We start from the raw sequence: 57,671 nt of genomic DNA, 5'->3' as shown, positions 1-57,671 counted from the left end.
TCTTTATCACTTGTTAGTATATAAAAACAGTGGTCTATTGGATTATTCTCCGCGAAACCTTGAGCGATTTTAGCATTTTGCTCTGCTTCCTTCACAGTTTTTCCGTAACCAAATCCAATAGCTATCGTTCCTTCTATACTCGCAAATAAATTATTTATCATATTTGTTTTTATAATCGATTCAATATCACCACGAGTCGTATACAAAATGAACGTCATTTCATCAACTTTTTTAAATGAGCCACGTAGTTCTTTTGAAATGACATCTAATTGCTCAAGCATACCTTCTCGTAATTCTAAAGAAGAAATCATACAAGCACCAACAGTAGCTGAATGGCTTTTTGCTAACTCAGCTTTTATTTTCGCATCTTTTAACCCATGTATAATGGATTGCTTCGGATCTATCATACGCTCTGAAGGAATATCTATTTTTTGAAGTTCATCATAGACAGCGTGAATGCTAGTTAAAGCTAAATGAGCCTCTCCAGATTGATATTTAGTTACATGAAAATCAATAACTCTCTTTATTTCATCTTTACTCCACAGCATATTTTCATAATCAAACACTTGTGGACTTTCTTTTATACCGATATCTTGGAACACATTTATAATAAATGAGCGGTCTACTAAATCAATTGAAATTTTATGTGGTTGAATCCCTTGGTGATACATGACAGAAAGAATGGAAGATACGACAGTTGTCTCGTCTTGCTGTAAGTACGTACTTGGAATTCGTAATTGTTCTCTTATTTCTTTTGCCATATAATAAGGTAAAGCACCTGAGAAAAAGATGACATCACAAGGCTTTAAACGCTTTAATAGTTCAGAAGATTCTGCAGGATGAAGGTAAATATATGGATCAATCTCTATTTCTTCTAGTTTATGAGCAACAGGTAAAAGTGTCTCCATAAACTCTTTTGAACCGACAACTGCAATTTTTATCATCATTTTCTCTAACTCCTTATCATTAATTAACGACTATTTAACGTCAACTATATCAAATGTACAAAACCATTGTAAACAGGAAGGGGTCTTTATTCAATGAAAATTACCGCTATTCACCTTTATGCAATTCGTTTACCGCTTCGCGATCCGTTTATTATTAGTTATGGTTCTTATTCTGATATGCCTTCTATTATCGTAAATATGGAAACAGATGAAGGCATTATCGGTTACGGTGAAGGCGTTGCTGATGATCACGTTACAGGCGAATCATGGGAAAGTACTTTCCATACTTTAAAACATACGCTAGCACCTGCTCTCATCGGACAAAATCCAATGAATATCGAGAAAATACACGATATGATGGACAATACAATTTACGGTGTGCCTACTGCGAAGGCCGCAATAGATATTGCTTGTTTTGATATAATGGGCAAAAAATTAAATCAACCTGTATATCAATTAATTGGCGGGCGCTACCATAAAGAATTCCCTGTCACTCACGTCTTAAGTATCGCAGATCCAGAAGAAATGGCTGAAGAAGCTGCTTCTATGATTCAGAAAGGTTACCAATCTTACAAAATGAAAGTCGGTACAAATGTCAAAGAAGATGTAAAACGAATTGAAGCAGTACGTGAACGTGTAGGAAATGATATCGCGATTCGCGTTGATGTAAACCAAGGGTGGAAAAATAGCGCAAACACATTAACGGCACTTCGTTCATTAGGTCATTTAAACATCGACTGGATTGAACAGCCTGTTATAGCGGATGATATTGACGCAATGGCTCACATTCGTTCTAAAACAGACCTTCCGCTTATGATTGATGAGGGATTAAAGGGCTCTCGTGAAATGCGCCAAATTATAAAACTAGACGCGGCTGATAAAGTGAATATAAAACTAATGAAATGCGGCGGCATATATCCCGCTGTAAAACTCGCTCATCAAGCTGAAATGGCAGGCATTGAATGCCAAGTTGGATCCATGGTCGAATCATCTATTGCCTCTTCCGCAGGATTCCATGTCGCTTTCTCGAAAAAAATCATTACGAGCGTTGAACTTACAGGTCCATTAAAGTTCACGAAAGACATCGGAAACTTACATTACGACGTACCATTTATTCGCTTAAACGAAAAGCCAGGACTCGGCATTGAAATAAACGAAGATACATTACAAGAACTAACCGTCTTTCAAGACGTTGTACGCTAAAGGAGGACTATCATATGACGGTTCTATACGAAGGAACATTAAAACAAAATAACGAATCATTTCATGTTACATTACTATCACTAGAGCACATCGAACAAATTTTATCACTACAAAACATCGTAGTTGAAGCACTAGAAGATAAAAGTCGTTTACAACCACTCTCACAAGAAGAATTTCAATATATTCTAGAAGGAAATGGCATGATGATCGGTGCTTTTATCGAAAACGAACTCATCGCATTTCGCGCTCTACTCGTCCCTCCTATCGATGATGAACATTTAGGGCTTGATATTGGCATAGCAGAAAGCGAACTACATCGCGTCATCTATCAAGAAATCTCAAACGTTCATCCAAGCTGCCGAGGAAATGGTATGCAAAAAATATTAGCCACAGTCATCATGGATGAATTACAAAAAGAAGACAGCAAATACGATTACGTTTGCTGCACCGTTGCACCTTTTAACATTCCGAGTTTAAAAGATAAGTTTGCACAAGGGATGGAGATTGCTGCATTGAAGGAGAAGTATGGTGGTAGTATGCGGTATGTTTTTGTGAAGGAATTGCGCGGAGTTAAAAAACGAGATTGGACGGATATTAAGAGCGTTCCGATGAGTGATGCTAGTGGACAGCAGGCTTTGCTTTCGGAAGGGTATCGTGGGTATGAGATGGAGAAAGTGGATGGGGATTTTGTTGTGAAGTTTGGACGATAATCTATATACTCGAAAAAAGGAGATGTCTGCTATGACATCTCCTTTTACTTTCTCTTCATTGAACATATCGATTGCAACTCCAAATATATCGGCGGTTTTCGAAATATATCGGCGCAACTCCGAATATATCAGCGATTCTCAAAATATATCGGCGCAACTCTAAATATATCAGCGATTTTCGAAATATATCGACTTACCGACAAAGATTGACAATAATTGCAACCTATACAAAGCGCAACATTAAACCGTCATCTTCCAACTAGATAACGCTAACCAGTTCTCCATTTCCTTATAATCAGGCATTATCTTCCCGACAAGACGCCAAAAAGAGCGATCATGATTTAAATGAACCATATGGCACATTTCGTGAACGACTACATAATCAATTACTCGCTGTGGTGCCATCGCTAGCTTCCAATTGAATGTTAGTTGTAAATTCGAATCACAAGTACCCCACGTACGACTACTATCTGTAATACGAATAGAGCGTGGTTTTGTTTTGAAATTACTTTGATGCGCTTTAATACTCTTCTCTACTAATGACTTACACTGCTTATAATAAAATCGTTTTAAAGCTTGCTGTACTTTCTCATCCTTAAGCTCTTTCACATAAATATGTAGCTTATCTCCCTCAAACACTGCATTGTCTTGCGTAATGCTTGCGTCTTGAGAAATCTGTATCGGATACGTGTTTCCTAAATACAAAAAGCCCTCTCCTTGATCATAATCCTTTTCCTGTGGTCCAAGCGCTCGCTCCTGCATTTCCTTACGGGTTGTCTGAATCCAATCCCACTTCTCCTCTAGCAACTGGACTAAGTATTCAACAGGTGTCCCTTTTGGAGCTTGCACTTCCACATTTCCGTACGAATCTACAAAAAGACGTACAGACTTTTTCTTTTTATAAGTTATATGAAAATGAATTGTCTCACCCAAATATGTATGTACCATTTCATCACCTAGTGTATTATTTTTACAAGTAAAAAAGAGTAGGATACAAACGTCCTACTCTACCTATTATATCATTTGCTGCTTTAACAGACTCACTATCCTCTATACTTTACAGCTAATCCTTTAATGAAATTCCTTGCGTATCTATCGCCGCACTCTTTGTAATTTTTATGTCCTTTCTTTCTTAATAAGGCGCCTAACTCTCCTTTTGTTACCGTAACACCTACGCTATCTAATATATCAAGTACATCCTCACTCGTTAATGATAGTGCGATTTTCATTTTCTTTAGAAGAAGGTTATTGGCACTCTCCTTGCTCTGTACAGGTGCCGGTTGTCCTGGTTTCGGATCTTGCTTCCCTCTTTTTAAAGTAATAAATCCATTTAAAAATGCCTCTAACATCATCATGTCGCATGTTAATACGTACTCATCTTCGATTACATCATCATTTTCAGCTTCATGCTGAGGCGCTCTTTTTATTTTTGTAAGCATATCAACTACGTCTTCTTTCGTTACTTCCATCCCGCCAAGTTCAAAGATTTCTACCATATCTATATCTTTTATATCTAAAGCGTATCTTACTCTTTTTAATATATCGTTGTTGCTCATTGCCATTGGGTTTCCTCCTGAAATGTTGATTATCTTAATGCTTTTAGCATGTGTAAATGAATGTCGTTAAGTTACTACTTTAACATTTTAGGGGGAGGTTTTGTAGTCTTGAGTGGATTAATGGTTGTGGGGATGATTTTAAAACAGCAACATATGCTGTTTAGGTACCTGTTTTTACATTTAACCCCAATTTAATCGTACTGATACTAGAATATGGGAAGGGATCAATATTGAATTATTTAATTGATTATAAAGATGCTGAACGAAACTTCGGATGGGGATTTACTATTAATTAACATGCTTGAAAATGGACAAACCTAATATAGATTTGTCCATTTTTTTATGCAACTCAAATATGAATATTTGTGGTACAGTTCAACAAAACTAATCTAAATAAGGTTATTATTCATTATTTTCATGATTAAATTTAACAAAAAAGGTAGTGCCTTCCGATCCTGTTTGAATTTCTATTTTTGCATTATGACGGGCAGCAATGGCATAACATATACCTAATCCCAATCCTGTCCCATTATCTTTGGTCGTGTAAAATGGCGTACCCAGTTTCTCTAATACTTCAGGCCTGATACCTTTTCCTTGATCCCGCACTGCAAGCACCACACAATCTCGACCTTCTTTGTAGGTGCTAATGGTTAGAACTTTCTCTGTGTCCATTGCTTCTAAGCCATTACGGTATAAGTTTATTAATAATTGCCGTATCTCATTACGATTTAAAAGTAATTCCGGAATGTCATTTGTATCGACTTGAATATATTTATTTTGATTATGCGTATCAATCTTTATTAAAGGAATAATATCGTGGATAATTGAATTTAAATCTAACATCTGCAAATCCGATTTCCTTGTATTACCCATTGAGAGAAATTCAGTAATAATAGAATTGGCACGGTCAAGTTCTTCAATCATTAAATTAAAGTGCTTATTATGTTTCTCATAGGTGGGCTCTTCTTTTAATAACTGCAAAAATCCTCGTACTGTTGTCATTGGATTTCTAATCTCATGGCTGATACCAGCTGCCATTTGCCCTATTAAATCTATGTTGGATAACCTTTTCAATTCCTGCTCATATTGCTTTTTTTCCGTTATGTTTTTAAAAATACAAGAAATACCATCATCATACGGGTATGCAATAACTTCGTACCAATATTCATCAGGGCTAGAAAAAAATTCAAAATACACTGTAGTTCGCTCTGACATTACACGATGAAGTTCCTTATACATGACTTCGTCAATGCTACTCGGGAAAATTCCCCATATATTCTTGCCTAATACATCTTTTGCTGTTTTTCTTTGTGGAAAATATTGATGCTTATTTACGTACGTAAATTCCCATGTATTATTTAAAGTAAAGAATCCATCCGTAATACTTTCAATCACACTTGTAACTTTTTCATTAGCAACAGCTAGTTCTCTCGTTCGCTCTTCCACCATGCTTTCAAGTCGATCCATATATAACAAGTTTGAAAACGTGGGCGCTGTGGCATCAACGATAGATTTTGCCAGTTGCATTTGGGAATTATCATAATTGTGAGCTTTTCCCTCTTTGTCAACGACGATTACTCCTAATACTTCTCCCATTAAAACCAATGGAATCATCAGTAGACCCTTACTATCTATATTTTTTGTTTGAATAACCTCTTGAATCTTGGCTTCATAGCTTTTCTCCATCCAATCCACTTCTGTCCAATCACAGTCCTTGCTTAACTTCGTTGTTTTAATCGTTGTTTTGTCTAGGGGGTCTAAAAGGTGGGCTGCCATGCTGTTACTCTCTAAAATCTGTCCTAAGTAAAAAAAACATTTATCAAAACTCTCCTGTATCGAGGAACACATTGATAAATCACGAGTAACATTTAGTAACAGCTGCTTCTCGGCAATAAGGTTTTCCTTTTGTGTTAAATTATTTGCGTTTTGAATTGCGACCGCAGCCATATTTACATAAGCTTCAACACTTTGAATTTCTGAATTTGTTAAGTTCATTGGAATTCCATAATCAAATAAAAAAACCAGACCAAATAACTCTTGCCCAAATGAGATAGGTAGAGCTAATAAGGATTTAATTTTGAACGCAGCAACTGGTCTCGGATCCGGTCGATGATCCTTTAATGTATCAGGAATATAAATGGTTTTTTGGGTTTCAATAACTTCTTTTGCCAGTAAGTCTATTTCAGGATTAATTACCTGAGTATCGAGCGTTACGCCATTTATTGTCTCTGGTTTTCCTGCAAACCCTCTAAATGTTCCATCTTCCTGGGGTAAATAGATTCCAACAGCGTTGCACTTAACAATCTCCTCTGATATCGCCATTGTTACACGCTGCAATACTTCACGTAGTTCTAATTTTGTATTTATTATTTTTGTTATATTCGCGAGCCTAGAATATCTCGCCTGATCACTTAACATTCACATGGCCTCCAATTATAGGCATAATAAAATAAACATGATACTATCATTGAAAATCAAGACCAACCTACCATTTTCACTTTTCTCCTGTATTCTTTTCTTACCCCTTTTACATAGAATACCTCCCTTACTTATGATACGGTTCACCTTAATTAAAATGAAACAGTGTAACTTTCAAAAGTTACACTGTTTCACTACCTTCTACCACATTCACACTCGCCTCAAACTTATCAAGTAATGCACGCACTTCATCCGTCGATTTCGTGCTCATTAATTGATTTCTTAGTTCAGCAGCTCCAGGGAAGCCTTTTACATAAATTTTGAAGAAGCGATGTAGTCCTGTGATAGAGCGTGGTAATACTTCTGCATATTGATCTTGAAGATCAAGTTGTAGTCTTAAAAGATCTAAATGTTCTTTACTGCTATGCTCTCTTGGCTCTTTTTCGAAAGCAAACGGGTTTTTGAAGATGCCTCGTCCGATCATAACACCATCAATACCGTATTTTTCAGCAAGTTCCAGCCCAGTTTTACGATCAGGAATGTCTCCGTTTATCGTTAGGAGTGTATTTGGTGCAATACGATCACGTAATTTTTTAATTTCTGGAATTAGCTCCCAGTGCGCATCTACTTGGCTCATTTCTTCTCTTGTGCGTAAATGAATAGAAAGGTTCGCAATATCTTGTTTGAAGATGTGCGTTAACCAATCTTCCCACTCACTTAACTCTTTAAAGCCAAGTCTTGTTTTTACGCTGACAGGTAGTCCGCCTGCTTTTGCAGCTTGAATAAGTTCTGCCGCAACGTCTGGACGTAGAATAAGACCACTACCTTTTCCTCTTGATGCTACGTTCGGTACAGGGCAGCCCATATTAATATCAATACCTTTAAATCCTAACTCTGCCATACCAATACTCATTTGACGGAAATATTCAGGATTATCTCCCCAAATATGTGCCACCATTGGCTGTTCATCTTCTGTAAAAATTAAACGACCACGTACGCTTTTCATACCTTCTGGATGACAATAGCTATCTGAGTTTGTGAACTCTGTGAAGAATACATCTGGACGACCAGCCTCACTTACTACGTGACGGAAAACAACGTCTGTCACATCTTCCATTGGTGCAAGTACAAAAAATGGTCGTGGTAAATCACGCCAAAAATTATCTATCATTTCAAATTCAAATCCTCTCACTATGAATACAATTTCAAACTCTCAATAAACCAAAAAGCAGATGGTATAGATTTTCCTATATCAACTGCTTTTTATTATACCAACTTAAGCCAAGCTACACACTCTACATGAGTCGTATGCGGGAACATATCAACAGGTTGTACTTCCTGCGTTTTATATCCGCCTTCTTCTAGTACTTTTAAGTCACGTGCTAATGTTGCTGGGTTACATGATACGTATACGACGCGTTTTGGTTTCATGTCGATGATTGTGTTAAGTAGTGCCTCATCACAACCTTTACGCGGTGGATCTACGACCATCGTGTCAGCAATTACGCCTTCTTTGTACCATTTTGGAATGACTACTTCTGCTTCTCCTACGCCAAATTCAGCGTTTGTCATGTTGTTAAGTGCTGCGTTACGCTTTGCGTCTTCGATTGCTTCTGGGACGATTTCAACGCCGTACACTTTTTTTGCTTTTTGCGCTAGGAATAAGGAGATTGATCCAATTCCGCAATAGGCATCAATTACTGTTTCATTTCCATCTAATTTTGCGTATTCTAACGTTTTATCGTATAACACTTTCGTTTGTTCTGGGTTTACTTGATAGAATGAACGTGCTGAAATCGCAAATTTAATATCGCCGATAAAGTCATAAATATATTCTGATCCGTACAGTACTGTCGTTTTGTCTCCGAAGATTACGTTTGTACGTTTCGAGTTTACGTTTTGAACAATTGATTTTACTTCTGGGAATTTCGCAGCAATTTCTTCAATGATTGCTTTTTTGTTTGGTAATTCTGCTGTACGTGTAATGAAGACAAGCATAATTTCCCCTGTTACTTGTCCGTAACGAGCCATTACGTGGCGAAGTGTTCCTTTATTACGCTCTTCGTTGTATGCCGAAATACCATGTTTTTCACAAATACGTTTTACTTCCTGGATTAATGTATCGTTCTCTTCTGCTTGAATTAAACATGATTCCATATTAATGATGTCATGTGTTCCTTGACGATAGAAACCAGCTACAAGTCCACCTTCACGCTCTCCAATTGGTACTTGTGCTTTATTACGGTATACCCATGGGTTCTTCATGCCAAGTACAGGATGCACAGGAACATCGCTTAGTCCTCCAATGCGCTGCATAACGTCACGTACTTGTTTTTCTTTCGCTTGTAATTGCCCTTCATATGTTAAGTGCTGAAGCTGGCAACCACCGCACTGATTGTACACTGGGCACTCTGCATCTTTACGATATGGGCTCTCTGTATGAAGCTTCATTAAACGACCGAATGCGAAGTTTTTCTTCACTTTAATAATTTTAATTTGGGCTTCTTCACCTGGTAATCCGTTTTTAACGAAAATAGGATATCCTTTTACTTTCGCAACACCGGCACCATCATGTGTTAAATCTTCAAATACTACATCTATAAACTCATTTTTCTCAACTGGTGGCGTCATTTTTGTACTCATTTTCCGACCTCTCTTTTTCATAACACTGCGTTACATTTTATCATACTTATATGGTCTATTTCTATCGGAAGAAAAAAAGCTATTGACGATAGTTCTCTGTTAATGTTACGCTACTACTAATTTAATACGGACGATGTTACCTCATATATACTTGATAATATGGATCGAGAGTTTCTACCCGGCAACCTTAAATTGCTGGACTATGGGGAAAACTAATGAATATTAGCCTATGTGCAAAAAAGGACTCATATTGATTAGCTTTCTCTCATAGATGAAAGTGAATCCATATGGGTCTTTTTTTATTTTTATTTTTCTAAAAGGTCAGACATCTTACGTATGACATAAAACCTCTTTGTTTTATTTTTAGTAATATAACGGGAGTTTTATGTACAAACTTTATACGAACTTCTGAAAGGGGCAACTACATGCAATATGTAATGAGCATTATCGGTATTCTTGTCGTTTTAGGTTTATGTTTTGCTTTGTCAAACAACAAAAGTAAAATCAACTTCCGTGCAATTGCAATTATGATTGGTTTCCAAATTTTAATCGGTTGGTTTATGTTTGGCACAAAGATTGGTCAACAAATCATTATTTTCATTGGTAAAGTTTTCAACAAACTAATTAAACTTGGTACGACAGGTGTCGATTTTCTCTTTAATGGAATTCAAAGAGATTTTGTCTTTTTCTTAAACGTACTATTAATTATCGTATTTTTCTCAGCACTACTTTCTATCTTTAGTTATTTAGGTGTTTTACCATTCATTGTTCGCGTTGTCGGCGGTGCAATTTCAAAAATCACTGGTTTACCACGCGTTGAATCATTCCACGCAGTAAACTCTGTATTCTTCGGTTCAAGTGAAGCGTTAATCGTTATTAAAAATGATTTACAGCATTTTAACAAAAACCGTATGTTTATCATTTGTTGTTCTGCAATGAGTTCAGTTTCTGCTTCTGTTACAGCATCATACGTAATGATGTTAGATGCCAAATATGTACTAGCAGCTCTTCCACTAAACTTATTCTCAAGCTTAATTGTTTGTTCGTTACTAACACCTGTTGATACGAAGAAAGAAGATGAAGTGATTCAAAAATTTGATAGAACTTTATTCGGAGACAGTTTTATCGGCGCAATGATTAACGGTGCGCTTGACGGCTTAAAAGTAGCTGGTATCGTTGCTGCATTAATGATCGCCTTCATCGGTGTGATGGAAGTTGTGAACTACGTAATTAGCGCCGCTTCAGGTGCAATGGGATATGCTGTTACGTTACAACAAATCTTCGGTTATATACTTGCTCCATTCGCATTCTTAATGGGTATTCCAACTCAAGATATTATCCCAGCTGGTGGTATTATGGGTACGAAGATTGTATTAAACGAGTTTGTAGCAATCCTTGATTTAAAAGATGTTGCATCAACATTATCTCCACGTACAGTTGGAATCGTTACAGTATTCTTAATTAGCTTCGCAAGTATTAGCCAAATTGGTGCGATTGTCGGTACAATCCGTGCCCTTTCTGAAAAACAAGGAAGCATCGTTTCTAAATTCGGCTGGAAAATGTTATTTGCATCAACACTTGCTTCTATTTTATCTGCAACAATCGCTGGATTATTTATTTAATAAAAAACTCCACCTTACTTCTCCTTTTCTAAAGGAAGTTTAGGTGGAGTTTTTTCATCTTCTAAATGTATTTTTATGTAAATCTCACCAGAAAAAAATAAGGTATTTTTTCCGAAATATTCCAAAAACGTATTCCCCTATATATTCTATAGTGATATGATGGACAAGGGTATAATTCAAATTTTTAAAATCAAAAATTTGAATTAGTGTCACTTATAAGAACGATCGTTTCATGACATAAGTGATGATAATTAAAACACAATAGAAGGATGATAGAATGAAAAAATATACATATATCGCTTTACTTTCTTCTGCTATTCTCGTAGGTTGTAACACTAGTAGCTCTAGTGATAAACAAATAAAAGAAGCAACGGCGAAACAAACAGTTGAACCAAAAAAAGCGAAAGCAGTTGAAATTCCTTTAACACAAGGAGTTATTACATGGGATCCGTATGAATATAACGCACAAAACACCACGCTTTATACCAAAGATTTAAGAGATTCATTCAAACAAGTACGTTACAATATTTGGCGTACTGCTGATGGTCCTGAAAGCAAACAAACTTTTACTTCACAAGAAAAAAATCGTGACTTTGCCCTCCCACTACATTTAAAATCATTTCATTTAAAACGTGGCGAATTTCAAATTGAAACAATAGGAATCAAAGAAGATAATACTGAAACAAATCTAGTAACATCTAAAATTACATTCCAACAACGTGTACCCGTTTTAATGTACCATGCGATTGAGAAATACCCTGGGCCAAGTGATGGGGATTATGGCTTATATGTACCACCTGAGCAATTCGAAAAGCATATGCAATATTTGAAAGATAACGGTTATACGATGCTTACGTTTGAACGTTGGAATGATATAAATCGTGTAAATAAACCTGTTTTTGTAACCATGGATGATGGTCGAAAAAATAATATGAATGCTCTTCATATTTTACAAAAACTGAAGGATGATACATTCCAACCTACAGCTACTGAATTTCTTACTGCAAATGAGATAGACAAACCAAATCGTCTATCAACAGATGATATAAAACAAATGATGGATTCAGGCATTTTTTCTATTCAATCTCATACTGCTAATCATACGATGATGGCTCATTCAAGCAATTATGATGAGGAATTACGTGGTTCGAAAGAAAAAATTGAAGCTCTTACTGGTAAAAAGGTCATCGCTCTCGCCTATCCAGTAGGTTCTTATAATGATCCGGCTGTTGAAGAAACAAAAAAACATTATGAATTCGCAGTAACTACTGATCATGGTAATCACATTACAAAAGGGATACCAAACGAACAGTACTTAATTAAACGCCATTTTGTAGGGCCTAATACATCTATGGAAAAATTCATATCTCTTATAAAGTGAAACTTTAATCAGTGGGGGTTTTGTTCACCCCCACTGATTATTAGTTGAACCAATCGGACTTTTACGAGCAGTTGATCCCTCACATAACCTCTTTGCTTTTGCTGAATTCTGAGATAGGGTCTTACTGCCCGTTAATGCGGGATAAAGTAAACTTTACTAAAAGACGAAAGAATATTTCTATCGAAAGTCACTAACCTATCTCATAATTAAAAATGATATGATGAACAAGGGTATATCCCCACCGCTCTTACAGCGGTGGGGATTTTAAATATAAGTATGCAACATAATACACAATAGAAGGTGATTTTATGAGAAAATATGCAGCAATCGCTTTATGTACATCTGCCATTCTAGCAGGCTGTAATACTAGTAACGTAAGCCAGGAACCTAAAAAAGAGAAAAAGGTTCAAGAAACTAAGGAACAAGTAGAGACCGCGCAAGAACAAGGTAAAATTTCTTATAACCCAATTACACACGAAGCTACAAATACTACTATTCATATGACAGATATAAAAGATACTTTTACTGAGGTACAATATAAAATTTGGCGTACCGCTGATGGAAAGGAAACTGCTAAATCTTTGTCTTCTAAAGAAAAGGAAAAGCAATTTTCACTTCCTTTTGACATAAAAGAATTTGAAGGAAAACGCGGTGAGTTTCAAATTGAAGCAATAGGAATGAAAGAAGATGGGAAGACCATTCCACTCACAAAATCTGCTATTACTTTCGAGCAAAAGGTTCCCGTTCTTATGTACCATGCAATCGATAATTATCCCGGACAAGGCATTAAAGATTTATTCGTATCACCTGCTAACTTTGAAGCCCAAATGAAATATTTAAAAGACAACGGCTATACCTTACTAACCTTTGAACGCTGGGGCGATATTAATAAAGTGAATAAACCTATCTTTGTTACGTTTGATGACGGTATGCAAAATAATATGAATGCCTTTCATATTTTACAAAAGTTAAAAGATGATACGTTTAAACCGGCGGCAACAGAATATATGATTGTTAATAATGTCGATACTGAAGGATCCCTTTCTACATCTGAAATAAAAGAAATGGTTGATTCCGGTATTTTCTCCATGCAATCTCATACTGCAACACATGCCGACTTGCCGAAGATTACAAACTACGAAGAAGAATTAAAGGGATCAAAAGAAAAACTAGAAAAAATAACAGGTAAGCCCGTTATCGCAGTTGCTTATCCATTCGGTCATGTAAATGATAAAGTCGTTGCAGAAACGAAGAAATATTATCAATTTGCAACGACAACAAAACCTGGAAAGTTCATTACAAAAGGTGAACCCGATGAGTTATTAAAAATGAAGCGTGTGCGCATACACCATACGACGACTGTAGAACAATTTGCTTCTTCGATTAAATGACGATGAGGGCTCAATATATTTTGAGCTCTCTTTTTACGCTATATTTATATATATTTTTTGAATTTTCTTGTATTATATATAGTAAGAAATCTTTCAAATTAAAGGAGATTATACATATGTCATTTGAACAAACGTTAGAAAAATATGCTGCCCTTGCAGTCAATGTTGGTGTTAATATTCAACCAGGACAAACATTATCAATTAGTGCACCTCTTGAAGCTGTACAATTTGTACGCCTCGTTACAGAAAAAGCATATAAATCTGGTGCAAAACACGTATATGTAGATTGGAATGATGAAACGTTAACACGCTTAAAGTTCGATCTAGCTCCTGAAGAAGCATTCTCTGAATTCCCTTCTTGGAAAGCACACGCTCGTGAAGAATTAGCAAAAGAAGGCGCTGCATTTATGTCTATTTATGCAGAAAACCCTGATTTATTAAAAGGTGTAGATTCAACGCGTATTGCAGCTGCTCATAAAGTAGCTGGTGAAGCAATGAAAGTATACCGTGATTACGTACAAGCTGATAAAGTAAGCTGGTGTGTCATTTCTGTTCCTACGAAAGAATGGGCTGCTAAGGTATTCCCTGACGTTGCACCGGAAGAACAAGAAGCAAAACTGTGGGATGCTATTTTCAAAGCGACTCGCGCTGATTTAGAAAATCCTGTGGAAGCATGGAAAGAACACGATAAAACGTTACATACAAAAGTTGATTACTTAAACGAAAAACATTATAAAGCTCTTCACTATACAGGTCCTGGAACAGATTTAACGATCGAACTTCCAGAAAAGCATGTATGGGCTGGTGCTGGTAGCTTAAATGAAAAGAATGTACCATTTATGGCGAACATTCCAACTGAAGAAGTATTTACAATGCCACTTAAAACAGGTGTAAACGGCCAAGTGTCTAGCACAAAACCGTTAGCATTTGCAGGTAACATTATTGATAACTTCACGTTAACATTTGAAAACGGACGTATCGTAGACTATAAAGCAGAAACTGGTGAAGAGGCTTTAAAACATTTAGTAGAAACAGATGAAGGTTCTCACTTCTTAGGAGAAGTGGCTTTAGTACCTCATGACTCACCAATTTCAAACACAAATGTTTTATTCTACAATACGCTATTTGACGAAAATGCATCTTGCCACCTTGCAATCGGAAGTGCTTATGCATTTAACTTAGTTGGTGGAAAAACGATGTCTAAAGAAGAACTTGCTGAAAATGGTGCGAACACTAGTATTACACACAACGACTTCATGATTGGATCAGCTGAGCTTGATATTGACGGTATTACAGCTGACGGAAGACATGAACCAATCTTCCGTAAAGGAAACTGGGCGTTTTAACAAAAACAAAAGGCTATCTCCCGCAGCGGAAGATAGCCTTTTATGATGCAGATGAAACCTTAAGTCCAATTACTCCTAACACGATAAAAAGAATACAAAATGCTTGGAATAAGCTAATGTGCTCTTTAAAAAAGTACACACTAATAATAGTAATAAGTAATGTCCCAACACCAGACCAAATTGCATAAGCAATACTTAAATGAATCTTTTTCACCACGATTGCGAATACGCTGAAACAAATTCCATAAAATACGAAAATAAGTACACTTGGAACGAGCTTTGTTAAACCATTTGATAATTTCATCGCAATTGTTCCAGCTACTTCAAAAATAATTGTAACAAGTAATAATAGCCAATATACCATACTAGAATCTCCTTCTCTGTTACCTTATAGAGATTCTAGTATACTACTTATAGCCCTAATGAAATATATTTAATTTCTAAATATTCTTCGATACCGAAATGGCCTCCTTCACGGCCAATGCCACTCTCTTTAAAGCCACCGAACGGTGCTTGTGCAACTGATGGAAGTCCATCATTTAATCCGATAATACCGTATTCTAATGCTTCACTAATTTGGAATGCTTGACTAATATCTTTCGTGAAAATATACGCAGCCAAGCCGTATGGTGTATTATTTGCTCTTTCGATTACTTCCTCAACTGTTTTAAATTTCGCAACTGGTGCAACTGGTCCAAATGTTTCTTCAGTCATACAAAGCATCGTATCATTTGCCAACCCAATTACAGTCGGTTGCATAAAATGTCCATCTAACTCTGCAATCTGTTGGCCTCCATATAAGAGTTCTCCACCTTTTTGAACTGCATCTTCGATATGTTCTTGTACTTTCGAAACTGCATTCTCATCAATAAGCGGTCCTACAGTCGTTCCGTCACCGAAGCCATCTCCAACTTTCAGCTGCTCTACTGCCTTTTGGAACTTCCCTACAAATACTTCGTATACGTCTTCTTGAACGAATACTCGATTTGTACATATACACGTTTGTCCTGCGTTACGGAACTTCGAACCAATCACCGCTTCTACCGCTTTATCTAAATCCGCATCATTCATTACGATAAATGGAGCATGGCCACCTAACTCAAGCGAAACTTTTTTCATCGTTTGTGCAGCACTAGCCATTAATTCTTTCCCGATTTCCGTTGATCCTGTAAAGGACACCTTTCGAACGCGTCCATCTTCCATCCACGTATCAGCAATTGCTTTCGCACTACCTGTTACAATATTGATTACCCCTTTTGGAATGTCTGCTTCATGAGCTAATTCGGCTAATTTCAGTGCAGTCAATGGCGTTTGACTTGCTGGTTTTACAACCGCCGTACAGCCTGCTGCAAGTGCCGGGGCCACCTTCCTCGTAATCATAGCTGCCGGGAAGTTCCAAGGCGTAATAGCTGCCATAACCCCAACTGGTTGCTTCATAACTAAAATACGTTTATTCGGATGAGAAGCAGGAATCATTTCACCATATACGCGTTTCCCTTCTTCTGCATACCATTCAACAAAGCTATTTGCATAATTCACTTCACCAAGCGCTTCTAGAAACGGCTTTCCTTGCTCTTTCGTCATAATTGCTGCAATTTCTTCTTTATTTTCATCGATAAGTGTAAACCACTTTTTTAATTTCGTTGCACGGTCTGCTGCCGTTAATTTTGACCATGATTTAAAAGCTTCATGCGCAGCATCAACAGCTTGCTTTGCCTCCGTTACCCCGCCCTTTGGTACAGTCGCAAATATTTCTTTCGTTGCTGGATTATTTACTTCAATTTGCTCCTGCAATGTAATCCACTCACCATTTATATACATCGCCTTTTTCTCTACATTTACAAACGTCGCTTTTTTATCCAATGTTTTCTTCCTCCTCTATAAGTTTCTTTATCTTCCTAGTGGCAGCAGATTGACTTATTTTTAAAAACTCCGCTACTTTATAACTCGATCCATATGTTTTATATGCTTTCAAAATAATATTCCGTTCTACTTCTTCTAACATTTTATAGAGACTTTGACCGGACTGTTCAACCGTTGATTCTTGCATCGCTATTGGCAAATCTTCTATCGTAACAATATCGTCAGCAGTTATAACAATTCGCTCAATCACATTTTCAATTTCTCTATTATTTCCTTCCCACGGGTATCCAACAAATATTTGCAATGTGCTAGGCGCTAATTTTATATTCCGACCATATTTCTCGTTAAAGTGCTGTAAATAATGATAAATGAGTGGCAAGATGTCTTCTGTTCTTTCCCGGAGTGGCGGAATTAAAATTGGAATGACATTCAGACGATAATATAAATCTTTCCGGAATGTTCCTTGTTTCACCATCATACTTAAATCTCTATTTGTTGCCGCTACAATTCTAACGTCCACCTTTTTTAATTCTCTTCCGCCTATAGGGCGAAACGTTTTTTCTTGTAACACTTGCAAAAGCTTCGCTTGAATTTCAAGCGGCATTTCGCCAATTTCATCTAAGAAAAGGGTTCCTTTATGCGCCGATTCTAATAGTCCTTTTTTCCCTTCACGATTCGCACCTGTAAAAGATCCACCTGAGTATCCAAAAAGCTCTGATTCAATTAAATTCGTTGGCAAAGCCGCACAGTTAATCTCATAGAAACTTTCATTCTTTCGATTACTCACTTCATGTAAATGACGCACCAATCGACTCTTCCCTACTCCTGTCTCACCTAAAACGAGAACTGTACTATCTACTACAGATACTTTCTTAATTGTTTCGACTATTTTTTGCATAGCGATACTTTTAAAAATAAGTCCTTCATGCTCATACGTTTCTCTTAATTCTTTTTTATATGTTTTTAACTGATTATCCATTTCTTCTACCTTTTGACGTAGTTGGTAGAGTTCTGTAAGATCACGAGAGTAACTAATCACTCTTCGTAAATTTCCCTCATCATCAAAAACAGGCCTTGTACGAACGTGTAAATACTCTCCTGATTTTGTCGTTTGAACGAGTTCAATCGGTCTCTTTTTTTCAATTACTTCTAACGTTGCCGATGGGTAAAAGATACCATCTTTTTGTAGTTCTTTTACATGTTTACCTACTAACTCTTTAGCAGCTAGTTGGTAGTGCCTTTCACATGTACTATTTACACGCACAACGATTCCCTTTTCATCAGTCACAAAAATTTCGTCAAACGCATATTCAAATACATCTTGTAAATCCATTAACACTCGTTCCTTTTCTGCAACCATCCTAGCCACCCCTAACTTCCAATCCATCGATTCACTTCACTATCTTCATTATAAAGTGAATTTTCTGCATTTAACATAGAGATAGCTAGAATGCTTGTGATTTATCATTCAGTTTTTAAACACGAGCGATATCTACTTGCTCATAACAAGCTTGTAATGATTCCTCAATGATTGTTAAACCTTCCTCAAGTTGCTCATCTGTAATAACTAACGGCATTAACACACGAATAACATTACCGTATGTTCCTGCTGATAATAGAAGCAATCCGCGTTTATTTGCTTCTGCACATAAATTAGCTGTTAACGTTTTATCAGGTGTTTTCGTCTTATAATCTTGAACGAGCTCGAATGCACACATTGCTCCTAAGCCACGCACATCACCGATGCAATTATATTTATTTTTCATCTCTTCGAATCGGTTCATTACGACTTTTCCTAATTCTATCGCTCTATCATTTAAATTCTCTTTTTCTATTACATCAAGTACTGCTAATGCTGCCGCACATCCTAGCGGGCTTCCTGCATACGTTCCGCCAAGCTCTCCCGGTGCAGACTCATTCATAATTTCCTTGCGCCCAATAACACCACTAATTGGTACACCAGCGCCTAATGATTTAGATACCGTAATTAGGTCTGGAACGACATCATAATGATCAATAGCAAAATACTTTCCTGTACGGCTAAATCCTGTTTGAATTTCATCCGCTACAAATAAAATGCCATGTTCTGAACAAATATTGCGTACTTCTTGCACAAACTTCTTACTTGGGACGATAAATCCGCCTTCTCCTTGAACAGGTTCCATTACAACAGCTGCAATTGTTTCTGGTGCTACTTCTGATATGAAGAAATTCTTAAACTCTTCAATCATAAAGTCATCGTACTGCTCTTCCGTTAGTCCTTCTGGGCGACGATATTCATACGGGAATGGCGCTTTATATACTTCTGGAGCAAATGGGCCAAATCCAAATTTATATGGTTTTACTTTACTTGTCATCGTCATTGTCATTAATGTACGCCCGTGGAAACCTTTAGAAAATGCGATAATACCAGGTCTTTTTGTATATTTACGAGCGATTTTCACCGCATTCTCAACTGCTTCTGCACCACTATTTAAAAATAGTACTTGCTTATCAAAACTTCCTGGCGCTAATGCCGCAAGTTTTTCTGCTAATTCAATATATGGCTCATACATCATGACATTAAATCCAGTATGAATGTATTGATCTACTTGTTTATGGAGCGCTTCTTTAACAGCTGGATGACAATGCCCAACGTTAATTGTTCCTATTGCTCCTGCGAAGTCAATGTACTGATTACCATCAACATCTGTTACAAGAGCACCATTTGCAGATTGTACAAACGTTGGGATGCCGTTACTTACTCCTTTTGGTACTATATTTTGGCGGCGTTCTAGTAAAGACGCTGCTTTCGGTCCAGGAATTTGTTCATTTACTTTAGCAAATTTTTTTGTGTTCATTACGTACCCCATCCTTTTCTTTACATTGTTTTCTCTTTTCATTGCAAAATATATGCCAACATTCTTTTCCAGCATTCATCCTACACGCCTTCTATTTCGACACAAAAAATAAGTCTATACAGACTCATTAAGAGTCTGTATAGACTTATTTTTCTTACACACTAGACCACCTTTAATCACTATATAAAAAATAAGTCTATACAGACTCGTCTGTATAGACTTATTTTTCTTACACACTAGACTTTCCTTGTTCCCAAATAAACTCACCTGAATGAGAAATAAAATCCCCAACAGATTGTACTACTAAATCCGCAAGTGGTTCTAATGTTTGACGATCTCCTGTACCAGACAGTACTCCAATTGCATAGCAATCGCCACCGTTCTTAGCTAAATACAAATCTGTTGGCGTATCCCCTACGACCGCTACTTCACATGCCTCTAAATGAAACTTGTCACAAAAGGATTCTACAATTCTTTTATCAGGTTTCTGTGCCGGAAACGTATCTGAAGCCACAACATAATCAAAAAAAGATTCTAATTGATATTGTTTTAAAAATAATTCTGTCGGCGCGAAATCATCCGCTGTAACAACACCTAAAATAAATCCTCTATCCTTTAAACCTTGTAAAATTCTCGGTAAATCTGCTGTCATTCTCATATGGGAGCGGTACTCATACATAAGCGAAAATAATTTTTCACTTACCCACTCATGCATCTCCTCTTCTTTAGATGACGCAATATACTTACAAAGCCCCTTTGCTACATCAAGGCTTGTTCCAGCCGCTAGTGCGCTACGCGGATGAACAAATGTCCCCTCTACACCGATTTCCTTTAATAAAGCCTGCTGCATTGACTCTGGTAATTGATATAAATGTATACATTCAGCAACAAGTTCTTCAGCTACTTTTATCCAAATTGAATGAAAATCCATTAATGTTCCATCTTTATCAAATAGTATTGCTTTTATCTTCCCCATAGCACACCCTACCTCTCGTCTCTTATCTCCTCCAGTGTACCAATAAAATATGGATATAAAATAAACGAATTGTAAAAATACCATAAAAATCAAACTAACTTCCAATTTACAATTCTTCTATATAATAAAAAGGATGCCTTTACAGGGCATCCTCTTGATGTTCAGGAACAAATAGTTCCAGACAATGATATATATTTTCGAATTCCATCGGTGCATCTCCACCGTATTCACCATCTAAATTAATCATTAGTTTATCTGGTGAATGTACTTTAATTCGATTTGCTTGTGTGTATAGCACTTTTGGATTATTAATATGTTCACCACGCTGTGCTTGTGTTGCTGCTTTAATTAAGTCAGCGATAGAACCTTTTTTCAGCACTAATAAATCAAATAATCCATCATTAATTGATGCATATGGTGCTACTTTTTCAAAACCGCCTACTGAACGAGTATTCGTAATTAAAAACATCGTAATTTCTTCTTGTAGTAATTTTCCATCATACTCAATTTCAACATATGTTGGATGTAATGACGGTAGCATTTCAATACCTTTTAAATAATAAGCAAGTTGTCCTAATACTGTCTTTAGCTTGCTCGGTACTTCATATGTTAATTCTGTAATACGGCCGCCACCAGCTATGTTAATAAAATATGTATCATTCGCTCTGCCTAGATCTAACGGAACTGTTTTCCCTTCACAAATAATATCCGCAGCCTCTTCAATAGCACGAGGTACACCGATTGCACGCGCAAAATCATTTGTCGTTCCAACTGGAATAATTCCAAACTTTGGACGATGTTCATGTCCTACTAAACCGTTCACCACTTCATTTAATGTACCATCACCACCAGCTGCGATAACAACATCAAACTTACGATCCGCAGCTTGCCTCGCTGCCACAGTCGCATCTCCAGGACCCGTTGTCGCATGACAAGATGCTTCATATCCAGCTTGTTCTAATTTTTGTAATACTTCTGGTAAGCTCTTCTTAAATAGCTCACGCCCAGAAGTAGGATTATAAATAATTCTTGCTCGCTTCATCATTTATTAGCACAGGAAATTTCTTTATGTATCGAAAAAGAACATACCGAACTTCTATTCAGTATTCCCATGCCTACCTCCTCTCATCTTCCTATCCTTCTTTTATCCCGCTCAAACAGGCAGTAAGAACCCGATTCGTGTAGTCCATCAAAAGTAAATATTCATTTCAATGGTTTTGTTTTATTTGACAAAAAAATTTATGTTCATCTATTTTCCTCACAACAATTTACATATAACGAATAATAACTATCTATTATTTCATGAGATGAAAAAAAACCTCTATGTTTAGATTTATCATTATTCCCACCTTTTTGCAACTATCATACCATAGTTGCTATACAAACATTTTTCCACTTTTGACAGTTAATCAAACGTTTGTTTAAACGATTTTCTCTCATTTAAACAAACGTTTGATTAACCTAGAAAAACACCCATGTACGGGTGTTTTTCTGCTTAATCTTTAAAGGTTACTACTATTATCGCTTATTAATCTCTTCAAGTAAGATTTTGTTAACAAGCGGTGGATTTGCTTGTCCTTTTGTAGCTTTCATAATTTGACCAACTAAGAAGCCAATTGCACGGTCTTTACCATTTTTAAAGTCTTCGATAGATTGCTCATTATTATCAAGAATTTCTGTTACAACTTTACGAAGCGTACCCTCGTCAGAAATTTGAACAAGACCTTTCGCTTTAACGATTTCCTCTGGGTCTCCACCTTTTTCAATTAATTCGTTAAATACTTTCTTCGCGATTTTAGAAGAAATTGTACCTTTTTCAATTAATTGAACCATTTTAGATAAACCAGCAGGCGTTAATGCAACGTCTTTTAATTCTTTTTGTTGTTTGTTTAAGTATGCAAGCACTTCACCCATTAACCAGTTTGATGTTAATTTCGCATCAGCACCGTCTGCAACAGTTGCTTCGAAGAAATCAGACATCTCTTTCGTTAATGTTAATACGTGTGCGTCATAAGCTGGTAAGCCAATTTCTGCAACGTAGCGAGCTTTACGTGCATCTGGAAGTTCCGGAATAGAAGCACGAACTTCTTCTTTCCACGCATCATCGATGTAAAGTTCTACTAAGTCTGGCTCTGGGAAGTAACGGTAATCGTCAGATCCTTCTTTCACACGCATTAAGATTGTTTTCTTTGTTGCTTCATCGTAACGGCGTGTTTCTTGTTGGATGATACCACCAGATAATAATTCTTTTTCTTGGCGTACTTGCTCGTGCTCAAGACCTTTTTGTACGTAAGTGAATGAGTTTAAGTTTTTCAGTTCCGCTTTTGTACCGAACTTCTCTTGTCCAACAGGACGAAGGGAAATATTCGCATCACAACGTAGAGAACCTTCTTCCATCTTACAATCAGATACACCAGTGTATTGAATGATTGATTTTAACTTCTCTAAGTATGCATATGCTTCTTCTGGCGTACGCATATCTGGCTCAGATACGATCTCGATTAAAGGCATACCTTGACGGTTGTAGTCTACTAATGAACCATCAGCTGTATGCGTTGATTTACCAGCATCTTCTTCTAAATGAAGACGTGTAATACCGATACGTTTCTTTTTACCGTCTACTTCAATTTCAATCCAACCATTTTCACCAATTGGCTTATCGAATTGAGAAATTTGGTAAGCTTTCGGATTATCTGGGTAGAAATAGTTTTTACGGTCGAACTTCGTTTCCGTTGCGATTTCACAGTTTAATGCCATTGCAGCTTTCATTGCAAAGTTAACTGCTTCTTTATTTAAAGTAGGAAGTACCCCTGGGTATCCTAAGTCAATTACACTTGTTTGTGTATTTGGCTCCGCTCCGAATTCTGTTGGACTCGCAGAGAAAATTTTCGAATTTGTTTTTAACTCAACGTGAACCTCTAAACCAATAATTGTTTCTAAATTCATCTATGCTCGCCTCCTTACAGACTTGCTTTTTTTGTATGATAGTCTGTTGCTTGCTCAAATGCATGTGCAACGCGGTAAATTGTCGCTTCATCAAAGTGTTTACCAATGATTTGTAAACCAAGTGGCATATTGTTAGCACCGAATCCACATGGAACCGAAATCGCTGGAACACCCGCTAAGTTTACTGGAATTGTTAAAATGTCGTTTGCATACATTGTCATTGGATCATCAACTTTTTCGCCTACTTTAAATGCCGGAGTTGGCGTTGTTGGTCCAATAATAACATCGTAGTTAACAAATACATTTTCAAAGTCATTTTTAATTAATGTACGTACTTGTTGTGCTTTTTTGTAATATGCATCATAGTAACCAGAGCTAAGTGCAAATGTCCCAAGCATAATACGACGTTTTACTTCATCACCGAAACCTTCGCTACGTGTGTTTTTGTAAAGGTCTAATAAATTATTTACATTATCAGAACGAACACCGTAACGTACGCCATCGAAGCGTGAAAGGTTAGCAGATGCTTCAGAAGAAGATAGTAAGTAATACGTTGCTAGAGCGTATTTAGAGTGTGGAAGAGATACTTCTTCCCAAGTTGCGCCCATACCTTCTAATACTTTTAAAGCAGCTAGTACTGACTCACGAGCTTCCTCGCCAACACCTTCGCCTAAGTATTCTTTCGGTACAGCAATACGTAAACCTTTAACGTCGCCTGTTAAACCTGCTAAGTAGTTTCCTACTTCAACGTTTGCAGAAGTTGCATCCATGCGGTCAATACCTGAAATAGCTTGTAATAAGTATGCATTATCTTCTACTGTACGTGTAATCGGTCCGATTTGGTCAAGTGAAGACGCGAATGCTACTAATCCGTAACGAGATACGCGTCCGTAAGTTGGTTTTAAACCTACAACGCCGCAATATGCAGCTGGCTGACGGATAGAACCACCCGTATCAGAACCTAGAGAGAATAATACTTCTCCTGCTGCTACAGCTGCTGCAGAACCACCACTAGATCCACCAGGAACGTAGTCTAAGTTCCATGGGTTTTTCGTAGCGTAGAAACCTGAGTTTTCATTTGAAGAACCCATTGCAAACTCGTCCATGTTTAATTTACCGATTGTAATTGTGTCAGCAGCTTTTAGCTTTTGCACAACTGTCGCATCATAAATTGGATCGAAGTTTGCTAACATTTTACTCGCACAAGTAGTACGAAGACCGTTAGTCACAATGTTATCTTTCACACCAATTGGCATACCGAATAATAAACCATTATCTTCAGCGCCAATCTTAGCGTCTAATTCTTTCGCTTTCGCGCGTGCATTTTCTTCATCTAATGTAAGAAAAGCTTTTACGTTATCTTCAACATCCGCAATACGTTTGTAAGATTCTTCTACTAAATCCGTAACGGAAATTTCTTTGTTGTTTAACTTCTTATGTAACTCTGATACCGAATGATCAAATAATGACATCGAAATTCCCTCCTCTATTCTAATACTGCTGGAACACGGATTTGATTATCTTTGTGATCCGGTGCATTTTTTAATACTTCTTCTACTGGTAAACCTTTTTCTGGTACATCTTCACGCATAACATTTTTCATAGTTAATACATGAGTTGTTGGTTTTACATCTGTTGTATCTAATTCATTTAACTGTTCTGCAAATGTAACAATTGCATCTAGTTGTTTTTGAAATTTTTCTGCTTCTTGATCAGTAATTGCAAGACGTGCTAAATGTGCAACGTGCTTTACATTCTCAACGGAAATTCTTGACACGGCTAGGCCACCTCCATAATATATCGTTCAATCTACAATACTATTGATGATACCAAATTTTCAGTACTTCAAGCAAGTCAACACACGACACTTACAGCATTTTTACATAAAAAAAGAAAGGCAAACGCCTTTCTTTACAATTTACTCTTTATCTAACGGTTTATTTTTCGGAAATCTCTCGTTATCTTCTTCATTATCACGAATTGTTTTTTGTAATACAAAACAAGACATCGTTAAAAATAATGTTCCAATTAAATAGTATCCTTTTACACTAAGCGTTTCATCTAACGTATAAATCCCAATTAGCATACCTGAAAGCGCACAAACAAATGAAGTCCATGCTAAAAACGTGAACGCTTGCGTATTTCGTCTTCTCATCGTTCTCCCCCTCGTTAGCTGTACACCCATTATAGATAAGTATATTTATTATGATGGATTTTTATGTAAATTCTAGTTTTATATTTATAAATCTATCATAAAAGGATACTATTTTAATGTTAGTTTTCTGTCTAATCTGAAAAAACAATTAAAATCATTGACATTTATTTCAATTCTACATAAAATAAAAATAAATATTACGAACCTCGAAATATACGGGAGTGGAATTAATTGTTGCAATACGAACATTTTTTAGACTTACTGCTAGATAATGCCAAGAAACTTTTCTATCCCGAGGAATGGGTAAGCCTAGATTTAACACTTTCTAAAACTGAAGTATTTTGTTTACTTTGGATGGAGCGAAATACAGATATTACAATGACCAAAATCGCTGAACTTCTTGATATACCAATGAGTACAACGACAGGTGTGGTAAATCGCCTTGTAAAAAAGGGATATATTGAAAGGTACCGTGATGAAAACGACCGACGCATTGTATTGATTCGTTTAACAGAAAACGGCGTAATGCTCGTTCAAGAAGTAAAACAAAATGCAGCCCATTACTTTAACCTTGTGACGGAAGCATTATCAGAAGAAGAAAAAGCATTCTTACTACAAATCTTCCAAAAAATCATGAATCACATTGCTACGTCACAGCAAAAAACAGAAGAAAAGGTTTCTACACCTAAAATGAAAAACATTCCGATTGAATAAAACCCTTGTTGGGTTTTTATTCAATCATTTATTTCGACACTCGTAATATTCGATATTCGAAACAAAGGGGATATGAATGATGAGAATTATTTTGTATACAGGTAAAGGCGGCGTAGGAAAAACTAGCATTTCAGCAGCAACAGCACTTCAAAGTGCAAAACAAGGTTTAAAAACTTTAGTAATGAGTACAGATCCTGCTCATAGTCTAGGAGATTCATTTGGTATAAAGCTATCTTCTGAGCCGTTAGAAATCCGCGAAAATTTATGGGCACAAGAAATTAATACGATTTATGAAATGGAAAAGGGCTGGGGAAAATTACAGAAATATATTACACTTCTCTTCACTTCCAAAGCAGCTGATGATATTACAACAGAAGAATTAACGATGTTTCCTGGTATGGAAGATTTAATTAGCTTACTTCGCGTACTCGATTATTATAAACAAAACACATATGATGTTATTATCATTGATTGTGCTCCAACAGGAGAAACATTAGCAATGCTCAGTTTTCCAGACATGCTCGGCTGGTGGATGGAAAAACTCTTTCCTATTAAAAGAAAAGTTTTAAAAGTTGTTCGCCCTGTAGCCCAACCACTTCTTGGTGTCCCCCTTCCAACCGATGATATTATGGACGAATTAACAAATACACTTGAACAGCTCGGAGAAATGAGAGATATTTTATCAAACCGAGAAGTAACAAGTATCCGCATCGTTGTAAATCCTGAAAAAATGGTCATTAAAGAAGCACAGCGCAGCTTTACGTATTTAAATTTATACGATTATAACGTAGATGCCATTATGATTAACCGCGTCATCCCTAACACTGTCACCGATCCTTATTTTCAAGCATGGAAAGATACGCAAAAGAAATATAAAACATTAATTCAAGATAGTTTTAATCCACTTCCTATTTACGAAGCTCCAATGTTTGAACAAGAAGTTGTCGGTTTGTCTATGTTAGAGCGTGTAGGAGATGCTCTATTTAAAACTGATCATTGTCCTACTGAAGTGAAATTTAACGGCCGCACACAATATGTAAAAAAAGATGGCGATGAGTATATTTTCGTTCTGTCTATTCCCTTCTCAAACAAAAGTGAGTTAGCATTAAATCAAAAAGGTGATGAACTTATTATTCGAGCTGGTTCTGTGAAACGAAATATCACATTGCCCAAAACATTAACCCACCTTTCTATTCAAGGAGCAAAATTCGAAGCTGATGTACTAAACATTCGATTTGGAGGTGTAGTGCATGCGTGAGGAGCTACTAAGGAAGGTAATTCGTACAAAAATAAAAGTCGGTATGCATATATTAGAAGAGTTACCCGCCCCAATCCAACAATCAGCTAAGCAAATGCTAAATATTTTACAAGAGGAGCTAGCTGCTTATCCGCAAGAACAAGAGCATCATGAAGATAATTTAAAAAGTATTATAATTGAATGAACATCTCTGGATAGAGGGCCTTTCTAGGCTTTCTATCTCCATATTGGAGTGATGTAAGTTGTCGAAAGAAAATCCCACTATTATGCTTTGGATTATTCCCTTATTATTTTTCATTCATAACCTTGAAGAATCTTTCCAAATGCCTCAATATCTTGCTAATCAATTTTTAATTCATTTTATAACAATCCAACAATTTTTAATTGCCATTTCCGCATTAACAATCTTTGTCCTACTTATCGTCTTTCTATATCAACTAAACTTCTTGCCTTCTATATACTGGATTATTTTTATACAAGGGGCCATTTTCTTCAACTCTGTTCAACATATTATTTTGTTTTTCATTTTCCGTTCCTATAACCCTGGCGTAATATCCGCAGCTTTCATTGTCATTTTTTCTATTTTCCTTTTTTCATCTCAAAAACACTTAATTCATAAAAAGAAATTCGTAATTACACTCGCTTTCAGCTTATTTTCTTATCCTGTTATAATTTGGATTACCTTACTATTCGCTAGCTACTTTCATTCATAAAAAAAGACCAGGAAAACTCCTGGTCCATTACTCTACTTAACAAACATTGGATTCTACGTTATACAAAATTGGAAGGTACAGAATTAGGGTTTGTTTGTTAAGTAGATTATATGTTGAACGAACTAACAGCGGAGGGGTTCCTTCTGTTAGTCCATTAAACCCAATCATTATTTTACGATTTTTTCAAGCTCTTCAAGTGAAAGATCTACTGAAATGGAACCATCATTTGTTTCTTTCTTAATTGCATCTGTTACTTCTTTTGAATGATATAGTTCAATTACTTTTTTCAGTGTTGGATCATCTTTATCTTTCGTACGAGCTGCGAAAATATTAATATATGGCTTCGCATTTTCATTCTTTGGATCTTCTAAGAAAATTGGATCCTTCGCCGGATCTAATCCTGCTTGACCAGCAACACCGTTATTAATAACTGAAGCTGCTACATCTTTTAGTACACGAGGTGTTTGCTGTGCAATAACCGGTGTAATTTTTAACTTCTTCGGATTTTCAGCAATGCCGCTTGGATCTCCAAATAAGCCAAAGTCTTTCTTAAGCTTTAATAAACCTGCTGCATCAAGAAGTTTTAATGCACGTGCTTGGTTCGTTGGATCATTTGGAATTGCAATTTCTGAACCATCTGGAATTTCATTTGCTTTCTTATGTTTTTCAGAGTATAAGCCCATTGGTGCAATTTGCGTTGTACCAACAGCTGTAATATCTAACTTATGCTCTTTTTTAAATTGCTCTAAGAAAGCAACGTGCTGGAATGAGTTTAGTTCAATATCTCCATCAGCTAACGCTTTATTTGGCGTTGTGTAATCGGAGAACTCGACCAGTTTAATTTTAATTCCTTCTTTTTCAGCTTTTTTCTTTAAAATTTCCCAAGCGTCTCCATCCGTTCCAGTTACACCGACGCGAACTACTTTTTCTTTCGCTCCTGCCCCGGTGTCTGCACTTGAGCAGCCACTTAATGCTGAAACCCCTACAATCGCTGATAATGCAAATGCTAAAATTTTCTTCATTTTCTTTTCCTCTCTTCCTTTTTATGATCTGCGTAACAAGACTTTCGCAAAGTAGTTTCCTAAATTTTGAGCTATCTGTACGAGAATAATAAGTAAAACAACCGTTACGAACATAACTGATGTATCAAAACGTTGATAACCATATGTCATTGCTAAGTCGCCAAGACCGCCACCACCGACAAGCCCAGCAACTGCAGAAAATTCAATTAAACCAACCGTCATAAACGTGACACCTAAGATTAATGGTGCTAATGCTTCTGGCACGAGAATTTCAAAAACAATTCTAAGTGGTGAAGCACCCATCGCTTGCGCTGCTTCAATTACTCCTTTCGGAACTGAAACAAGGTTTGTTTCAACCATTCTAGCAATACCAATTGATGCGACTAACGTCATCGGGAAAATTGCTGCCGCTGTTCCAATTGTCGTTCCAATAACGCTTCTTGTTAGCGGGCTTAAAGCTACTAAGAAGATGATGAATGGAACCGGACGAATTGTATTAATAATGATATTAAGAATAGAAAAGACCCATTTATTTTCTAAAAAGTTTCCTTTTCTCGTTACATATAAAAGTAAACCTAGAGGTATACCAAGAATTGTAGCAAATATAAGGGTTACGATTACCATTAAGAGGGTATCCCCTGTCGCATCTAATATGCGAGGCCAAAATATACTCCAATCAACTCGCATGAGCTTCTACCTCCTTCAGCTGCACTTGCAGTCTTAGATGTTGTAATGCTTTTTGGATTTCCTTCTGCTCACCTTGCAGCTCTACTAGTAGATTTCCAAATAGTACATTTTGAAGTTCAATAATATTTCCGTACAGTACATTTACATCGACGTTATAATTTTTTGCGATATATGATAGTACCGGCTGTCCTGTCTCCTCACCAGTAAAAGTTAAGCGGTAAATCTGTCCACCATTTTGAATCTTCGCTAGAACACTTTCCGGTAAATGATCGTTAATAACAGAACGTACAAAGTTTTGAGTCGTTTTTGTTTTTGGCTGTGTGAACACGTCAAACAATTTTCCTTCTTCAATTACTTTTCCTTTTTCCATTACAGCTACACGGTGACAAATTTCTTTCACAACATGCATTTCATGTGTAATAAGAAGAATTGTTAAATTGTACTCTCTATTTACCTTCTTTAATAAGTTCAAAATCTCTGTCGTTGTTTCTGGATCTAAAGCTGATGTTGCCTCATCACATATAAGAATATCTGGTGATGTTGCAAGTGCTCTAGCAATACCTACACGCTGCTTTTGTCCGCCTGATAGCTGCTCTGGGTAATTGTTTGCCTTATCTTCTAACCCTACAAACTTCAGCAGTTCATTTACTCTTTCTTTTATCTCATTCTTTGGTACTTTCGCTAACTTTAATGGATAAGCAATATTCCCAAAAACTGTTCTTGAATTAAATAAATTAAAGCTTTGAAAAATCATCCCGATTCTTTGTCTTAGCTTCCGTAATTCTTTCGTCGATAATGATGTAATATCTTTATTATCTATTGAAATCGTTCCTGCCGTTGGTCTCTCTAACATGTTTACTAGGCGTAATAACGTACTCTTTCCAGCTCCACTAAAACCGATAATGCCAAAAATTTCACCTTTCTCAACAGATAACGTTACATCCTCCACCGCATGAACAGATTGCCCACCCGATTCATATACTTTACTTACATTGTTAAAAGAAATCATTTTTTCCCCTCCTATTTGCTGCAAAAACTTGAAGTAGAGCTTTCGAGGTAAAATAAAAAGTGCTCTCCTTCTTATCAACCATAAAGATAAGAAGGAGAGCACTTATATGTACTCGGTCACATCTTCTCATCTTCCAAGCCTTTCATAGACTTGCTGGAGTTAGCACGGTATTAAAAAACCCGTTGCTGAGGTATCGTAGGGCCAGTCCCTCCACCTCTCTGGATAAGAATGTATCGATTTAATTGTCGTTTAATTAATTCTCATTATAGAACTCAGAATAATAAGAGTCAATACATTTTTTAGAAAAATATTAATTATTCCTTTATTAAAATTTTCAGATGAAATTTCATAATAAAATAGTAATCTTTAAAGTTATGTAAAATTCTCCTCCTGCATATTTTTTAAAAGGATAATCTTCTCTACTAATTGAATACCATTATTTGAATATGAAATCGGAGGAAGATAAATATATGAAAACAGCTCTTTTACTCGTTGATATTCAAAATGATTATTTTCCACATGGAAAGATGGAATTGCGTAATCCAGTAGAAGCAAGCGCATATGCCCGTCAGCTACTACAACTCTTTAGAAAGAAAAACAAACCTATTTTCCATATCCAACATGTAGCGATAAAAGATGATGCTACTTTTTTCCTGCCCAATACAGAAGGTGTGCATATTCATGAAAGCGTACGTCCACTTAGAGAAGAAACCGTTATACTCAAACATTATCCAAATAGTTTCCGCGAAACCGATCTTCTAGAACAATTACAACGTTTAGACATTGAGCACGTCGTCATATGCGGAATGATGACTCATATGTGTATTGATGCTACCGTAAGAGCTGCTTTTGATTTCGGCTTTCAATGTACTGTTATACATGATGCTTGTGCTACAAAAGATCTTTCTTTTAAGAATGCTACTATACCAGCCGTCTATATTCATAACACAATTTTGGCTAGTTTAAATGGAGTATATGCAAATGTAATGAGTGCAGACGAGTTTTTAGCTATAAAAAAACACTCTCTTCAGTGAGCAAAACCGAAAAGAGTGTTTCTTGTCAAACCATAGATTTTCTTTCAAATTGTATTATACAGGAAATTTTTAAAATGAATACTAAAAAATATGACTAATAAGTCAACTTTTCTCTTTGTTTTGTTTCTATTTACATGTTTATCCCGATATTAATAGGGTTTAGCTAGTTTCACTTACCAAATAGTAATATATGGTAAGTGTTTTTTAATTCAAATTAACTAATTTCTCCTATTATTTATCTGTTTGTTTCTTTTTCAAATACTCCGCACGCAATTTTTCAATTTGCTGCTTTTTATCAAATTTGGCAGGCGTCTGCTTTTCATGAAACTTTGCGACAGCTACCTGGCTTTTGTAATCTAATTGATATTTTCCCACTTTGTTCACCTACTTTTCTTTTCTTTAAAGAGAACCTATTCAACAAATATAAATATACCTTATTTTACTGAATTAAACCTTATTACTTTATTAGTTTTTCTACTGACATCTATCTTAATCCACATATAGAAAGTTTTTCAAAAAAAAAAGAGATCTTCGCAAACTGCGAAGATCTCTTTTACTATTTCTTATAAAGTTTCAGAAGTAGTTTTTGCTTGCATGTGAAGTGCTAAGTAGTCAGGGCCACCAGCTTTAGAGTCTGTACCAGACATGTTAAAGCCACCGAATGGTTGGTAACCTACGATTGCACCAGTACATCCACGGTTGAAGTATAAGTTACCTACGTGGAAGTCTTCACGTGCTTTTTCAATATGGTCACGGTTGTTAGTAACAACAGCACCTGTTAAACCGTATTCTGTATTGTTTGCAATTGCAAGTGCATGGTCAAAGTCTTTTGCTTTACAGAATGCTACTACTGGCCCAAAGATTTCTTCTTTCATTAAGCGAGCATCTTCTGCAACGTCAGCAACGATTGTTGGTTGGATGAACCAGCCTTTAGAATCGTCTCCTTCGCCACCAGCTAAGATTCTACCTTCTTCTTTACCAATTGCAACATAGCTCATTACTTTATCGAATGCAGCTTGGTCATTAACAGGCCCCATGTTTGTACCTAATACCGCCGGGTTAGCAACTGTTAATTCTTTCGTTAATTCAACAGCACGATTTAATACGTGATCGTATACATCTTCGTGGATTACTGCACGAGAACATGCAGAACATTTTTGTCCTGAGAATCCGAATGCTGATGCAACGATAGATTTAGCTGCTAATTCAAGATCTGCTTCTTTATCAACAACGATTGTATCTTTACCACCCATTTCAGCGATAACGCGTTTTAACCAAATTTGGCCTGGGTTTACTTTCGCTGCACGCTCATAAATACGGATACCTACATCGCGAGATCCAGTGAAGCTCACGAAACGTGTACGAGGGTGATCTACTAAGTAGTCACCAACTTCAGAACCGTTACCTGGAACGAAGTTTACTACGCCAGCTGGTAAACCAGCTTCTTCTAATACTTCCATAAATTTCGCTGCTACTACAGGAGTTGTACTAGCTGGTTTTAGTAATACTGTGTTACCAGAAACTAAAGCAGCTGTTGTCATACCTGCCATAATTGCGAATGGGAAATTCCAAGGAGAAATGATAACACCTACTCCTAATGGAATGTAAGAGAAACGATTATATTCAATTGGACGGCTTTCTACTGGAATACCGTCTTTTAATTTCAACATTTGACGACCATAATATTCCATAAAGTCGATTGCTTCTGCTGTATCAGCATCTGCCTCATTCCATGGTTTACCTGCTTCTTTTACAAGAATAGCAGAGAATTCATGTTTTCTGCGACGAACGATTGCTGCAGCACGGAATAAAATGTCTGCACGCATTTCTGGCTTTGATTTTCTCCAAGTTTGGAATGTTTCATCCACTACTTGCATTGCTTTTTCAGCTAACTCACGGCTTGCTTTTGAAACACGACCAACAAGTTCCTCTTTATTTGCAGGGTTTACAGAAACAATTTTGTCTTCTGTAGTGATTTTTTCTCCCCCAATAATTAATGGATAGTCTTGTCCAAGATAAGATTCTACTTTCTTTAAACCTTCTTCAAACGCTAATTTGTTAGCCTCCACTGAAAAATCTGTAAATGGCTCATGTTTGTATGCTACTACCATTATTTTTAGCCTCCCCTTAGAAAAACGTTTACATTTTACAACATTATTCTACACGATAATTTAGATTTATTCAAATATTCCTAGACTTATATTTTAAAAATTAATAAATTTTTAAAATATAATAAAAAAAAGAGATTCATACATGCGTATGAATCTACAAAATATGAGTATATTCCAAAACATTTTTTCCAATCAATAATATAGTAACTAATAAAAATAAAGTCCTTACATATCCAACACCTTTTTGAACTGCAAACTTCGATCCAAAATAAGCACCAAAAATCATCGATAATCCCATAATAATACCGTATTCAAAATGAATTACGTCTAAAAATAAAAAAGTAATTAACGATACGATATTACTAACAAAGTTCAAAAGTTTTCCAGATGCTGCTGCTTGAATAAAATCCAAACCAATTAATAAAAATGCAAAAATTAAAAAGGATCCTGTCCCTGGTCCAAAAAATCCATCGTAAAACCCTATCATTAAAATAACAAAGAAAAATATTAATGTTTTTCTTTTCGTCATCTTCTTATAGGTAGATACACTTCCCCAATCCTTTTTCGCAATAATATAAATAGCAATGAATACCAACATCACAAGCACTAACGGACGTAAAATATCCGGCGGAATAAACTTTACTACTAAAGCACCTGCGACTGCTCCTATAACAGTTAACGGGATTAACTTTCCTACAATTTTAAAATCGACCTTTCCCGATCGAATAAAATAAATTGCACTCGTAAACGTCCCCATCGTTGCAGCTAACTTATTCGTTGCAATTGCCGAAGCTGGTGGTAAACCAACAAACATAAGTGCCGGAAGCGAAATCAATCCTCCACCGCCAACAACTGAATCAATAAAAGCTGCTAAAAAGCCGAATGCAATTAATAAAATAATGACTTGAAAACTTAGTTCGTCCATACTCTTTACCCCTTACCCCTTTTTTATAACATTTTAAATTATAACAAAATTCTCCAAGAAAAAAAGCCGTTCCATAAAGGAACGACCCTCCTATTTAATCTAAAATTTTCACAAACGGTTCATCTTGCTTCGCTTCACGTATAATAATCGCTTCTGGGCGCTCTACAGATTTAATCGTTACTTGTACTTTCATATAATTCGGGAAATATTCCATAACAAGCCCGGCTACATATTGTGTAAAGCCAATTATTTCTGCTTTTCCATTAAACTGGACAGGAATATCAAGCTTTATTTCTCTTAATTCATCGTCTCTATACATACCAGTACCGATAACAGCTGTATAGTCACCTTGGAAATAATCACTTAGTTTTGCTTTAAAGTTTGATACCCTCGCCAAATCTTCACGTTTATTATCTGTTTTCGCTTGTTCAGATGGGAACAAATAATATTTCTCATTAATTTGTTTCCAATCCTCAACTGTTTCACTACCCTTTTCAACATTTGCATAAGAAACAAAATTACCTGGCACGAGCGAAGACTTTGGAGTTTGACGATAAATTGCAAATGTAATCGGAAGGTTTTTTGTTTCAGCGTCCCTTTGATGCATAACTTTCAAGATTTCTTGCGCCATTTTTTTCCCTTCAGCTAACATTTTTTCTTGCTCGATTTTAGCCTCACGTGGATAACCATGCTCTTCCTCGTAATAATGAACCGAATTCATCGCTAATCCAACTACAATGCCACTACGCTCATTTTTGTTCACATAATAATCATGCTCTAAAATATTTGAAATATATATTGGACTTTTGTTATTTTTCACTTCTAGTGATTCGGATCCTGCACCTAATGCGGGATTTAACCCTATATTCGGGAAGTTAACCGCATCTTTTTTTAATTTATCTTCTAGTTCCTTTTGTTCTGCATCTGTACGTTTTCTTTTAACAAGCATCTGTATATCCTGAGTATTTAGGGACTTTCCGCCTTTTAAAACATTATCTTTCGTACTAAATGATTCTTTCGCAATACGCATTAATCCTGTTTCAAATTCATCTATATCAAGACGATTATTTAATCCTTGTACAACTAAACCACGCGCATCTCCTGCTTCAAATGGAATAGTCGTCTTATAATATTCATCCGAAATAGAATACTTCGGAACGATTGCTTGCTCTTTTGTTTTCCCCGATTTCTCAACCACTTTGTCATCTTTGTCGGCACCTGCACTACACCCACTTACAAGTAGGCCAAGGCTTAATACCGCTAATGCTATTTTTTTCATGGTAAGTTTGCACCTCTTACTTATTTAGCTCTTGTAAGAACCTCTCTTCATTCCAAACCTCAACATTATGCTTCTCAGCTTGTGCTAATTTCGAACCTGCCGCTTCACCTGCAACAACTAAATCCGTACTTTTACTAACACTTCCTGTTACTTTTCCACCTAATGCCTCAATCTTCTTCTTCGCTTCACTACGTCCCATAACTTCTAACTTCCCTGTTAAAACGACAGTTTTTCCTGCGAAGTACGACTCAACATTTTGTAAATCAGCAATTTTTATACCTTTGTATGCCATGTTCACGCCATACTCTTTAAATTGTTGTAATAGCTCTAATACGTCTTCATTATCAAAATACGTCACGACAGATTGAGCCATTTTTTCACCAATCTCGTTAATTGCTTTTAATTCTTCTTCCGTCGCTTTCACAAGTGCATCCATCGTTTCAAAATGCTCTGCAAATGTACGTGCTGCTTTCGCTCCAACGTGGCGAATACCAAGACCGAATAATAATCGCTCTAATGAGTTTTCTTTAGAATTCTCAATTGCTTGTACTAAATTCGTTGCTGATTTTTCGCCGAATCGTTCTAGCTGCAATAATTGCTCTTTCGTCAACGAATATAAATCCGCAAATGTACGAATATAATCAGCATCAAAGAGTTGTGTAATGACACGTTCTCCAAGTCCATCAATATTCATTGCATTTCTTGAAACGAAATGGATTAGCCCTTCTCGAATTTGAGCTGGACAAGTTGGATTTATACAACGAAGTGCTACCTCTTCTTCTAAACGAACTAGTTCACTCTCACATGCTGGACAATGCGTTGGCATATGATATTCTTCTTCCTCACCAGTACGCTTATCAAAAATAACGTTCACAACTTCAGGAATAATATCTCCGGCCTTCTTCACAACAACGTAGTCACCAATTCGAATATCTTTTTCGCGAATTAAATCCTCGTTATGTAAAGAAGCACGACGAACGATAGTACCAGCCACTCGCACTGGCTCTAGCTCTGCAGTTGGTGTTACAACACCTGTACGGCCAACACTTAATTCAATACCTGTTAATCTTGTTACAACTTCTTCAGCTGGGAATTTATAAGCGATTGCCCATCTTGGACTCTTTGCTGTAGTTCCTAGACTTTCTTGAAGAGCAACATCATCTACTTTTATAACGATTCCATCAATCTCATAATCAAGATGCGGACGTTTTTCTTGCCATTCTTCTACATAAGCTATAACTTCTTCAATTGTTTCACATGTACGACGATTTGGATTTGTTTTGAATCCAAGTTCACCTAAGAAATCAAGCGATTCACTATGTGATGGAATTGTTTTTTCTTCTACATTCGCCAAACCGTACACAAACATAGATAAGTTACGCTTCGCTGCAATTTTCGGATCAAGTTGACGTATTGAACCTGCTGCTGCATTACGCGGATTCGCAAATACATCTTCTCCATTTTGCTCTTTTTCTTCATTTAGTTTAACAAATGAACGCTTCGGCATATAAGCTTCGCCTCGGGCTTCTAACGTTACTTCTTCATTTAAACGAAGTGGGATAGCTTTAATTGTTTTTAAATTTTGAGTAATATCTTCACCCGTTACACCATCACCACGTGTCGCCCCTTGAATGAAGCGTCCTTTTTCATAATGAAGTGAAACGGCAAGCCCGTCAATTTTTAATTCACATATATATCTTACATTCGCACCATCAATTCCTTGACGTACTCTTCTGTCGAAATCACGTAAATCTCCCTCGTTAAATGCATTTCCTAAACTTAACATTGGTGACTTATGTGTTACTTTTTCAAATATATCAAGAACAGTTCCCCCAACACGAACGGAGGGAGAATCTTCACTCATAAACTCTGGGTTCTCTGCTTCTAATTTTATAAGCTCCTGCATATTACGGTCATACTCCGCATCAGAAACAGAAGGATTGTCTAATACGTGATACTGATAGTTAAATGTATTTAACAAATCACGCAGTTCTTCTATACGTTTTTTTGCTATCTCTTTTGACATATCCTCATTCCTTTCCTATTGTTTCGTCACAGGTGCAAATTTTGCTAACAAACGTTTAACACCAATTGGGCTTGGGAACGCAATATCTAATTCTTTTGCATCACCTTCACCTTTTACACTTACAACTGTACCGACTCCCCATTTTTGGTGGGAAGCTTTATCGCCTACTGCCCAGCCGATTTGTTCGCCACCTGTTGTCTTAGCTGCAGGGCGCGCGAAAGCTGAACGAGAGCGTGTTGTTGTTGTGATTGTCGTTTTACCGCTACTTGCCGTTCTGCCTTTTGCACCAAACGAAGTTTCACGCTTCGGTGCTGTTTCATTTAATGATTCCACTAATTCTGCCGGGATTTCTGTAATAAATCGAGATGCGGCATTCATACTTGTTCTACCAAATAAAGTACGCATTTGTGCATTGGATAAATATAACTCTTCTTCTGCACGAGTAATACCTACATAAGCGAGACGACGCTCTTCTTGCATTTCATCTTCTTCCATTAGAGAACGCGTATGAGGGAATATTCCTTCCTCTAAACCTACAATAAAGACAACTGGGAATTCTAATCCTTTTGCTGAGTGCATCGTCATTAAAATAACTTCCTCACCAGCAGTTGGATCTTCATCTACACGATCAATGTCAGCAACAAGCGCTAAGTCTGTTAAGAATGCAACAAGACTCTTATCTTCGCTTTGAGATTCAAATGTTTGCGTAACAGATAAAAACTCATCTAAGTTCTCTAAACGACCTTCTGCTTCTAAAGTACGCTCGTTTTTCAACATATCGCGATAGCCTGTTTTTTCAATAACTTCCTCTACCAATTCTGTAACAGATAAATACTCTTGCATATTTACCCAGTTGTGTAATAAACCTGCGAATTCTTTTACTGCCTTTGTAATTTTTGCACTTACTCCAACATGCTCAATCTCATCGAATACAGCAGTTAATGAAATTCCATTTTGTACACCGTAATTAATAATTTTATCGATAGAAGTCGCACCAATTCCGCGCTTTGGCATGTTAATAATCCGTGCGAAACTAATCTCATCATCTGGATTCCCAATTAAACGTAAATACGCCAAAATATCTTTAATCTCTTTACGATCGTAGAACTTAGTACCGCCGACGATTTTGTAAGGAATATTAGATTTCAGGAAAATCTCCTCGACCATACGAGACTGAGCATTTGTACGATATAACACTGCAAAATCAGTATATTTTCGTTTTCCCATTTGAATATCATCACGAATTTTTTTCGCAACAAAATATGCTTCGTCTTTTTCCGTTGCAGCACGATAATACGAGATTTTGCTTCCAACTTGATTATCTGTCCATAATTTCTTTGGTTTACGATTCGTATTTTTTTCGATAACAGCATTCGCTGCATTTAAAATATTTTGTGACGAACGATAGTTTTGTTCTAACAGAATAACTTGCGCATTCTCATAGTCTTTTTCGAATGATAAAATGTTAGAAATGTCCGCACCACGCCAGCGGTAAATAGATTGATCTGAGTCACCTACAACGCATAAATTTTTAAAACGTGCCGCTAAATGTTTAACAAGAAGGTACTGTGCTTTGTTCGTATCTTGATACTCATCCACGTGAATATATTGGAACTTACGCTGATAAAACTCTAGTACTTCTGGAACACGTTCAAATAACTGAATCGTTGTCATAATTAAATCATCAAAGTCTAATGAATTATTTTTCAAAAGACGTTTTTGATATTCTGTATATACATCGCTCGTTAATTTTTCATATGGATCAGCGATTGTAATTTTTTTCGCATATTTATCTGCAGATAACAATTCATTTTTCGCATTACTAATCCCAGCTAAAATAGAGCGCGGCTCAAATTTCTTCGGATCAATATTGCGCTCTTTCATAATTTTTTTGACTACAGTTAACTGATCGCCTGAATCTAAGATTGTAAAGTTACGATTAATACCAATACGATCGATATCACGTCGTAAAATACGTACACACATAGAGTGGAACGTCGAAATCCAAATATCTTCTGCTTCTGGTCCGACAAGTGTATCAATACGCTCGCGCATTTCACGGGCTGCTTTATTTGTAAAGGTAATAGCTAGTACATTCCATGGTGCTACACCTTTTTCACCAAGTAAATACGCAATACGATGTGTTAACACACGTGTTTTACCACTACCTGCACCTGCCATTAATAGAAGTGGTCCATTTGTTGTTTGTACTGCTTTTTGTTGTTGCGGATTTAAACCATTTAATAACCTATCTGTTGTACTCATATACGCCTGCACCTACTCTCCTTTTACTGCTTTAACTGTTTTTAACGCTGCTTTTATATCATCATAAATAATATTTCCAACAACTACTGTATCAGCATACTGCGCCATTTCTTTCGCTTGCTCTGCATTAGAAATACCGCCGCCATAATACAACTTCGCTTGTTTTAATTCTGCTTTTACATTTTTAACAAGTTCAATGTCGCCATACGTACCGCTATATTCTAAGTAAAATATCGGTAAACGTAATAGCTTGTCTGCTAAACGTGCGTATGCAATCACATCATCCTCTGTTGCATCACATTTCGCATCTGTAAGCTGGGCTACTTTCGCTTCAGGATTTAAAACACAATATCCTTCCATGAAAATTTCGTCCCAGTCCATAATATCCCCAAATTCTTTCAAAGCCTCATGATGAACACCTGTTACCCATTCCACCTTTCGGCTATTTAAAACGCTTGGGATATAATAAAAATCAAATCCTGGTGTAATTGCTTCCACATCAGAAACCTCTAATACACAAGGAACTGCATATCTACGAATGCTAACTAGCATGTGTAGTACATTATCAATTGTCACTCCATCACTTCCGCCTACAATAACAGCATCTGTTCCAGACTCACAAATCATCTCTAAATGTTCATCACTTAACTCCTTATTTGGATCAAGCTTAAATACATGTTTCCACCCGGAAATATCGTACATGAAAACACCCTTTCTTTTCTCGAGTTATATATTTCTGTTCAAAATAACAGTTTATTTTCATCATTATTGTTTTAACTTCATCTTAAATATTTGTTTAAAACGGAGAATTAAGTTTGGAATTACCTCTTCCATATTTTTTAAACGAGAGGATTTAATTTTGAAGTTCCTTTTATGCATTCTTTCATTATAACAAAAAAAGCTACTTACACACACGCACATTCCAACATCTTTTTCCACGTCAAATGTTGGATTACATATCCCAAAAATCAAACGGGATACTAATAAAAGAAATAGTATTATCTATTTCAACTTTCATAAAAAGGAGTGTTTTTCTAATGAAGCAAAATATCGGTACAATAAATGCCCTAATTCGAATTACACTCGGACTTGTCCTCTTCGGTTGTAGTGCAACTAAACTCGTACGCAAACCTTGGTGCACTTGGTCTAACGTGTTGCTATGGATTGGTGCAATGAAAATTGCAGAGGGAATTGTTCGTTTCTGCCCTGTTGTTGAAATGTGGAAATTCGGAAAATACATGAATATGGGGGCATTTAAAATGCCTAGCATGAATTTCGCTGAAAAGGGACATACTAAAGAAGAAGTGAACCAAACTTCCAATCACGACAAACCAAAGTCAAATGGAAGTTATGACACTTCTGACAAAGAGATTGAGTCAGCGATTGAAGATATAATCCTGGCAAAACCGCTTTGAATCATTTGTCACGACGCAAGATGCTCTCAAAGGGACTTAGCTGCTGCAGTGGGCGGTTAAGTCTTCTTTATTTTACCATAAAACAGAACGTACATTCTGTTTTAGACCTCAAAATATACATAAGAGATACCTAATCATTAATTTCAGAAAATTAGGTGTAAATCCCTTGCGTAATATGATATAAAAGTGATATCATTTTTATATCAGGAGGCGATCATATGAAAGAAAAACAAGTTTTTTATGTAAATGGTTTTCTCGGTATTATCGGGATTTTAATTTTAGCCGCTATCGGTGTATTTTTCCTTGTACAAGAAATTTTCATAGGAGCGGCATTATCTATTATTTTAGCCGCAGTTCTTGCTACAGGTATTGGTATTGTTCAACCAAACCAAGCAAAAGTCATTACGTTTTTCGGTAATTATTTAGGAACAATTCGTCAAAACGGTTTATTTTTAACAATTCCATTCGCATTCCGTCAAACTGTATCGTTACGTGTTGAAAACTTTAATAGTAAGAAGTTAAAAGTAAACGATGTTGAGGGAAATCCAATTGAAATTGCAGCCGTTATCGTATATAAAGTTGTTGATTCTGCAAAAGCAATGTTCGGTGTTGAACATTACGATCGATTTGTAGAAATTCAAAGTGAAACAGCAATCCGCCACGTCGCAACAAAATATCCTTATGACAATTTCCAAGATGAAACTTGCATCACGTTACGTGGAAATACGGAAGAAATCTCTGAAGAATTAAAACGTGAGTTAGAAGCACGCCTTGAAATCGCTGGCGTAGAAGTATTAGAAACTCGTTTAACACATTTAGCTTACGCAACAGAAATTGCCCATGCAATGCTCCAACGTCAACAAGCAAAAGCAGTATTAGCTGCTAGAAAAGAGATTGTTGAAGGTGCTGTGAAGATGGCAAAAGATTCAATCCATATGTTAGATGAGGAAGGCGTACTTGAATTAGATGACGAGCGTAAAGCAAATATGGTGAACAATTTATTAGTTGCCATCGTTTCAGATAAAGGTGCGCAACCAGTTATTAATACAGGAAGCCTATACTAAAAGGTTGTAAATCATTATGGCTAAAAAGAAAAGCTTTCCATTACGTATTGATCCTGAATTACACGCAGTCATCGAAAAATGGGCGAATGATGAGTTTCGTAGCGTCAATGCACACATCGAATATTTGCTTCGAGAAATGGCAAAGCAAAAAGGAAAATTGAAAAAAGATAAAGATGCATAAAAAATCCCGCTGAGAAATCAGCGGGATTTTACATATTAACTTTTCGTCATCTCATGTCCAATTGCACGATATCCTATATCACTTCGGTAAAATAGACCATCACTCTCAATTTTGCCGATTTCTTTATACACCTTATCTTTTGCTTCTTGTAAAGTATTTGCCTTACAAGCAACAAATAGTACACGGCCACCGTTTGTTACAAAGTCACCATGCTTCATCGCTGTGCCTGAATGGAAAACAATCACATCTTGCAATGCGTCTAATTTATTAATCATGTCACCTTTTTTATATGCTTCTGGATATCCTTTCGAAGCAAGTACAACACCAATTACGGCTTCCTCTGACCATTGTAATGTTAACTCACTTTCATCTAATACAGCGTTACATACATCAACTAAATCATTTTCTAAGCGAGGTAATACTACTTCTGTTTCAGGATCACCAAAGCGGGCATTAAATTCAATTACCTTTGGGCCATCCTTTGTTAAAATGAGTCCCGCATATAAAATTCCTGTAAACGAACGGTTTTCTGCAATCATCGCTTTAGCAGTTGGATGTAATACCGTTTTTATCGCCTCTTGAACTGCTGATTCTGGTATTTGTGGTACCGGAGAATACGCCCCCATTCCGCCTGTATTCGGACCTTTATCACCATCAAAAGCTCGTTTATGATCTTGCGCAATTACCATCGGATGCACAGTTGTTCCATTCACAAATGCCATTAATGAAAATTCTTGTCCATCTAAAAACTCTTCAATAACGACCTTCTTACTTGCTTCACCGAATTTTACATCTTGTAGCATTTCTTTCACAGCCTGTAATGCTTCTTCAAGCGTCATCGCTACCGTTACACCTTTACCAGCCGCTAAGCCGTCTGCCTTAATAACAATTGGTGCACCAACTTTTTCAATGTACTGTACTGCTTCTTCATAGTCTGTAAAAGTTTCGTACGCCGCAGTTGGAATATTATATTTTTTCATCAATTCTTTAGTAAAAGCTTTACTACCTTCAATAACAGCCGCCGCTTTATTCGGACCAAATACACGAAGTCCCTCTTCTTTAAAATGATCAACAATTCCATTCATAAGCGGAATTTCTGGCCCCACGAAAGTTAACTCAACATTATTCTCTTTTGCAAATAAGACCAATGCTTCAAAATCATTTTCATCAATATCAACAGGTGTTGCAACATCTCGCATCCCTTCATTACCTGGTGCTACATACACTTTTTCTACCTTTTCAGACTGTGCAAATTTCCAAGCTAAAGCATGCTCACGCCCACCGCGGCCGATTACTAAAACATTCATATTTCATCCCCCAATATTTAAATAAGTACAAACTAGAAGCTATGCTCCTAGTTTGCTTTTCTATCAATGTAAGTTTAAAAAGGAGGATCAAGAGAACCGAGCAGGTCGAGGCGCATTTGACAGGAGGACACGGAGTGTAGCTTTCCTACATGAGTACCGCACTGGCAATGCAACGACGACATGCGACAGTTATCTTGACCGGACTTTTTAAACATCCTCTATTAGTGTTTGAAATGACGTACGCCAGTGAACACCATAGCAATCCCATACTTATCTGCCACTTTAATAGAATCCTCATCACGAATTGATCCACCCGGTTGGATAATTGCTGTAATACCAGCTTTTGCTGCTTCTTCTACTGTATCTGGCATTGGGAAGAAAGCATCAGATGCAAGTGCGCTACCTTGTGCTTTTTCGCCAGCTTGTGTAATTGCGATTTTTGCAGAACCTACGCGGTTCATCTGTCCTGCACCTACACCAACTGTCATGTTATCATTCGCTAAAACAATTGCGTTTGATTTCACATGTTTTACAACTTTCCAAGCTAGTTTTAAATCTTTCCACTCTTGCTCTGACGGTTCACGTTTCGTCGGAATTGAAATTGTACTTTCATCTAATGATAACGTATCTTCCTCTTGAACAAGAAGACCACCTTGTACAGAAGTTAGTTTTTTGCTCGCACTTGTCGCTTTTTCAATATTTACAGTTAGTAAACGTAAGTTTTTCTTACCTTGCAACACTTCTAAAGCTTCTTTTGAGAAAGAAGGTGCAATAATAATTTCTAAGAAAATTTCATGTAACTTTTCAGCTGTAGCTTTGTCGATTTCACGATTCGCTGCAATAATTCCTCCAAAGATTGATACTGGATCCGCTTCATAAGCGCGTGTGTATGCTTCATGAATATCAGTACCTACTCCAACACCACATGGATTCATATGTTTTACCGCTACTACTGCTGGCTCTGTAAATTCTTTTACGATACTAAGCGCTGCGTCTGCATCATTGATATTGTTATAAGATAATTCTTTACCATGTAATTGTTCCGCATATGCAACAGAAGAAGTTGCTGCGAATGGCGCTTTATAGAAAGTCGCTTTTTGATGTGGATTTTCTCCATAGCGTAAGTCTTGTTTTTTCTCAAATGTCACAGTTAATGTTTCAGGACTTTCTTCACCCATTTGCTCTGTTAAGTAATTAGAAATTAGCGCATCATATGCTGCTGTATGCCGGAATACTTTCGCTGCTAATTTACGTTTCGTTTCATCTGTTACTTCACCGTTCTCTTTCAGTTCTGCTAATACAACATCATAATCTACTGGATCTACAATTACAGAAACAAACTTATGATTTTTCGCTGCAGAGCGAATCATTGTTGGGCCACCGATATCAATATTTTCAATTGCATCAGCAAATGTTACATCAGGCTTAGCGATTGTTTCTTTGAATGGGTATAAGTTAACGACAACAAAATCAATTGGCTCCATACCTAATTCATTCATTTGCGCTACATGCGTTTCATTATCACGAACTGCTAATAGACCACCATGAATATTTGGGTGTAAGGTTTTTACACGACCATCCATAATCTCTGGGAAACCTGTTACTTCAGAAATACCAATTACTTGTAATCCGTTCTCTTCTAGTAATTTTCTCGTACCACCTGTTGATATAACTTCGATCCCTTGTTCTAGTAAACCTTTAACAAATTCTACTACTCCTGTTTTATCTGAAACACTTACTAATGCACGCTTTTTCATTGATCCTTCACCCCTGGTTGTATGTTAGTTAACAGTTGGTTCTTTCACAGATTGAACAATTTGATTCACTGTATTTACGTATAATTTATGTTCAACTTGTTGAATTTTCTTTTGTAAGCTTTCTCTCGTATCCCCTTCAGAAACAACTACTGCTTCTTGCGCAATAATTGGTCCTGTATCCATACCTGCATCTACATAATGAATCGTTACTCCAGTTATTTTCACACCTGCTTCTAACGCTTGACCAACAGCATCTTTCCCTGGAAAACTTGGTAATAGTGATGGATGAATATTAATAATCTTCCCACCGTATGCTTCTAGTAACGTTGGCCCAATTAAACGCATATATCCAGCTAAAATAACATAATCAATTTCATATTCTTCTAGCTTCTTTAATATCTCTGTTTCAAACACTTCTTTTGACTCATATGCTTTCGCTGAAAAGGCGAAGCATGGAATATGATGATAATGCGCCCGACCAACAGCGCGTGCTTCTGGTTTATCACATACTAATAAACTAATTTCTGCATCCAATCTTTTCTCCTCTACTGCATTAACGAGAGATTGAAAGTTAGATCCGCTTCCAGAAGCAAAAACTGCTAATCTACTCATAGTTCTGTGCCCCCATTGAAGGTAACGCCAGCCCCTTGTACAGTACGTCCAATAATATGAGCTGTTTCTCCTTGCTCTTCAAGAAGACGAACAATATCTTTTGCTTCTTCTTCCTTCACTGCTACTACCATACCAATACCCATGTTAAAAATATTGAACATTTCTTTCTCTTCTAGTTTTCCAACTTCTTGAAGTAAACTGAAGATCGGTTGAATTTTCCAAGACCCTAATTCAATTTCTGCACCGATTCCTTCTGGTAACATACGTGGAATATTCTCAATGAATCCGCCACCTGTAATATGCGCCATACCGTATACTTCATATTTCTTCAATAGTTCTAAAATAGGTTTGACATAAATTTTCGTTGGTTTTAATAATTCTTCACCAAGAGGTAGTTCTAAGCGTCCGTAAATACGATCTAAAGATAGTTCTCCATCTTCTAGCAATACTTTTCTTACTAAAGAATAACCGTTACTATGAATACCACTAGATGCTAAGCCGATTAATACTTGACCAGCTTCAATCTTTTCACCTGTTACAATTTTCTTTTTATCAACAATTCCAACTGTAAAGCCAGCTAAATCATACTCTTCTGTAGAATACATTCCTGGCATTTCAGCTGTTTCTCCACCAATTAATGCACAACCTGCTTGGCGACAGCCCTCTGATATACCTTTGACGATGTTTTCAATTTTACTAGGTTCAGCTTTACCACAAGCAATATAATCAAGGAAGAAAAGCGGCTCTGCTCCTTGGACAACAATATCATTTACACACATTGCTACTGCATCAATACCAATTGTGTCATGTTTATCTGCCATAAAAGCGAGCATCAATTTCGTTCCCACACCATCTGTTCCAGATACTAATACAGGTTCTTCTAATGCAAATTTTGATAGATCAAACATACCTCCAAAACCGCCTAAACCGCCTAGTACTTCTTTTCTCATAGTTGTTTGTACGTGTTTTTTCATGCGAGATACCGCTTCATATCCAGCTTCAATATCTACTCCCGCTTGCTTATATGCATTCGCCATCGTTATCTACACCTCGTCTTTTAATTTCTCCCTATCTAGGGCTGGCCGTTTTAAGAAAGAAGCTAGCTTCTACCTCAAAAGAAGTAGAAGCTTTTTTCTTCTTATTTCATACTTTCTAAAAGCTCTTGCTCATAATCATAAAGTGCTGTTGGATAGTCTCCATTGAAGTAAGCCATACATAGACCGCCATATTTTCCTTCATATGGACGTCCAATTGCATCTACTAATCCATCTTCACTTAAAAATGTTAATGAATCTGCACCGATTATTTCACGAATTTCTTCTACTGTATGATTTGCTGCAATTAATTCTTTTCTCGTTTGAATATCAATGCCATAGAAGCATGGATATTTCAGAGGTGGTGACGCAATTCTTACGTGGACTTCTGTCGCTCCAGCCTCGCGAAGCATACGAACAATTCGTTTACTTGTTGTTCCTCTTACGATAGAATCGTCAATCATAACAACTCGTTTTCCTTCAACTACACCTCTTACTGCTGAAAGTTTCATCTTAACCCCTTGCTCTCTCAGTTCTTGAGAAGGTTGAATAAACGTACGTCCAACGTAACGATTTTTAATTAGTCCTAACTCATACGGAATACCTGTCGCCTCCGCATAACCAATTGCTGCTGAAATACTAGAGTCTGGCACACCAGTAACAACATCAGCTTCAATAGGAGCTTCTGCCGCCAAACGTTTCCCCATGTTTTTACGTGCTGCATGGACGTTAATACCTGCAATATTAGAATCCGGACGTGCAAAGTAAATGTACTCCATACTACAAATTGCATGATCTACTTCATTTGTAAAACGATCTACGTGAATTCCTTCATCATTGATGATAAGTAATTCACCCGGTTCTACATCACGAATGTATGTTGCACCTACTACATCGAAAGCACATGTTTCTGATGCTACAACGTAAGCATCACCCATCTTCCCAATTGAAAGAGGACGGAACCCATTCGGATCTAGCGCAACAATCATTTCATTTCCAGTTAGTAAAAGGTATGCAAACGCACCTTTCACTTTATTTAGTGCCTCTTTTACACTTTCAATTAAAGAATCTTTCGTACTACGCTTAATAAGATGTAAAAGTACTTCTGTATCTGAACTCGTTTGAAAAATACTTCCCTCTGCCTCTAATTCGCGGCGAAGCATTTTTGCATTAATTAAATTTCCATTATGAGCTAATGCCATACTATGATCAGAAAAACGGAATAATAATGGTTGGACGTTAGCTACTTCACTTCCACCAGCCGTCGCGTATCGTACGTGTCCGATTGCTGATTTTCCGTTTAATCCTTCTAGCTCACCTCTTGAAAACACTTCCGATATTAAACCTAACCCCTTGTGACCGACGATTTTTTCTCCATTATTTACGACAATGCCTGCGCCTTCTTGCCCACGGTGCTGTAAACTGTGCAATCCGTAGTATGAAACTTGTGCCGCATTTTCATGCCCCCAAATTCCAAAGACACCACATTCTTCATTTAACCCCTTTATTTCAGCAAGCATGGGATTGCCCCTTTCCAAGCCTTTCTCATCTCATCTACATTTGCTGTAAGCAATACTTCATTCTCTTCATTATGAATTGTTACTTTATTTGTATTTGTCACTTCTCCAACTTGAATTGCTTCTACCGCTTTCTCGAATGCTTCTTTATTTTCACGTTTGACAGTTACAACGAAGCGAGATTGTGATTCAGCAAATAATGCGGCTGTTGCTTCTCCAACTAATTGCACAGTAGCACCTAAGCCGTTAGCACCAATTGCACTTTCAGAAATTGCAACTGCTAAACCACCTTCAGCAACGTCATGCGCAGATTGAACAAGGCCAGCTTGAATTGCTTCTAATACTTGTTTTTGGCGTTTTAATTCTACATCTAAATCGATGCTTGGTGATTGGCCGAAAATCTTGCCGTGAATCATTTTCTGTAATTCACTTCCACCAAACTCAGCTTTCGTCTCACCGATTACATAAACTAAATCGCCAGCTTGCTTAAACTCTTGTGTTGTTACGTGTTTTAAGTCATGTACAAGACCGACCATCCCAACAGTCGGTGTTGGATATACCGCTTCCCCACTACGCTCGTTATACATCGATACGTTTCCGCCGATAACTGGCGTTTGTAATCTACGACAAGCTTCACTCATACCATCCACTGATTTCTCAATTTGCCAGAAGATCTCTGGTTTTTCTGGGTTACCAAAGTTTAAGCAATCTGTAATTGCAAGTGGCTCTCCGCCAGAACATACGATATTACGAGCTGCCTCTGCTACTGCAATTTTACCGCCCATTTCTGGATCTAAGTAAATATAGCGAGAGTTACAATCTGTCGTCATCGCTAATCCTTTTTCTGTACCACGTACACGTACAACTGCTGCATCTGAACCTGGTGTAACAACTGTGCTTGTGCGTACTTGATAATCATATTGATCATAAACCCACTCTTTACTTGCAATGGTTGGTTGCTGTAATAAAGCAAATAACGTTTCTTTATAATCTTCTACTTTTGGCGTTTCCATTTTCATTGCTTGGAATTCAGCAAAGTATGCTGCTTCTTTTGATGGCTTATGATAAATTGGTGCTTCTTCTGCTAAAGCATCTGCTGGCACTTCTGCTACCTTTTCACCTTTATGGAATAAACGAAGCATTTTATCTTCTGTTACTTTCCCCATCGTAACTGCTGCAAGGCCATACTTCTCAAATAAATCTACTATTTCTTGTTCTCTACCTTTTTTCACAACGATTAGCATACGCTCTTGTGATTCAGATAGCATCATTTCATATGGAGTCATTCCTGTTTCACGCTGCGGTACATCATCTAAGTACATTTCAATACCCATACCTGCTTTACTCGCCATTTCTGCAGAAGATGAAGTTAAACCGGCAGCTCCCATATCTTGAATTCCAACAAGTGCGTCCGACTGAATAAGTTCTAAGCAAGCTTCAATAAGAAGTTTCTCCATAAATGGATCCCCTACTTGAACTGCTGGACGCTTCGCTTCCGAGCTTTCAGATAGTTCTTCAGATGCAAATGTTGCACCGTGAATACCGTCACGACCAGTAGATGCTCCTACGTACATTACCGTATTTCCAGCCCCGTGTGCCTGCCCTTTTTTAATGTCTTCGTGGTTAATTAAGCCTACACACATTGCATTTACAAGTGGATTTCCTTCATAACATGGATCAAATTGTACTTCGCCGCCAACAGTCGGAATACCGATACAGTTACCATATCCTGCAATCCCTGCTACTACTTCTTCGAATAAATACTTCACACGTGGTGATTGTAATTCCCCAAATCGAAGTGAGTTTAATAGAGCTACTGGACGCGCTCCCATAGAGAATACGTCACGGATAATACCACCCACGCCTGTTGCTGCTCCTTGATATGGTTCAATAGCTGAAGGATGGTTATGGCTTTCCATTTTAAATACAACCGCTTGATTATCACCGATGTCTACAATTCCAGCACCTTCCCCAGGCCCTTGCAGAACACGCTCACCTGTTGTTGGGAATTTTCGAAGCACTGGTTTTGAATTTTTATAACTACAATGTTCAGACCACATAACAGAGAATAATCCTGTTTCTGTATAATTTGGCAGACGGCCTAAAATCTTTTCAACCATGGCAAACTCTTCGTCTGTTAGCCCCATTTCCGCATATATGCGCTCTTCTTTAATTTGTGTTGGATTTGGTTCAAGCATTAACGACATATGTTTCCCTCCACTGTTTTAAGATAGATTGAAAGACTTTTAACCCTTCAGCACCGCCAAGTAATTCATCTACAGCACGCTCTGGGTGTGGCATCATACCAAGTACATTTCCTTTTTCGTTTACAATACCAGCAATATCTGAAACGCTTCCATTCGGGTTTTCTACGTAACGGAATGCGATTTGATTATTCTCTTCTAATCTTTTAAGAGTCTCTTCATCACAATAGTAATTCCCTTCACCATGTGCGATTGGAATATTGATTACTTCATCTTTTTCATATTGTGATGTAAACATCGTTTCATTATTTTCAACGCGTAACTGAACAGTGCGACACATAAATTTTAAGTTTTCGTTTCTCATTAATGCTCCTGGTAGTAATCCTGACTCAACAAGAATCTGGAATCCATTACATACACCTAAAATCGGCTTTCCTTGCTCAGCAGCTTTTTGCACTGCTTTCATTGCATTCGCAAAGCGAGAAATAGCACCGCAGCGTAAGTAGTCACCGTAAGAGAATCCACCTGGTAATAGAATTGCATCATATTCATCTAAATTCTCTGTATCGTGCCAAACGTAATCTACTTCTTCGCCAAGCTCATCTTTAATTGCATGGAACATATCGACATCACAGTTCGAACCCGGAAATACTATTACTGCAAATTTCACTGTGCGACAACCTCCTCAACTTCATAACGGAAGTCTTCCATTACAACGTTTGCTAATAGTTTTTCACACATTTCCTTTATCTTTGCGTCAAGATCAGATACTGATTTATCAATCGTTAGTTCCATGTACTTTCCGATTCGAACATCTTGTACTTCTGTGAACGAAAGACTATGAAGTGCTCCTTTTACTGCTGTTCCTTGTGGATCTAATACGCTTTCTCTTAACGTTACATATACCTTAACTTTATACATGTGAAATTCCCCCTAAACGTTTTAAAATCTCTTCATAAGCATCTGTTAAATTTCCAAGATCACGACGGAATACGTCTTTATCAAACTTTTCATTGCTCGTTTCATCCCATAAACGGCAAGTATCTGGTGAAATTTCATCTGCTAAAATGATTTCTCCTTCATCCGTTACACCAAACTCTAATTTGAAATCTACTAATCTTACACGACAGCTTGCGAAATGATCAATCAACACTTGATTGATTTGTAGAGCCATATCTCGTAATACGCTTACTTGCTCTGGCGATGCAACGTTTAATACACGAATATGATCTTCCGTTACAAGCGGATCTCCTAAATCATCATCTTTGAAGTAAAATTCTACGATTGGTTCTGCAAGTACAGTTCCCTCTTCCATTCCTAATCGTTTTGAAAGACTTCCTGCAATTACATTTCTTGTGACAACTTCTAAAGGAATAATACTCACTTTTTTAACAAGTTGTTCTGTTTCAGATAGCTTCTCAACAAAGTGTGTTTTAATTCCTACTTCTTGTAACTTTCTGAACAATAAAGTTGTAATCTCATTGTTCAAACGACCTTTTCCTGTAATCGTCTCTTTTTTCTCCCCATTGAAAGCAGTCGCACTATCTTTGTACTCTACCCAAACCATATCTGCTGATTCTGTACGATAAATTCTTTTTGCCTTACCTTCATACAGCAATTCTAGCTTTTGCATTTCGCAAGCCCCCTGTAGTTTGAAAAATGTGAATAATGTTTTTATAAAGAATGGCACAGAATGACTCTATTCTGTGCCATATGAAATTTTACGCTTCGTTTAATCCAAGGCGTTCAAAGATTGTATCAACGTGTTGCATATGATGCTCATAGTTGAAGCATTCATTAATTTCTTCTTGTGTTAATTTGCTTGTGATACGCTCATCTGCTTCTACAAGTTCTTTAAATTGTACTTGTGTTTCCCAAGCTTCCATCGCTTTAGGCTGTACGATATCGTAAGCTTCTTCACGTACCATACCTTTGTCGATTAACGTAAGCATTACGCGCTGAGAATAAATTAAGCCGTATGTTCTTGTCATATTGCGTTTCATATTCTCTGGGTATACAGTTAAGTTTTTAACGATATTACCAAAGCGATTTAGCATGTAATTTAATGCGATTGTAGCATCTGGTAAAATTACGCGTTCTGCTGAAGAGTGAGAAATATCACGCTCATGCCATAATGGAACATTTTCATAAGCTGTCATCATATAACCGCGGATAACACGAGCTAAACCAGTCATATTTTCAGATCCAATTGGATTACGTTTATGTGGCATTGCAGAAGAACCTTTTTGACCTTTTGCGAAAGCTTCTTCAACTTCACGTGTTTCACTCTTTTGTAAACCACGAATCTCAACTGCCATCTTTTCGATAGATGTTGCGATTAATGCAAGTGTTGACATGTAATGAGCATGGCGATCACGTTGCAATGTTTGTGTTGAAATTGGCGCTGCTTCTAATCCTAAGTTTTCGCAAACAAATTTTTCTACGAATGGATCAATATTCGCGTATGTACCAACCGCACCAGATAGTTTACCAACTCGAACTGTATCAGCAGCTTGTTTGAAACGCTCTACGTTACGTTTCATTTCTTCATACCAAAGACCTAGTTTTAAACCAAATGTTGTTGGTTCTGCATGAACACCATGTGTTCTTCCCATCATGATCGTGTATTTATGCTCTTTCGCTTTGTTAGCTAAAATGCTTACAAAGTTTTCTAAGTCTTTTAATATGATTTCATTCGCTTGTTTTAAGATGTAAGATAACGCTGTATCTACTACGTCTGTAGATGTTAAACCGTAATGAACCCATTTACGTTCCTCACCTAATGCTGGTGTTTCTGATACAGCACGAGTGAATGCAACTACGTCATGACGTGTCTCTTTTTCAATTTCATAAATACGATCAATATCAAATGATGCATGCTCACGAATTTTTTTAACATCTTCTTTTGGAATATCGCCAAGCTCAGCCCATGCTTCACAAGCTAAAATCTCAACCTCTAACCATGCTTTAAATTTGTTTTCTTCCGTCCAAATTGCACCCATTTCTGGGCGTGTATAACGACTAATCATCTTTTTCCCTCCAACAGTTGTTCTTGATGGTCCCAAATATGCAAACTCTTCGCTTTTTCTAGAGCGACTTCAATATTATCATTTAAAATATTAACATGCCCCATTTTCCGCTGCGCTTTTGCTTCTTCTTTTCCATACAAGTGTAAATAGCACCCGGTTAATCTATTCACTTGTCTTAGGACCCCTTCTATATGTTCGCCTAAAATGTTTACCATGACAACTGGTTTTAACAAATTTGTTTCTCCAAGAGGTAAATTACAGATTGCTCGAATATGTTGACCAAATTGACTCGTTTCACATGCATCCTGTGTATAGTGTCCTGAATTGTGAGGTCTTGGTGCTAATTCATTAATATAAATTTCACCATCAGCTGTAGCAAACATCTCTACCGCTAGTGTTCCCACAAGTTCTAGTTCATCCGCGAGCACTCTTGCATAAGCAATTGCTTTTTGAGAAAGTTCTTCTGTAATGCGAGCTGGAACGATTGATTCATGCAAAATGTTATTTACATGAATATTTTCCGCTACCGGAAATACTTTCGTTTCACCACTGACACTACGAATTACAATAACTGATACTTCTTTTTCAAAAGGCACCCATTTCTCTAAAATACATTCTGCTGCATTCGCAAGCTTTCGTGCTTTATCAACGTCAGCTTCACTTCTTAAAACAACTTGCCCTTTCCCGTCATATCCACCTGTCGTTGTTTTTAAGACGGACGGATATGATAACTCGGTGATTGCTTCAGTAAGCTGCTCTTGAGTTTGAACCAATCTATACGTTGCTACTGGCAGTCCCGCGTTTTCAATTGCATTCTTTTCGGTAAAACGATTTTGCGTTTTACTTAACAACTGACTGCCTTGCGGTAAGTAAGCATGTTTTTCAAGCCATTGTAAACATCTATAATCAATATTCTCAAATTCATATGTGACAACATCACTGATCTCTGCTAAATGCTGAATTGCTTTTAAATCGTCATATGATGCAACAATTTCAATATCAGCAACTTGTGCACATGGTGAATGTTTTGTAGGATCTAAAACAGCAATTTTATATCCCATCTCCTTAGCTGCCAATGCCATCATTCTTCCTAGCTGGCCGCCTCCAATAATACCGATTGTTTTTCCAGGTAAAATGATTCTCGTCATACTAGCTCACTACCTTCGCGCACATCTTTTTCAATTGCTTCTCTTCTCAATTCTAATGCATCATGTATGTCATCATGGAATGATCCAAGTATTTGTGCAGCAAGTAAACCAGCATTTGTTGAACCAGCCTTACCAATTGCAACAGTTGCAACTGGAACTCCTCCTGGCATTTGGACGATGGATAATAATGAATCTAAGCCGTTTAACGCTTTTGATTGAACTGGAACTCCGATTACAGGAAGATTCGTCTTCGCTGCAACCATTCCTGGTAAATGCGCAGCTCCACCAGCTCCAGCAATAATAACTTTCAATCCACGTTCACGAGCCGTCTCTGCATATTCAAACATATAATCCGGAGTCCGATGAGCGGATACAACTTTTTTCTCATACGGTATATTTAATTCATCTAAAATGTCACAAGCATATTTCATTGTTTCCCAGTCTGACGTGCTTCCCATTATGACTCCAACTAGTGATTTCATATTAGAATCCCCCCGATTCAAATAAAAAAAGCCTGAAATAGAACAGTTTCTCTTTTACTATGAGAGAAAGTGCTCTACTCAGGCATACGTATCCCTTGTGAATAGAAAAATACCGAGTGACTTTCCCTCATAGTCTAACGAATAACGGTCGTTAGGTAGAGACTTGCAGGCCATATCCCCGCGATTATATGAGGTCTTATATATTATTCTTTCTATGGCTATATTAACAATATTTCATAAACAATGTCAACAAATAATCGAATGTTTTTTTATTAGTCACTCATAACGTTCGTGTTTTAGTTATATTCAAAAGAATAATTGTAACTATATGCAAGAAGGATAAGAAATTAGAATATATATTTCTAGAGATCTATCATCCCCACTGATTATTAGCTCACACCAATCAGGCTTTTACGGACAGCCTGAATCTTACCTAACTTCTTTGCTGTCGCTAAATTTTGAGGTGGGGGTCTTACTGTCCGGCAAATAGCGGGATAAAGCATATCGTTTATATTCATTTGATTTATAAGAAGGACAATAATGAAAAAACAACTACACTCTTGTCATATTTATTCCTTTGTATCGTAGTCATTGCTATAATGATTGAATACCTATTTCTATCATCCTACTTTTTTACTCTCATTATTTAAAATATATACTTATGGTAGAAATAATATTTCCTAACATAGACATTATTTTAGGAGCAATCGGAAAACCTAGAAAACAAAAAATCATTACTATTACTTTGAATAGCCTCATTTTCACTCTTTTTTCCTCTTTACAATTATTAAATGTATGAAGTATGACATTTAGTAAGTAAAAATAAACACAAAAAAACCTAAGTCGAATCGACTTAGGTTTTTGCTTGGCGACGTCCTACT

At 36.9% G+C, this 57,671-nt stretch carries 52 protein-coding genes, 1 pseudogene and 3 riboswitches (1 of these 56 running past the window's edge); of the genes and pseudogenes, 15 read left to right on the top strand and 38 right to left on the bottom strand.

What is annotated here, in order from left to right; all coding sequences use genetic code 11:
- A protein-coding gene (locus tag DN390_RS19575; protein ID WP_098198943.1) for a transcriptional regulator crosses the window boundary here: on the bottom strand, nucleotides 1-947 show its 5' portion. 325 nt of this gene lie to the left of the window's left edge; 947 of the gene's 1,272 nt are visible here — the first part of the coding sequence; it begins with the start codon at nucleotides 945-947; its stop codon lies beyond the left edge, outside the window.
- Nucleotides 948-1,040: 93 nt separating this feature from the next.
- Here DN390_RS19575 and DN390_RS19570 point away from each other — a divergent pair, with 93 nt between their 5' ends.
- Nucleotides 1,041-2,150, top strand: a complete 1,110-nt coding sequence (locus DN390_RS19570; RefSeq protein ID WP_147808157.1) for a mandelate racemase/muconate lactonizing enzyme family protein — start codon at nucleotides 1,041-1,043, stop codon at nucleotides 2,148-2,150.
- Nucleotides 2,151-2,164: 14 nt separating this feature from the next.
- Entirely contained in the window at nucleotides 2,165-2,860 is a 696-nt protein-coding gene (locus DN390_RS19565; RefSeq protein ID WP_147808156.1) for a GNAT family N-acetyltransferase, read from the top strand.
- Between the two features lie 240 nt (nucleotides 2,861-3,100).
- On the opposite strand, the gene DN390_RS19560 is transcribed toward DN390_RS19565, so the two are convergent.
- The 5 genes from DN390_RS19560 to rlmD form a co-directional block, all read right to left on the bottom strand.
- Entirely contained in the window at nucleotides 3,101-3,808 is a 708-nt protein-coding gene (locus DN390_RS19560) for a M48 family metallopeptidase (protein WP_060629345.1), read from the bottom strand.
- 95 nt (nucleotides 3,809-3,903) lie between these two features.
- Nucleotides 3,904-4,422 carry a YehS family protein gene (locus DN390_RS19555; protein WP_147808155.1) on the bottom strand — a complete coding sequence of 173 codons (519 nt, stop codon included), beginning with the start codon at nucleotides 4,420-4,422 and terminating at the stop codon, nucleotides 3,904-3,906.
- Nucleotides 4,423-4,818: 396 nt separating this feature from the next.
- On the bottom strand, nucleotides 4,819-6,834 hold the full coding sequence (locus tag DN390_RS19550) for a GAF domain-containing sensor histidine kinase (protein ID WP_147808154.1): 2,016 nt from the start codon (nucleotides 6,832-6,834) through the stop codon (nucleotides 4,819-4,821).
- Between the two features lie 181 nt (nucleotides 6,835-7,015).
- On the bottom strand, nucleotides 7,016-8,005 hold the full coding sequence (locus DN390_RS19545) for a tRNA dihydrouridine synthase (protein WP_147808153.1): 990 nt from the start codon (nucleotides 8,003-8,005) through the stop codon (nucleotides 7,016-7,018).
- Between the two features lie 95 nt (nucleotides 8,006-8,100).
- On the bottom strand, nucleotides 8,101-9,477 hold the full coding sequence (rlmD, locus tag DN390_RS19540; protein ID WP_147808152.1) for a 23S rRNA (uracil(1939)-C(5))-methyltransferase RlmD: 1,377 nt from the start codon (nucleotides 9,475-9,477) through the stop codon (nucleotides 8,101-8,103).
- Between the two features lie 121 nt (nucleotides 9,478-9,598).
- Nucleotides 9,599-9,700: riboswitch (purine riboswitch) on the top strand.
- A 202-nt stretch (nucleotides 9,701-9,902) separates the two neighbouring features.
- Here rlmD and DN390_RS19535 point away from each other — a divergent pair.
- The 4 genes from DN390_RS19535 (at nucleotide 9,903) to DN390_RS19520 (ending at nucleotide 15,217) form a co-directional block, all read left to right on the top strand.
- The gene (locus tag DN390_RS19535; protein ID WP_060629340.1) at nucleotides 9,903-11,099 is read left to right on the top strand and encodes a NupC/NupG family nucleoside CNT transporter; all 1,197 of its coding nucleotides are present in this window, start codon (nucleotides 9,903-9,905) and stop codon (nucleotides 11,097-11,099) included.
- 277 nt (nucleotides 11,100-11,376) lie between these two features.
- Nucleotides 11,377-12,480 carry a polysaccharide deacetylase family protein gene (locus tag DN390_RS19530; protein WP_147808151.1) on the top strand — a complete coding sequence of 368 codons (1,104 nt, stop codon included), beginning with the start codon at nucleotides 11,377-11,379 and terminating at the stop codon, nucleotides 12,478-12,480.
- A 308-nt stretch (nucleotides 12,481-12,788) separates the two neighbouring features.
- On the top strand, nucleotides 12,789-13,871 hold the full coding sequence (locus tag DN390_RS19525) for a polysaccharide deacetylase family protein (RefSeq protein WP_147808150.1): 1,083 nt from the start codon (nucleotides 12,789-12,791) through the stop codon (nucleotides 13,869-13,871).
- A gap of 116 nt (nucleotides 13,872-13,987) precedes the next feature.
- A complete protein-coding gene (locus tag DN390_RS19520) occupies nucleotides 13,988-15,217 on the top strand; it encodes an aminopeptidase (protein ID WP_147808149.1) in 1,230 nt (409 codons plus the stop codon).
- Between the two features lie 40 nt (nucleotides 15,218-15,257).
- On the opposite strand, the gene DN390_RS19515 is transcribed toward DN390_RS19520, so the two are convergent.
- From DN390_RS19515 to DN390_RS19470, 10 genes are all read right to left on the bottom strand, one after another.
- Entirely contained in the window at nucleotides 15,258-15,581 is a 324-nt protein-coding gene (locus tag DN390_RS19515) for a DMT family transporter (protein ID WP_000263262.1), read from the bottom strand.
- A gap of 47 nt (nucleotides 15,582-15,628) precedes the next feature.
- Nucleotides 15,629-17,080 (bottom strand): NADP-dependent succinate-semialdehyde dehydrogenase, encoded by a 1,452-nt coding sequence (gabD, locus tag DN390_RS19510; RefSeq protein WP_147808148.1) that lies wholly within the window; start codon nucleotides 17,078-17,080, stop codon nucleotides 15,629-15,631.
- A complete protein-coding gene (locus tag DN390_RS19505; RefSeq protein ID WP_098609045.1) occupies nucleotides 17,073-18,440 on the bottom strand; it encodes a sigma-54 interaction domain-containing protein in 1,368 nt (455 codons plus the stop codon). The genes gabD and DN390_RS19505 overlap by 8 nt, the downstream gene beginning before the upstream one ends.
- Nucleotides 18,441-18,555: 115 nt before the next feature.
- Nucleotides 18,556-19,920 (bottom strand): 4-aminobutyrate--2-oxoglutarate transaminase, encoded by a 1,365-nt coding sequence (gabT, locus tag DN390_RS19500; RefSeq protein ID WP_097949796.1) that lies wholly within the window; start codon nucleotides 19,918-19,920, stop codon nucleotides 18,556-18,558.
- A 229-nt stretch (nucleotides 19,921-20,149) separates the two neighbouring features.
- Nucleotides 20,150-20,896, bottom strand: a complete 747-nt coding sequence (locus DN390_RS19495; RefSeq protein ID WP_147808147.1) for an HAD family hydrolase — start codon at nucleotides 20,894-20,896, stop codon at nucleotides 20,150-20,152.
- 139 nt (nucleotides 20,897-21,035) lie between these two features.
- On the bottom strand, nucleotides 21,036-21,941 hold the full coding sequence (locus DN390_RS19490) for a diacylglycerol kinase (protein WP_000977668.1): 906 nt from the start codon (nucleotides 21,939-21,941) through the stop codon (nucleotides 21,036-21,038).
- Nucleotides 21,942-22,414: 473 nt separating this feature from the next.
- Nucleotides 22,415-23,842, bottom strand: coding sequence for an Asp-tRNA(Asn)/Glu-tRNA(Gln) amidotransferase subunit GatB (gatB, locus tag DN390_RS19485; RefSeq protein WP_001047679.1), 1,428 nt, complete (start codon nucleotides 23,840-23,842; stop codon nucleotides 22,415-22,417).
- 14 nt (nucleotides 23,843-23,856) lie between these two features.
- The gene (gatA, locus tag DN390_RS19480) at nucleotides 23,857-25,314 is read right to left on the bottom strand and encodes an Asp-tRNA(Asn)/Glu-tRNA(Gln) amidotransferase subunit GatA (protein ID WP_147808146.1); all 1,458 of its coding nucleotides are present in this window, start codon (nucleotides 25,312-25,314) and stop codon (nucleotides 23,857-23,859) included.
- A gap of 14 nt (nucleotides 25,315-25,328) precedes the next feature.
- Nucleotides 25,329-25,619 carry an Asp-tRNA(Asn)/Glu-tRNA(Gln) amidotransferase subunit GatC gene (gene gatC / locus DN390_RS19475; RefSeq protein WP_000086999.1) on the bottom strand — a complete coding sequence of 97 codons (291 nt, stop codon included), beginning with the start codon at nucleotides 25,617-25,619 and terminating at the stop codon, nucleotides 25,329-25,331.
- A 141-nt stretch (nucleotides 25,620-25,760) separates the two neighbouring features.
- The gene (locus DN390_RS19470; protein ID WP_001254393.1) at nucleotides 25,761-25,997 is read right to left on the bottom strand and encodes a YiaA/YiaB family inner membrane protein; all 237 of its coding nucleotides are present in this window, start codon (nucleotides 25,995-25,997) and stop codon (nucleotides 25,761-25,763) included.
- 231 nt (nucleotides 25,998-26,228) lie between these two features.
- On the opposite strand from DN390_RS19470, the gene DN390_RS19465 reads away from it, so the two are divergent.
- The 4 genes from DN390_RS19465 to DN390_RS19450 all read left to right on the top strand — a co-directional run bounded on the left by DN390_RS19465 (nucleotide 26,229) and on the right by DN390_RS19450 (nucleotide 28,682).
- Nucleotides 26,229-26,711 carry a MarR family winged helix-turn-helix transcriptional regulator gene (locus DN390_RS19465; protein WP_060629332.1) on the top strand — a complete coding sequence of 161 codons (483 nt, stop codon included), beginning with the start codon at nucleotides 26,229-26,231 and terminating at the stop codon, nucleotides 26,709-26,711.
- 76 nt (nucleotides 26,712-26,787) lie between these two features.
- On the top strand, nucleotides 26,788-27,969 hold the full coding sequence (locus DN390_RS19460) for an ArsA family ATPase (RefSeq protein ID WP_098265292.1): 1,182 nt from the start codon (nucleotides 26,788-26,790) through the stop codon (nucleotides 27,967-27,969).
- Nucleotides 27,962-28,153, top strand: coding sequence for a DUF3926 domain-containing protein (locus tag DN390_RS19455; protein WP_060629330.1), 192 nt, complete (start codon nucleotides 27,962-27,964; stop codon nucleotides 28,151-28,153). Before DN390_RS19460 ends, DN390_RS19455 begins: the two co-directional genes overlap by 8 nt.
- Before the next feature lie 82 nt (nucleotides 28,154-28,235).
- Complete coding sequence (locus tag DN390_RS19450; protein WP_179955765.1) at nucleotides 28,236-28,682, top strand: HXXEE domain-containing protein; 447 nt, start codon at nucleotides 28,236-28,238, stop codon at nucleotides 28,680-28,682.
- 167 nt (nucleotides 28,683-28,849) lie between these two features.
- Here the strand turns inward: DN390_RS19450 and DN390_RS19445 are convergent, their stop codons facing one another.
- Genes DN390_RS19445 through DN390_RS19435 form a run of 3 tightly spaced genes read right to left on the bottom strand, consistent with a single transcriptional unit; the run spans nucleotide 28,850 to nucleotide 31,400 of the window.
- The gene (locus DN390_RS19445) at nucleotides 28,850-29,704 is read right to left on the bottom strand and encodes a MetQ/NlpA family ABC transporter substrate-binding protein (RefSeq protein ID WP_147808144.1); all 855 of its coding nucleotides are present in this window, start codon (nucleotides 29,702-29,704) and stop codon (nucleotides 28,850-28,852) included.
- A gap of 21 nt (nucleotides 29,705-29,725) precedes the next feature.
- Nucleotides 29,726-30,391: a methionine ABC transporter permease gene (locus DN390_RS19440; protein ID WP_060629327.1), complete on the bottom strand. Its 666-nt coding sequence runs from the start codon at nucleotides 30,389-30,391 to the stop codon at nucleotides 29,726-29,728.
- Nucleotides 30,381-31,400 carry a methionine ABC transporter ATP-binding protein gene (locus DN390_RS19435; protein WP_147808143.1) on the bottom strand — a complete coding sequence of 340 codons (1,020 nt, stop codon included), beginning with the start codon at nucleotides 31,398-31,400 and terminating at the stop codon, nucleotides 30,381-30,383. Before DN390_RS19435 ends, DN390_RS19440 begins: the two co-directional genes overlap by 11 nt.
- Before the next feature lie 123 nt (nucleotides 31,401-31,523).
- Nucleotides 31,524-31,629: riboswitch (SAM riboswitch) on the bottom strand.
- A gap of 241 nt (nucleotides 31,630-31,870) precedes the next feature.
- On the opposite strand from DN390_RS19435, the gene DN390_RS19425 reads away from it, so the two are divergent.
- Nucleotides 31,871-32,434, top strand: coding sequence for a cysteine hydrolase family protein (locus DN390_RS19425; protein ID WP_097949803.1), 564 nt, complete (start codon nucleotides 31,871-31,873; stop codon nucleotides 32,432-32,434).
- A gap of 231 nt (nucleotides 32,435-32,665) precedes the next feature.
- Here the strand turns inward: DN390_RS19425 and DN390_RS30710 are convergent, their stop codons facing one another.
- The 7 genes from DN390_RS30710 to pcrB form a co-directional block, all read right to left on the bottom strand.
- The gene (locus tag DN390_RS30710; RefSeq protein ID WP_060629324.1) at nucleotides 32,666-32,809 is read right to left on the bottom strand and encodes a hypothetical protein; all 144 of its coding nucleotides are present in this window, start codon (nucleotides 32,807-32,809) and stop codon (nucleotides 32,666-32,668) included.
- Nucleotides 32,810-32,997: 188 nt separating this feature from the next.
- On the bottom strand, nucleotides 32,998-34,545 hold the full coding sequence (pruA, locus tag DN390_RS19420; protein ID WP_147808142.1) for an L-glutamate gamma-semialdehyde dehydrogenase: 1,548 nt from the start codon (nucleotides 34,543-34,545) through the stop codon (nucleotides 32,998-33,000).
- A 154-nt stretch (nucleotides 34,546-34,699) separates the two neighbouring features.
- Nucleotides 34,700-35,470: a TSUP family transporter gene (locus DN390_RS19415; protein ID WP_060629322.1), complete on the bottom strand. Its 771-nt coding sequence runs from the start codon at nucleotides 35,468-35,470 to the stop codon at nucleotides 34,700-34,702.
- Nucleotides 35,471-35,564: 94 nt separating this feature from the next.
- A complete protein-coding gene (locus DN390_RS19410; protein WP_147808141.1) occupies nucleotides 35,565-36,749 on the bottom strand; it encodes a CamS family sex pheromone protein in 1,185 nt (394 codons plus the stop codon).
- Nucleotides 36,750-36,765: 16 nt separating this feature from the next.
- Nucleotides 36,766-38,775: an NAD-dependent DNA ligase LigA gene (gene ligA, locus DN390_RS19405; RefSeq protein WP_147808140.1), complete on the bottom strand. Its 2,010-nt coding sequence runs from the start codon at nucleotides 38,773-38,775 to the stop codon at nucleotides 36,766-36,768.
- A 15-nt stretch (nucleotides 38,776-38,790) separates the two neighbouring features.
- Nucleotides 38,791-41,040, bottom strand: a complete 2,250-nt coding sequence (pcrA, locus tag DN390_RS19400; protein ID WP_141559459.1) for a DNA helicase PcrA — start codon at nucleotides 41,038-41,040, stop codon at nucleotides 38,791-38,793.
- A 12-nt stretch (nucleotides 41,041-41,052) separates the two neighbouring features.
- Nucleotides 41,053-41,742: a heptaprenylglyceryl phosphate synthase gene (gene pcrB, locus DN390_RS19395; RefSeq protein WP_097949808.1), complete on the bottom strand. Its 690-nt coding sequence runs from the start codon at nucleotides 41,740-41,742 to the stop codon at nucleotides 41,053-41,055.
- A gap of 335 nt (nucleotides 41,743-42,077) precedes the next feature.
- On the opposite strand from pcrB, the gene DN390_RS19385 reads away from it, so the two are divergent.
- The 3 genes from DN390_RS19385 (at nucleotide 42,078) to DN390_RS19375 (ending at nucleotide 43,700) form a co-directional block, all read left to right on the top strand.
- On the top strand, nucleotides 42,078-42,455 hold the full coding sequence (locus DN390_RS19385) for a YgaP family membrane protein (protein WP_147808139.1): 378 nt from the start codon (nucleotides 42,078-42,080) through the stop codon (nucleotides 42,453-42,455).
- A gap of 218 nt (nucleotides 42,456-42,673) precedes the next feature.
- On the top strand, nucleotides 42,674-43,519 hold the full coding sequence (locus DN390_RS19380) for an SPFH domain-containing protein (protein ID WP_097949809.1): 846 nt from the start codon (nucleotides 42,674-42,676) through the stop codon (nucleotides 43,517-43,519).
- 16 nt (nucleotides 43,520-43,535) lie between these two features.
- A complete protein-coding gene (locus DN390_RS19375; RefSeq protein WP_001085171.1) occupies nucleotides 43,536-43,700 on the top strand; it encodes a type II toxin-antitoxin system antitoxin in 165 nt (54 codons plus the stop codon).
- Nucleotides 43,701-43,735: 35 nt separating this feature from the next.
- On the opposite strand, the gene purD is transcribed toward DN390_RS19375, so the two are convergent.
- The 12 genes from purD to purE all read right to left on the bottom strand — a co-directional run bounded on the left by purD (nucleotide 43,736) and on the right by purE (nucleotide 56,790).
- Complete coding sequence (gene purD / locus DN390_RS19370) at nucleotides 43,736-45,007, bottom strand: phosphoribosylamine--glycine ligase (protein ID WP_147808138.1); 1,272 nt, start codon at nucleotides 45,005-45,007, stop codon at nucleotides 43,736-43,738.
- A 221-nt stretch (nucleotides 45,008-45,228) separates the two neighbouring features.
- Nucleotides 45,229-46,764: a bifunctional phosphoribosylaminoimidazolecarboxamide formyltransferase/IMP cyclohydrolase gene (gene purH, locus DN390_RS19365; protein ID WP_097949811.1), complete on the bottom strand. Its 1,536-nt coding sequence runs from the start codon at nucleotides 46,762-46,764 to the stop codon at nucleotides 45,229-45,231.
- Between the two features lie 24 nt (nucleotides 46,765-46,788).
- Nucleotides 46,789-47,376 (bottom strand): phosphoribosylglycinamide formyltransferase, encoded by a 588-nt coding sequence (purN, locus tag DN390_RS19360; RefSeq protein WP_060629315.1) that lies wholly within the window; start codon nucleotides 47,374-47,376, stop codon nucleotides 46,789-46,791.
- Nucleotides 47,373-48,413, bottom strand: coding sequence for a phosphoribosylformylglycinamidine cyclo-ligase (gene purM / locus DN390_RS19355; protein ID WP_098609050.1), 1,041 nt, complete (start codon nucleotides 48,411-48,413; stop codon nucleotides 47,373-47,375). Before purM ends, purN begins: the two co-directional genes overlap by 4 nt.
- 101 nt (nucleotides 48,414-48,514) lie before the next feature.
- Nucleotides 48,515-49,930 (bottom strand): amidophosphoribosyltransferase, encoded by a 1,416-nt coding sequence (gene purF, locus DN390_RS19350; protein WP_000879028.1) that lies wholly within the window; start codon nucleotides 49,928-49,930, stop codon nucleotides 48,515-48,517.
- Nucleotides 49,915-52,134: a phosphoribosylformylglycinamidine synthase II gene (gene purL / locus DN390_RS19345; protein WP_147808137.1), complete on the bottom strand. Its 2,220-nt coding sequence runs from the start codon at nucleotides 52,132-52,134 to the stop codon at nucleotides 49,915-49,917. The genes purF and purL overlap by 16 nt, the downstream gene beginning before the upstream one ends.
- Complete coding sequence (gene purQ / locus DN390_RS19340) at nucleotides 52,118-52,801, bottom strand: phosphoribosylformylglycinamidine synthase subunit PurQ (RefSeq protein WP_048375606.1); 684 nt, start codon at nucleotides 52,799-52,801, stop codon at nucleotides 52,118-52,120. Before purQ ends, purL begins: the two co-directional genes overlap by 17 nt.
- The gene (gene purS / locus DN390_RS19335; protein WP_060629312.1) at nucleotides 52,798-53,052 is read right to left on the bottom strand and encodes a phosphoribosylformylglycinamidine synthase subunit PurS; all 255 of its coding nucleotides are present in this window, start codon (nucleotides 53,050-53,052) and stop codon (nucleotides 52,798-52,800) included. The genes purQ and purS overlap by 4 nt, the downstream gene beginning before the upstream one ends.
- A complete protein-coding gene (purC, locus tag DN390_RS19330; protein WP_001170542.1) occupies nucleotides 53,045-53,764 on the bottom strand; it encodes a phosphoribosylaminoimidazolesuccinocarboxamide synthase in 720 nt (239 codons plus the stop codon). Before purC ends, purS begins: the two co-directional genes overlap by 8 nt.
- A gap of 88 nt (nucleotides 53,765-53,852) precedes the next feature.
- The gene (gene purB, locus DN390_RS19325; protein WP_060629311.1) at nucleotides 53,853-55,160 is read right to left on the bottom strand and encodes an adenylosuccinate lyase; all 1,308 of its coding nucleotides are present in this window, start codon (nucleotides 55,158-55,160) and stop codon (nucleotides 53,853-53,855) included.
- Nucleotides 55,157-56,308 (bottom strand): 5-(carboxyamino)imidazole ribonucleotide synthase, encoded by a 1,152-nt coding sequence (gene purK, locus DN390_RS19320; RefSeq protein ID WP_063221556.1) that lies wholly within the window; start codon nucleotides 56,306-56,308, stop codon nucleotides 55,157-55,159. The genes purB and purK overlap by 4 nt, the downstream gene beginning before the upstream one ends.
- Nucleotides 56,305-56,790 (bottom strand): 5-(carboxyamino)imidazole ribonucleotide mutase, encoded by a 486-nt coding sequence (purE, locus tag DN390_RS19315; protein WP_000839367.1) that lies wholly within the window; start codon nucleotides 56,788-56,790, stop codon nucleotides 56,305-56,307. The genes purK and purE overlap by 4 nt, the downstream gene beginning before the upstream one ends.
- Before the next feature lie 110 nt (nucleotides 56,791-56,900).
- A riboswitch (purine riboswitch) is annotated at nucleotides 56,901-57,002 on the bottom strand.
- Between the two features lie 387 nt (nucleotides 57,003-57,389).
- On the opposite strand from purE, the pseudogene DN390_RS31210 reads away from it, so the two are divergent.
- Nucleotides 57,390-57,589: pseudogene (locus DN390_RS31210) on the top strand (hypothetical protein).
- Nucleotides 57,590-57,671: the final 82 nt, after the last annotated feature.

Source organism: Bacillus sp. SH7-1, assembly GCF_008042405.1.
GTDB classification, from domain to species: Bacteria; Bacillota; Bacilli; order Bacillales; family Bacillaceae_G; genus Bacillus_A; species Bacillus_A thuringiensis_N.
The sequence above is the reverse complement of the archived record's forward strand: the minus strand, read 5'-3'. Positions and strand labels throughout refer to the sequence as shown.

What these genes read in the sequence shown, in the direction of transcription:
- DN390_RS19570 (WP_147808157.1), top strand. Translation starts at nt 1,041, where the DNA reads ATGAAAATTACCGCTATTCACCTTTATGCAATTCGTTTACCGCTTCGC.
- DN390_RS19565 (WP_147808156.1), top strand. Translation starts at nt 2,165, where the DNA reads ATGACGGTTCTATACGAAGGAACATTAAAACAAAATAACGAATCATTT.
- DN390_RS19560 (WP_060629345.1), bottom strand. Translation starts at nt 3,808, where the DNA reads ATGGTACATACATATTTGGGTGAGACAATTCATTTTCATATAACTTAT.
- DN390_RS19555 (WP_147808155.1), bottom strand. Translation starts at nt 4,422, where the DNA reads ATGGCAATGAGCAACAACGATATATTAAAAAGAGTAAGATACGCTTTA.
- DN390_RS19550 (WP_147808154.1), bottom strand. Translation starts at nt 6,834, where the DNA reads ATGTTAAGTGATCAGGCGAGATATTCTAGGCTCGCGAATATAACAAAA.
- DN390_RS19545 (WP_147808153.1), bottom strand. Translation starts at nt 8,005, where the DNA reads ATGATAGATAATTTTTGGCGTGATTTACCACGACCATTTTTTGTACTT.
- rlmD (WP_147808152.1), bottom strand. Translation starts at nt 9,477, where the DNA reads ATGAGTACAAAAATGACGCCACCAGTTGAGAAAAATGAGTTTATAGAT.
- DN390_RS19535 (WP_060629340.1), top strand. Translation starts at nt 9,903, where the DNA reads ATGCAATATGTAATGAGCATTATCGGTATTCTTGTCGTTTTAGGTTTA.
- DN390_RS19530 (WP_147808151.1), top strand. Translation starts at nt 11,377, where the DNA reads ATGAAAAAATATACATATATCGCTTTACTTTCTTCTGCTATTCTCGTA.
- DN390_RS19525 (WP_147808150.1), top strand. Translation starts at nt 12,789, where the DNA reads ATGAGAAAATATGCAGCAATCGCTTTATGTACATCTGCCATTCTAGCA.
- DN390_RS19520 (WP_147808149.1), top strand. Translation starts at nt 13,988, where the DNA reads ATGTCATTTGAACAAACGTTAGAAAAATATGCTGCCCTTGCAGTCAAT.
- DN390_RS19515 (WP_000263262.1), bottom strand. Translation starts at nt 15,581, where the DNA reads ATGGTATATTGGCTATTATTACTTGTTACAATTATTTTTGAAGTAGCT.
- DN390_RS19505 (WP_098609045.1), bottom strand. Translation starts at nt 18,440, where the DNA reads ATGGTTGCAGAAAAGGAACGAGTGTTAATGGATTTACAAGATGTATTT.
- gabT (WP_097949796.1), bottom strand. Translation starts at nt 19,920, where the DNA reads ATGAACACAAAAAAATTTGCTAAAGTAAATGAACAAATTCCTGGACCG.
- DN390_RS19495 (WP_147808147.1), bottom strand. Translation starts at nt 20,896, where the DNA reads ATGGGGAAGATAAAAGCAATACTATTTGATAAAGATGGAACATTAATG.
- DN390_RS19490 (WP_000977668.1), bottom strand. Translation starts at nt 21,941, where the DNA reads ATGATGAAGCGAGCAAGAATTATTTATAATCCTACTTCTGGGCGTGAG.
- gatB (WP_001047679.1), bottom strand. Translation starts at nt 23,842, where the DNA reads ATGAATTTAGAAACAATTATTGGTTTAGAGGTTCACGTTGAGTTAAAA.
- gatA (WP_147808146.1), bottom strand. Translation starts at nt 25,314, where the DNA reads ATGTCATTATTTGATCATTCGGTATCAGAGTTACATAAGAAGTTAAAC.
- DN390_RS19470 (WP_001254393.1), bottom strand. Translation starts at nt 25,997, where the DNA reads ATGAGAAGACGAAATACGCAAGCGTTCACGTTTTTAGCATGGACTTCA.
- DN390_RS19460 (WP_098265292.1), top strand. Translation starts at nt 26,788, where the DNA reads ATGATGAGAATTATTTTGTATACAGGTAAAGGCGGCGTAGGAAAAACT.
- DN390_RS19455 (WP_060629330.1), top strand. Translation starts at nt 27,962, where the DNA reads ATGCGTGAGGAGCTACTAAGGAAGGTAATTCGTACAAAAATAAAAGTC.
- DN390_RS19450 (WP_179955765.1), top strand. Translation starts at nt 28,236, where the DNA reads ATGCTTTGGATTATTCCCTTATTATTTTTCATTCATAACCTTGAAGAA.
- DN390_RS19445 (WP_147808144.1), bottom strand. Translation starts at nt 29,704, where the DNA reads ATGAAGAAAATTTTAGCATTTGCATTATCAGCGATTGTAGGGGTTTCA.
- DN390_RS19440 (WP_060629327.1), bottom strand. Translation starts at nt 30,391, where the DNA reads ATGCGAGTTGATTGGAGTATATTTTGGCCTCGCATATTAGATGCGACA.
- DN390_RS19435 (WP_147808143.1), bottom strand. Translation starts at nt 31,400, where the DNA reads ATGATTTCTTTTAACAATGTAAGTAAAGTATATGAATCGGGTGGGCAA.
- DN390_RS19425 (WP_097949803.1), top strand. Translation starts at nt 31,871, where the DNA reads ATGAAAACAGCTCTTTTACTCGTTGATATTCAAAATGATTATTTTCCA.
- pruA (WP_147808142.1), bottom strand. Translation starts at nt 34,545, where the DNA reads ATGGTAGTAGCATACAAACATGAGCCATTTACAGATTTTTCAGTGGAG.
- DN390_RS19415 (WP_060629322.1), bottom strand. Translation starts at nt 35,470, where the DNA reads ATGGACGAACTAAGTTTTCAAGTCATTATTTTATTAATTGCATTCGGC.
- DN390_RS19410 (WP_147808141.1), bottom strand. Translation starts at nt 36,749, where the DNA reads ATGAAAAAAATAGCATTAGCGGTATTAAGCCTTGGCCTACTTGTAAGT.
- ligA (WP_147808140.1), bottom strand. Translation starts at nt 38,775, where the DNA reads ATGTCAAAAGAGATAGCAAAAAAACGTATAGAAGAACTGCGTGATTTG.
- pcrA (WP_141559459.1), bottom strand. Translation starts at nt 41,040, where the DNA reads ATGAGTACAACAGATAGGTTATTAAATGGTTTAAATCCGCAACAACAA.
- pcrB (WP_097949808.1), bottom strand. Translation starts at nt 41,742, where the DNA reads ATGTACGATATTTCCGGGTGGAAACATGTATTTAAGCTTGATCCAAAT.
- DN390_RS19385 (WP_147808139.1), top strand. Translation starts at nt 42,078, where the DNA reads ATGAAGCAAAATATCGGTACAATAAATGCCCTAATTCGAATTACACTC.
- DN390_RS19380 (WP_097949809.1), top strand. Translation starts at nt 42,674, where the DNA reads ATGAAAGAAAAACAAGTTTTTTATGTAAATGGTTTTCTCGGTATTATC.
- DN390_RS19375 (WP_001085171.1), top strand. Translation starts at nt 43,536, where the DNA reads ATGGCTAAAAAGAAAAGCTTTCCATTACGTATTGATCCTGAATTACAC.
- purD (WP_147808138.1), bottom strand. Translation starts at nt 45,007, where the DNA reads ATGAATGTTTTAGTAATCGGCCGCGGTGGGCGTGAGCATGCTTTAGCT.
- purH (WP_097949811.1), bottom strand. Translation starts at nt 46,764, where the DNA reads ATGAAAAAGCGTGCATTAGTAAGTGTTTCAGATAAAACAGGAGTAGTA.
- purN (WP_060629315.1), bottom strand. Translation starts at nt 47,376, where the DNA reads ATGAGTAGATTAGCAGTTTTTGCTTCTGGAAGCGGATCTAACTTTCAA.
- purM (WP_098609050.1), bottom strand. Translation starts at nt 48,413, where the DNA reads ATGGCGAATGCATATAAGCAAGCGGGAGTAGATATTGAAGCTGGATAT.
- purF (WP_000879028.1), bottom strand. Translation starts at nt 49,930, where the DNA reads ATGCTTGCTGAAATAAAGGGGTTAAATGAAGAATGTGGTGTCTTTGGA.
- purL (WP_147808137.1), bottom strand. Translation starts at nt 52,134, where the DNA reads ATGTCGTTAATGCTTGAACCAAATCCAACACAAATTAAAGAAGAGCGC.
- purS (WP_060629312.1), bottom strand. Translation starts at nt 53,052, where the DNA reads ATGTATAAAGTTAAGGTATATGTAACGTTAAGAGAAAGCGTATTAGAT.
- purC (WP_001170542.1), bottom strand. Translation starts at nt 53,764, where the DNA reads ATGCAAAAGCTAGAATTGCTGTATGAAGGTAAGGCAAAAAGAATTTAT.
- purB (WP_060629311.1), bottom strand. Translation starts at nt 55,160, where the DNA reads ATGATTAGTCGTTATACACGCCCAGAAATGGGTGCAATTTGGACGGAA.
- purK (WP_063221556.1), bottom strand. Translation starts at nt 56,308, where the DNA reads ATGACGAGAATCATTTTACCTGGAAAAACAATCGGTATTATTGGAGGC.
- purE (WP_000839367.1), bottom strand. Translation starts at nt 56,790, where the DNA reads ATGAAATCACTAGTTGGAGTCATAATGGGAAGCACGTCAGACTGGGAA.